This is a genomic window from Pseudomonas sp. TE12234, assembly GCF_054061835.1.
Genome location: NZ_JBSSEP010000019.1, coordinates 56,766 through 112,955, shown reverse-complemented (window position 1 = coordinate 112,955; position 56,190 = coordinate 56,766). Strand labels below are relative to the sequence as shown.

55 protein-coding genes and 1 pseudogene (2 of these 56 running past the window's edge) are annotated in these 56,190 nt (G+C 59.3%); 35 read left to right on the top strand and 21 right to left on the bottom strand.

Going from position 1 to position 56,190, the window contains the following annotated elements:
• On the top strand, positions 1-852 hold the 3' portion of the coding sequence (locus ACVWYU_RS24865; protein ID WP_090327389.1) for a carboxynorspermidine decarboxylase. It extends 246 nt beyond the left edge of the window; the window shows 852 of its 1,098 coding nt (coding positions 247-1,098); its start codon lies off the left edge, out of view; the stop codon is at positions 850-852.
• A 29-nt stretch (positions 853-881) separates the two neighbouring features.
• Positions 882-2,120: a saccharopine dehydrogenase family protein gene (locus ACVWYU_RS24860; protein ID WP_247256834.1), complete on the top strand. Its 1,239-nt coding sequence runs from the start codon at positions 882-884 to the stop codon at positions 2,118-2,120.
• Between the two features lie 304 nt (positions 2,121-2,424).
• On the opposite strand, the gene ACVWYU_RS24855 is transcribed toward ACVWYU_RS24860, so the two are convergent.
• Positions 2,425-3,336 carry a LysR family transcriptional regulator gene (locus tag ACVWYU_RS24855; RefSeq protein ID WP_457373921.1) on the bottom strand — a complete coding sequence of 304 codons (912 nt, stop codon included), beginning with the start codon at positions 3,334-3,336 and terminating at the stop codon, positions 2,425-2,427.
• Between the two features lie 109 nt (positions 3,337-3,445).
• Between ACVWYU_RS24855 and ACVWYU_RS24850 the strand changes: the two genes are divergently transcribed.
• Both ACVWYU_RS24850 and ACVWYU_RS24845 read left to right on the top strand, forming a co-directional pair.
• Positions 3,446-4,570: an alkene reductase gene (locus ACVWYU_RS24850; RefSeq protein ID WP_457373920.1), complete on the top strand. Its 1,125-nt coding sequence runs from the start codon at positions 3,446-3,448 to the stop codon at positions 4,568-4,570.
• Complete coding sequence (locus ACVWYU_RS24845; RefSeq protein ID WP_457373919.1) at positions 4,558-5,100, top strand: ester cyclase; 543 nt, start codon at positions 4,558-4,560, stop codon at positions 5,098-5,100. Before ACVWYU_RS24850 ends, ACVWYU_RS24845 begins: the two co-directional genes overlap by 13 nt.
• On the opposite strand, the gene ACVWYU_RS24840 is transcribed toward ACVWYU_RS24845, so the two are convergent.
• From ACVWYU_RS24840 to ACVWYU_RS24820, 5 genes are all read right to left on the bottom strand, one after another.
• The gene (locus ACVWYU_RS24840; RefSeq protein WP_457373918.1) at positions 5,087-6,880 is read right to left on the bottom strand and encodes an alpha/beta fold hydrolase; all 1,794 of its coding nucleotides are present in this window, start codon (positions 6,878-6,880) and stop codon (positions 5,087-5,089) included. The genes ACVWYU_RS24845 and ACVWYU_RS24840 overlap by 14 nt on opposite strands.
• Positions 6,881-7,133: 253 nt before the next feature.
• A complete protein-coding gene (locus ACVWYU_RS24835; RefSeq protein ID WP_457373917.1) occupies positions 7,134-8,132 on the bottom strand; it encodes an NADP-dependent oxidoreductase in 999 nt (332 codons plus the stop codon).
• A gap of 69 nt (positions 8,133-8,201) precedes the next feature.
• Entirely contained in the window at positions 8,202-9,071 is an 870-nt protein-coding gene (locus ACVWYU_RS24830) for an alpha/beta fold hydrolase (protein ID WP_390955664.1), read from the bottom strand.
• An 82-nt stretch (positions 9,072-9,153) separates the two neighbouring features.
• On the bottom strand, positions 9,154-9,942 hold the full coding sequence (locus tag ACVWYU_RS24825; RefSeq protein ID WP_457373916.1) for an SDR family NAD(P)-dependent oxidoreductase: 789 nt from the start codon (positions 9,940-9,942) through the stop codon (positions 9,154-9,156).
• Positions 9,943-9,992: 50 nt separating this feature from the next.
• A complete protein-coding gene (locus ACVWYU_RS24820) occupies positions 9,993-11,093 on the bottom strand; it encodes an alkene reductase (RefSeq protein ID WP_457373915.1) in 1,101 nt (366 codons plus the stop codon).
• A gap of 149 nt (positions 11,094-11,242) precedes the next feature.
• On the opposite strand from ACVWYU_RS24820, the gene ACVWYU_RS24815 reads away from it, so the two are divergent.
• Complete coding sequence (locus tag ACVWYU_RS24815; RefSeq protein WP_457373914.1) at positions 11,243-11,830, top strand: TetR/AcrR family transcriptional regulator; 588 nt, start codon at positions 11,243-11,245, stop codon at positions 11,828-11,830.
• A 402-nt stretch (positions 11,831-12,232) separates the two neighbouring features.
• Here the strand turns inward: ACVWYU_RS24815 and ACVWYU_RS24810 are convergent, their stop codons facing one another.
• Positions 12,233-13,171, bottom strand: coding sequence for a LysR substrate-binding domain-containing protein (locus tag ACVWYU_RS24810; RefSeq protein ID WP_457373913.1), 939 nt, complete (start codon positions 13,169-13,171; stop codon positions 12,233-12,235).
• A 159-nt stretch (positions 13,172-13,330) separates the two neighbouring features.
• Here ACVWYU_RS24810 and ACVWYU_RS24805 point away from each other — a divergent pair, with 159 nt between their 5' ends.
• The 8 genes from ACVWYU_RS24805 (at position 13,331) to ACVWYU_RS24770 (ending at position 20,571) form a co-directional block, all read left to right on the top strand.
• A complete protein-coding gene (locus ACVWYU_RS24805) occupies positions 13,331-14,404 on the top strand; it encodes an aromatic ring-hydroxylating dioxygenase subunit alpha (protein WP_457373912.1) in 1,074 nt (357 codons plus the stop codon).
• A gap of 1 nt (position 14,405) precedes the next feature.
• Positions 14,406-15,545 carry an FAD-binding oxidoreductase gene (locus ACVWYU_RS24800; RefSeq protein ID WP_457373911.1) on the top strand — a complete coding sequence of 380 codons (1,140 nt, stop codon included), beginning with the start codon at positions 14,406-14,408 and terminating at the stop codon, positions 15,543-15,545.
• Positions 15,546-15,603: 58 nt separating this feature from the next.
• The gene (locus ACVWYU_RS24795) at positions 15,604-16,722 is read left to right on the top strand and encodes an S-(hydroxymethyl)glutathione dehydrogenase/class III alcohol dehydrogenase (protein WP_457373910.1); all 1,119 of its coding nucleotides are present in this window, start codon (positions 15,604-15,606) and stop codon (positions 16,720-16,722) included.
• 80 nt (positions 16,723-16,802) lie between these two features.
• Positions 16,803-17,186, top strand: coding sequence for a VOC family protein (locus ACVWYU_RS24790; protein WP_457373909.1), 384 nt, complete (start codon positions 16,803-16,805; stop codon positions 17,184-17,186).
• Between the two features lie 219 nt (positions 17,187-17,405).
• Positions 17,406-18,242, top strand: a complete 837-nt coding sequence (locus ACVWYU_RS24785; protein WP_457373908.1) for a transporter substrate-binding domain-containing protein — start codon at positions 17,406-17,408, stop codon at positions 18,240-18,242.
• A 91-nt stretch (positions 18,243-18,333) separates the two neighbouring features.
• Positions 18,334-18,996: an amino acid ABC transporter permease gene (locus ACVWYU_RS24780; protein ID WP_457373907.1), complete on the top strand. Its 663-nt coding sequence runs from the start codon at positions 18,334-18,336 to the stop codon at positions 18,994-18,996.
• Entirely contained in the window at positions 18,993-19,655 is a 663-nt protein-coding gene (locus ACVWYU_RS24775; RefSeq protein ID WP_457373906.1) for an amino acid ABC transporter permease, read from the top strand. Before ACVWYU_RS24780 ends, ACVWYU_RS24775 begins: the two co-directional genes overlap by 4 nt.
• A 91-nt stretch (positions 19,656-19,746) precedes the next feature.
• Positions 19,747-20,571 (top strand): amino acid ABC transporter ATP-binding protein, encoded by an 825-nt coding sequence (locus tag ACVWYU_RS24770; RefSeq protein WP_457373905.1) that lies wholly within the window; start codon positions 19,747-19,749, stop codon positions 20,569-20,571.
• 528 nt (positions 20,572-21,099) lie between these two features.
• Here ACVWYU_RS24770 and ACVWYU_RS24765 read toward each other — a convergent pair.
• Positions 21,100-21,555, bottom strand: a complete 456-nt coding sequence (locus ACVWYU_RS24765) for a VOC family protein (RefSeq protein ID WP_103404338.1) — start codon at positions 21,553-21,555, stop codon at positions 21,100-21,102.
• Between the two features lie 155 nt (positions 21,556-21,710).
• Here ACVWYU_RS24765 and ACVWYU_RS24760 point away from each other — a divergent pair, with 155 nt between their 5' ends.
• The 5 genes from ACVWYU_RS24760 (at position 21,711) to ACVWYU_RS24740 (ending at position 27,897) form a co-directional block, all read left to right on the top strand.
• On the top strand, positions 21,711-23,234 hold the full coding sequence (locus ACVWYU_RS24760; RefSeq protein ID WP_457373904.1) for a CoA-acylating methylmalonate-semialdehyde dehydrogenase: 1,524 nt from the start codon (positions 21,711-21,713) through the stop codon (positions 23,232-23,234).
• Between the two features lie 78 nt (positions 23,235-23,312).
• Positions 23,313-23,948 (top strand): acrylate utilization transcriptional regulator AcuR, encoded by a 636-nt coding sequence (acuR, locus tag ACVWYU_RS24755; protein ID WP_457373942.1) that lies wholly within the window; start codon positions 23,313-23,315, stop codon positions 23,946-23,948.
• 83 nt (positions 23,949-24,031) lie between these two features.
• A complete protein-coding gene (locus tag ACVWYU_RS24750) occupies positions 24,032-25,708 on the top strand; it encodes a GMC family oxidoreductase (protein ID WP_457373903.1) in 1,677 nt (558 codons plus the stop codon).
• A gap of 54 nt (positions 25,709-25,762) precedes the next feature.
• Complete coding sequence (locus tag ACVWYU_RS24745; protein ID WP_457373902.1) at positions 25,763-26,965, top strand: CaiB/BaiF CoA transferase family protein; 1,203 nt, start codon at positions 25,763-25,765, stop codon at positions 26,963-26,965.
• 62 nt (positions 26,966-27,027) lie between these two features.
• A complete protein-coding gene (locus ACVWYU_RS24740; protein ID WP_390955671.1) occupies positions 27,028-27,897 on the top strand; it encodes an enoyl-CoA hydratase in 870 nt (289 codons plus the stop codon).
• 127 nt (positions 27,898-28,024) lie between these two features.
• On the opposite strand, the gene ACVWYU_RS24735 is transcribed toward ACVWYU_RS24740, so the two are convergent.
• Positions 28,025-28,414: a tautomerase family protein gene (locus ACVWYU_RS24735; protein ID WP_457373901.1), complete on the bottom strand. Its 390-nt coding sequence runs from the start codon at positions 28,412-28,414 to the stop codon at positions 28,025-28,027.
• A gap of 127 nt (positions 28,415-28,541) precedes the next feature.
• Between ACVWYU_RS24735 and ACVWYU_RS24730 the strand changes: the two genes are divergently transcribed.
• The 5 genes from ACVWYU_RS24730 to ACVWYU_RS24710 all read left to right on the top strand — a co-directional run bounded on the left by ACVWYU_RS24730 (position 28,542) and on the right by ACVWYU_RS24710 (position 33,175).
• Positions 28,542-29,480 carry a LysR family transcriptional regulator gene (locus tag ACVWYU_RS24730; protein WP_390955673.1) on the top strand — a complete coding sequence of 313 codons (939 nt, stop codon included), beginning with the start codon at positions 28,542-28,544 and terminating at the stop codon, positions 29,478-29,480.
• 420 nt (positions 29,481-29,900) lie between these two features.
• On the top strand, positions 29,901-30,971 hold the full coding sequence (gene cax / locus ACVWYU_RS24725; RefSeq protein ID WP_390955674.1) for a calcium/proton exchanger: 1,071 nt from the start codon (positions 29,901-29,903) through the stop codon (positions 30,969-30,971).
• A 203-nt stretch (positions 30,972-31,174) separates the two neighbouring features.
• Positions 31,175-32,578, top strand: a complete 1,404-nt coding sequence (locus tag ACVWYU_RS24720) for a DUF2252 domain-containing protein (protein WP_390955675.1) — start codon at positions 31,175-31,177, stop codon at positions 32,576-32,578.
• Between the two features lie 101 nt (positions 32,579-32,679).
• Positions 32,680-32,913 carry a hypothetical protein gene (locus ACVWYU_RS24715; RefSeq protein ID WP_457373944.1) on the top strand — a complete coding sequence of 78 codons (234 nt, stop codon included), beginning with the start codon at positions 32,680-32,682 and terminating at the stop codon, positions 32,911-32,913.
• Between the two features lie 25 nt (positions 32,914-32,938).
• Positions 32,939-33,175, top strand: coding sequence for a hypothetical protein (locus ACVWYU_RS24710; protein WP_457373900.1), 237 nt, complete (start codon positions 32,939-32,941; stop codon positions 33,173-33,175).
• Positions 33,176-33,213: 38 nt separating this feature from the next.
• On the opposite strand, the gene ACVWYU_RS24705 is transcribed toward ACVWYU_RS24710, so the two are convergent.
• From ACVWYU_RS24705 to ACVWYU_RS24695, 3 genes are all read right to left on the bottom strand, one after another.
• On the bottom strand, positions 33,214-34,347 hold the full coding sequence (locus ACVWYU_RS24705; protein ID WP_457373899.1) for an alanine--glyoxylate aminotransferase family protein: 1,134 nt from the start codon (positions 34,345-34,347) through the stop codon (positions 33,214-33,216).
• A 225-nt stretch (positions 34,348-34,572) separates the two neighbouring features.
• Entirely contained in the window at positions 34,573-35,100 is a 528-nt protein-coding gene (locus tag ACVWYU_RS24700) for an aspartate carbamoyltransferase (protein WP_457373898.1), read from the bottom strand.
• A gap of 162 nt (positions 35,101-35,262) precedes the next feature.
• The gene (locus ACVWYU_RS24695) at positions 35,263-35,694 is read right to left on the bottom strand and encodes a hypothetical protein (RefSeq protein WP_457373897.1); all 432 of its coding nucleotides are present in this window, start codon (positions 35,692-35,694) and stop codon (positions 35,263-35,265) included.
• A 265-nt stretch (positions 35,695-35,959) separates the two neighbouring features.
• Here ACVWYU_RS24695 and ACVWYU_RS24690 point away from each other — a divergent pair, with 265 nt between their 5' ends.
• Both ACVWYU_RS24690 and ACVWYU_RS24685 read left to right on the top strand, forming a co-directional pair.
• Positions 35,960-36,253, top strand: a complete 294-nt coding sequence (locus tag ACVWYU_RS24690) for a DUF6124 family protein (RefSeq protein WP_457373896.1) — start codon at positions 35,960-35,962, stop codon at positions 36,251-36,253.
• Between the two features lie 104 nt (positions 36,254-36,357).
• Complete coding sequence (locus tag ACVWYU_RS24685; RefSeq protein WP_047530236.1) at positions 36,358-36,546, top strand: ribbon-helix-helix protein, CopG family; 189 nt, start codon at positions 36,358-36,360, stop codon at positions 36,544-36,546.
• A 21-nt stretch (positions 36,547-36,567) separates the two neighbouring features.
• Here ACVWYU_RS24685 and ACVWYU_RS24680 read toward each other — a convergent pair whose 3' ends face one another.
• The gene (locus ACVWYU_RS24680; protein ID WP_457373895.1) at positions 36,568-38,229 is read right to left on the bottom strand and encodes a SulP family inorganic anion transporter; all 1,662 of its coding nucleotides are present in this window, start codon (positions 38,227-38,229) and stop codon (positions 36,568-36,570) included.
• A gap of 174 nt (positions 38,230-38,403) precedes the next feature.
• On the opposite strand from ACVWYU_RS24680, the gene ACVWYU_RS24675 reads away from it, so the two are divergent.
• Positions 38,404-38,634 (top strand): hypothetical protein, encoded by a 231-nt coding sequence (locus tag ACVWYU_RS24675; protein WP_090323070.1) that lies wholly within the window; start codon positions 38,404-38,406, stop codon positions 38,632-38,634.
• 66 nt (positions 38,635-38,700) lie between these two features.
• Positions 38,701-38,802 (top strand): annotated as a pseudogene (locus ACVWYU_RS24670) (DUF6124 family protein); the annotation flags it as partial.
• 143 nt (positions 38,803-38,945) lie between these two features.
• On the opposite strand, the gene katG reads toward ACVWYU_RS24670, so the two are convergent.
• The gene (gene katG, locus ACVWYU_RS24665; RefSeq protein ID WP_090327379.1) at positions 38,946-41,204 is read right to left on the bottom strand and encodes a catalase/peroxidase HPI; all 2,259 of its coding nucleotides are present in this window, start codon (positions 41,202-41,204) and stop codon (positions 38,946-38,948) included.
• A 398-nt stretch (positions 41,205-41,602) separates the two neighbouring features.
• Between katG and ACVWYU_RS24660 the strand changes: the two genes are divergently transcribed.
• The 3 genes from ACVWYU_RS24660 to ACVWYU_RS24650 all read left to right on the top strand — a co-directional run bounded on the left by ACVWYU_RS24660 (position 41,603) and on the right by ACVWYU_RS24650 (position 43,939).
• Positions 41,603-42,730: a GGDEF domain-containing protein gene (locus ACVWYU_RS24660; protein WP_090323067.1), complete on the top strand. Its 1,128-nt coding sequence runs from the start codon at positions 41,603-41,605 to the stop codon at positions 42,728-42,730.
• A gap of 118 nt (positions 42,731-42,848) precedes the next feature.
• A complete protein-coding gene (locus ACVWYU_RS24655; protein ID WP_090323065.1) occupies positions 42,849-43,253 on the top strand; it encodes an antitoxin Xre-like helix-turn-helix domain-containing protein in 405 nt (134 codons plus the stop codon).
• On the top strand, positions 43,247-43,939 hold the full coding sequence (locus ACVWYU_RS24650; protein ID WP_457373894.1) for an RES family NAD+ phosphorylase: 693 nt from the start codon (positions 43,247-43,249) through the stop codon (positions 43,937-43,939). The genes ACVWYU_RS24655 and ACVWYU_RS24650 overlap by 7 nt, the downstream gene beginning before the upstream one ends.
• A 2-nt stretch (positions 43,940-43,941) precedes the next feature.
• Here the strand turns inward: ACVWYU_RS24650 and phnE are convergent, their stop codons facing one another.
• From phnE to ACVWYU_RS24615, 7 genes are all read right to left on the bottom strand, one after another.
• Positions 43,942-44,709: a phosphonate ABC transporter, permease protein PhnE gene (phnE, locus tag ACVWYU_RS24645; RefSeq protein WP_090323062.1), complete on the bottom strand. Its 768-nt coding sequence runs from the start codon at positions 44,707-44,709 to the stop codon at positions 43,942-43,944.
• A complete protein-coding gene (locus tag ACVWYU_RS24640; RefSeq protein WP_457373893.1) occupies positions 44,706-45,533 on the bottom strand; it encodes a PhnE/PtxC family ABC transporter permease in 828 nt (275 codons plus the stop codon). The genes phnE and ACVWYU_RS24640 overlap by 4 nt, the downstream gene beginning before the upstream one ends.
• Positions 45,527-46,324 carry a phosphonate ABC transporter ATP-binding protein gene (locus ACVWYU_RS24635; protein WP_457373892.1) on the bottom strand — a complete coding sequence of 266 codons (798 nt, stop codon included), beginning with the start codon at positions 46,322-46,324 and terminating at the stop codon, positions 45,527-45,529. Before ACVWYU_RS24635 ends, ACVWYU_RS24640 begins: the two co-directional genes overlap by 7 nt.
• The gene (locus tag ACVWYU_RS24630) at positions 46,321-47,172 is read right to left on the bottom strand and encodes a putative selenate ABC transporter substrate-binding protein (protein WP_457373891.1); all 852 of its coding nucleotides are present in this window, start codon (positions 47,170-47,172) and stop codon (positions 46,321-46,323) included. The genes ACVWYU_RS24635 and ACVWYU_RS24630 overlap by 4 nt, the downstream gene beginning before the upstream one ends.
• Before the next feature lie 322 nt (positions 47,173-47,494).
• Entirely contained in the window at positions 47,495-48,658 is a 1,164-nt protein-coding gene (locus ACVWYU_RS24625; protein WP_457373890.1) for an iron-containing alcohol dehydrogenase, read from the bottom strand.
• A 3-nt stretch (positions 48,659-48,661) separates the two neighbouring features.
• Positions 48,662-50,053, bottom strand: coding sequence for an aldehyde dehydrogenase family protein (locus ACVWYU_RS24620; protein ID WP_457373889.1), 1,392 nt, complete (start codon positions 50,051-50,053; stop codon positions 48,662-48,664).
• 7 nt (positions 50,054-50,060) lie between these two features.
• The gene (locus ACVWYU_RS24615) at positions 50,061-51,434 is read right to left on the bottom strand and encodes a glutamine synthetase family protein (RefSeq protein ID WP_457373888.1); all 1,374 of its coding nucleotides are present in this window, start codon (positions 51,432-51,434) and stop codon (positions 50,061-50,063) included.
• Positions 51,435-51,668: 234 nt separating this feature from the next.
• On the opposite strand from ACVWYU_RS24615, the gene ACVWYU_RS24610 reads away from it, so the two are divergent.
• The 5 genes from ACVWYU_RS24610 to ACVWYU_RS24590 form a co-directional block, all read left to right on the top strand.
• Complete coding sequence (locus tag ACVWYU_RS24610) at positions 51,669-51,995, top strand: carboxymuconolactone decarboxylase family protein (protein ID WP_390955696.1); 327 nt, start codon at positions 51,669-51,671, stop codon at positions 51,993-51,995.
• 83 nt (positions 51,996-52,078) lie between these two features.
• Positions 52,079-53,059, top strand: coding sequence for a GlxA family transcriptional regulator (locus ACVWYU_RS24605; RefSeq protein WP_090327378.1), 981 nt, complete (start codon positions 52,079-52,081; stop codon positions 53,057-53,059).
• A 165-nt stretch (positions 53,060-53,224) separates the two neighbouring features.
• Complete coding sequence (locus ACVWYU_RS24600) at positions 53,225-54,232, top strand: Ldh family oxidoreductase (protein WP_457373887.1); 1,008 nt, start codon at positions 53,225-53,227, stop codon at positions 54,230-54,232.
• Between the two features lie 446 nt (positions 54,233-54,678).
• A complete protein-coding gene (locus ACVWYU_RS24595) occupies positions 54,679-55,551 on the top strand; it encodes a DNA/RNA non-specific endonuclease (RefSeq protein ID WP_457373886.1) in 873 nt (290 codons plus the stop codon).
• A 197-nt stretch (positions 55,552-55,748) separates the two neighbouring features.
• Positions 55,749-56,190 carry the beginning of a DUF3422 domain-containing protein gene (locus ACVWYU_RS24590; RefSeq protein WP_457373885.1) on the top strand. The gene runs 776 nt beyond the window's last position, so the window shows 442 of its 1,218 coding nt (coding positions 1-442); it begins with the start codon at positions 55,749-55,751; its stop codon lies beyond the right edge, outside the window.

Genomic DNA, 56,190 nt, shown 5'->3' with positions numbered 1-56,190 from the left:
GACGACGAGATCGAGGAGATGCTCGAGAACTGCGACAAGATCATCTTCAATTCCATCAGCCAGCTGCAACGTTTTGCCAAGCGTTCAGAAGGCAAAATCCGCGGTCTGCGGGTCAACCCGCAAGTGAGCAGCTCCGATTATCTGCTGGCCGACCCGGCGCGCCCGTTCAGCCGTCTGGGTGAGTGGGACCCGGTGAAGATCGAAGGTGTCATCGACCAGATCTCCGGTTTCATGTTCCACAACAACTGCGAGAACAGCGACTTCGGCCTGTTCGACCAAATGCTGTGCACCATCGAAGAGCGCTTCGGCGAGCTGCTGCACAAGGTCGACTGGGTCAGTCTGGGCGGCGGCATTCACTTCACCGGTGAAGGCTATGCGCTGGACGCGTTCTGCGCGCGGCTCAAGGCGTTCTCGCAAAAGTACGGCGTGCAGGTCTACCTGGAGCCGGGCGAAGCGGCGATCACCAACAGCGCCTCGCTGGAAGTGACTGTGCTCGACACCCTCTACAACGGCAAGCACCTGGCGGTGGTGGACAGCTCCATCGAAGCCCATCTGCTTGACCTGCTGATTTATCGCCTCAACGCCAAGCTGGCGCCGAGCGAGGGTGATCACACCTACATGGTGTGCGGCAAGTCGTGCCTGGCCGGGGACATCTTCGGCGAGTACCAATTTGATCGTCCGCTGGCCATCGGCGATCGACTGTCGTTCATCGACACTGCGGGTTACACCATGGTCAAGAAGAACTGGTTCAACGGCCTGAAAATGCCATCCATCGTTGTGAAACAACTCGACGGTACAGTCGAAGTGGTTCGCGAATTTGGTTATGAAGACTACCTGTCCAGCCTTTCGTAAATCGGACAGATAAAGGAGAGATAACGCAATTGAAAAAGAACGTTCTTATCATTGGTGCAGGAGGTGTCGCCAAGGTGGTGGCCCACAAGTGCGCGCAGCACAACGACGAACTCGGTCGTATTGCCATCGCGTCGCGCAACATCTCCAAATGCCAGGCCATCATCGACAGCATCAAGGCAAAGGGCAGCCTCAAACAGCCTGCTGACATCAAGGCTTTCGCGCTGAACGCCCTGGATGTCGAAGCGACCAAGTCGCTGATCCGCGAAACCGGATCGCAAATCGTCATCAACGTCGGTTCCGCGTTCCTCAACATGTCGGTGCTGCGTGCCTGCATCGATACCGGCGTGGCCTACCTGGACACCGCCATTCACGAAGAGCCGGGCAAGGTCTGCGAGACGCCGCCCTGGTATGGCAACTACGAGTGGAACCACCTCGAAGAGTGCAAGCAGAAGAACATCACCGCCATTCTGGGTGTGGGTTTCGACCCGGGTGTGGTCAACGCATACGCCGCGCTGGCGCAACAACAGTATTTCGACCGCATTGATTCGATCGACATTCTCGACGTCAATGCCGGTTCCCACGGCAAGTATTTCGCCACCAATTTCGACCCGGAAATCAATTTCCGCGAATTCACCGGACAGGTCTGGAGCTGGCAGAACAGCCAGTGGACCAGCAACACCATGTTCGAAGTCAAACGCACCGACGACCTGCCGGTCGTAGGGGCGCAGAACCTGTACCTGACCGGCCACGATGAAGTGCACTCGCTGTCGAAAAACCTCGACGTGCCCAACGTGCGTTTCTGGATGAGTTTCGGCGAGCACTACATCAATGTGTTCACCGTGCTCAGGAACCTCGGCCTGCTCTCGGAGCAACCGGTCAAGACCGCCGAAGGCCTGGAAGTTGTGCCGCTCAAAGTGGTCAAGGCCGTGCTGCCTGACCCGAGCTCGCTGGCACCCGGCTACACCGGCAAGACCTGCATCGGCGATCTGGTCAAGGGCACCAAGGATGGACAACCGCGCGAGGTGTTCATCTACAACGTGGCCGATCATGAAGACGCCTTTGCGGAAACCGACAGCCAGGGCATTTCCTATACGGCTGGCGTGCCGCCGGTGGCCGCAGCGCTGCTGGTCGCCCGAGGCGAGTGGGACGTGCAACGTATGGTCAACGTCGAGGAGCTGTCGGCTGAGCCGTTCCTCACGGCACTGGACATGATGGGCCTCCCGACCCGCATCAAGGACGAGAATGGAGACCGTCCCTGGAACGCCTGAAGTTCACTTAGCCTGTGAGCCTCATTGCCCGCTCCAAAAAAAAGCCGCTCACTGAGCGGCTTTTTTCGTTTTTTGTCCCGCTCCGAATAAGGTTTACACCTTCTGACTTCTTTTCAGGAAGGTGCAATAGATCCTGGCACGAAGCGCAGTCAGCGAAATTACACGCTGGCTTTTAAATTGTCGGTCGTCGACCAGGTCGAGGCAGACAACAGCGGTCTTTCCACAGTGGCCCAGGCGGCAGGCATGGGAACCGTGACCGAAGAAATGAACTGGGGGAAATATCCACGGACACAATCCCAGTCCTTTACAAAGCAGTCGCACGCGCGGCTTGTTCGAACCGTTCGCACAAGAAATCCAGCAATGCCCGTACCCGTGGCGCCAGGTAGCGGCTGCGGGGGTAGAGCGCGTACACGGGGGCTTCGTCCGATTGCCATTGCGGCAGCACCAGACTCAAGCGTCCCGCCGCCAGGTCCGCGCTCACGTCCCAGATTGATTTGAGGACGATGCCGTGGCCGTCGATCGCCCATTGGCGGGCCAACGCGCCGTCGTTGGTCTCGCGTGCAGCTTCCAGAGGCACCTTGAACAGCATCACTTCCTCGCCACGGTGCAGGCGCCATTCGCTGGACCAGCCCGACTGGCCGGCGACAATGTGATCGAAATCGGCCAACTGCTGCGGATGCTCAGGCGTGCCCTTGCGTTGCAGATAGCTCGGCGCGGCGCACAGGATGCGGCGATTGGTGGCCAGGGGGCGGGCGATCAATGAGCTGTCCGGCGGCACGCCAAAGCGGATCACCAGATCGACATCGTCCGCGATCAGGTGCGACAGCGAGTCGGACAGCAGCAGCGCCGGCACGACCTGGGGATAGCGGGTGGTGAATTCATCGAGCCAGGGATTCAGCACATGTCGGCCGAAATCCGAGGTGGCGGACACCCGGATCTTGCCGCGGATTTCCTTTTTCTCCGCCGACAGCGCCGCTCGCGCATCGTCCAGCGCCTGCAACGCCTGGCGGCAATGTTGCAGGTAAATCCGCCCCTCATCGGTCAGCCTCAGCTGGCGGGTAGTGCGCTCGAACAGGCGAGTGGCCAGCGAAGCTTCGAGCTTGATCAAACGGGCGCTGGCGGCCGCTGGCGACAGCCCCAGCTTGCGCCCCGCAGCTGAGAGCCCGCCCAGTTGGGCCGCTTCGACAAACAGGCGGATGGCTTCGAGGTTGTCCATCATTGTTCCAGTATTTTTGAAAATCCATCAAAGACTAGCCTAATTATCAAATCCGATCAGTAGTCGCAGACTGAGTCCATCCACTTCATTTGGCTCAGGAACGCTCACCATGACGACCCCTTCAACGTTGTTTGAACCCATCGCCTTCGCCGGCCTCAATGCCCCTCACCGGGTCGTGATGGCACCCATGACCCGGGCGCGCAGCAGCCAGCCCGGTGACATCCCCAACAGCCTCAACGCGCAGTACTACGCGCAGCGTGCATCGGCGGCCTTGATCGTGACCGAGGCGGCGCAGATATCCCCGCAGGGCAAGGGTTATTCCTTTACCCCTGGCATCCACACCGAAGCGCAGGTGCAAGGCTGGCAGGGCGTGACCGAGGCGGTGCATGCCGAGGGCGGTCGCATCTTCCTGCAGCTGTGGCACGTGGGGCGCTTGTCCCATCCGGACTTCCATCAGGGCGCACTGCCAGTGGCGCCGTCCGCCGAACCCTTTGAAGGACAGATCTGGAAAGTCGATCCGGTCACGGGGGAGGGCGGCATGTTCGATAGCCCGACGCCTCGCGCGCTGACCAAGGCTGAGATCGCTCAGATCGTCGACGACTTTCGTCAGGCCGCGCGCCGGGCGATACGGGCCGGTTTCGATGGCGTGGAGATCCATGGCGCCAATGGCTATCTGGTGGATCAGTTCCTGCGCACCACGTCCAATACGCGGACCGATGAATACGGCGGCTCGCGCAGCAACCGCCTGCGTTTTCTCAAGGAAGTGGTCGACGCGGTCAGCGATGAAGTCGGGGCCGAACGCACGGCGATCCGCCTGGCTCCCTTTCTGACCGCCCGTGGCATGGCTTGCCCGGACATCCTCCTGACCATACTTGAAGCGGCCGAGTACCTGCAGGCCAAGGGCATCGGCTATCTGCATCTGGTCGAAGCGGACTGGGACGATGCACCGGTGTTCACCGAGTCGTTTCGTCAGGCGATTCGCCAGCGCTTCACTCGCCCGATCATCGTCGCCGGCAACTACGACCGGGCTCGCGCCGAGTGGGTCATCGGCAAGGGCTACGCAGACCTCGTGGCGTTCGGCAGACCCTTTGTGGCCAATCCGGATTTGCCCCTGCGTCTGGCGCAGGACCTGCCTTTGGCCCTGCTTGATCCCGCCACGCTGTTCGGCGGCACGGCCAAGGGCTACAGCGATTACCCCGCCATCACCACGGAAGAAACCCCATGCGCTTGCTGATCAATGGCCTGTTGGCCGCCGCTGTTACTGCTTCGGTTCTGGGCCAACAGGCAGTCGCCGCAGAACCCACACTGATCACCCCCGAGGTGCTGATTGCCGATCCCGGCGCCAAACCTGAACAGGTCCAGGCGCAGACCCTCGCGGCACGGCGTTACGCCACGTTCTGGTCGTCCGGCGATCCGGCGCTGGCCCGCCAGGCACTGGCGCCCGACTTCATGGATCGCGCCTTGCCGCCGGGACGCGCACAGGGCATCGCCGGGCCCCTGGCGGCGTCTACCGCGTTCCACGCGGCGGTGCCCGACCTGAACTGCGAAGTCCGGCAGATGATCGTCAGCGGCGATCGGGTGGTGTCGTTCCTGCGCTTCACCGGGCACTTCACCGGCACGTTCAACGGCGTGAAAGGCCAGGGTCAGGCGGTGAATTTCATTGCCACCGACATCTACCGCATCGCCGACGGCAGGATCGCCGAAAACTGGCACCTGGAGGACAACCTGACGTTCCTGCAACAGATAGGCGTTATCGCTCCATGACATAGGTGCCGGGTGCAGGGCAGAGGGGCGGGTACTTGCGCGAGCCGAGCTTCTTGGGCGCCGGCCGGCTGTCGCCCGAGCGCTGCCCGATCCATTCGCGCCAGTGCGGCCACCAGCTGCCTGGCTGGCGTTCCCCGGCGTTTTGCAACCAGGTTTCCGGGGTCTCGGCGGCGGCAGGCGCGGCATAGTAGAACGACTTGGGGTTGCCCGGCGGGTTTACCAGGCTTTGCAGGTGGCCGGCGTTGGACAGCACGTAGATTGTGTCCTCGCCAAACAGCCGGGCAGTGCCGTAGCAGCCCTGCCAGGGGGTGATGTGATCGGTGGTACCGCCCACCACGTAGGCGCCCACCTGCACCTGGGTCATGTCAATCGACTCGCCGGCAATCTCCAGGGTGCCCGGATTGCTGTAAGGGTTCTGCTGGATCAGGTCGAGGTAGTCCGCGTGCAGTTGGGCGGGCAGGCGCGTGGTGTCGTTGTTCCAGGCGAGAATGTCGAAGGCCGGTGGCTTATTGCCCAGCAAGTAGTTGTTGACCCAGTAGTTCCAGATCAGGTCGTTGGGCCGCATCCAGGCGAACATGCGGGCCATGCCCTGGCCGCTCAGCACGCCCTTGCGCCGGGAGCTGGCTTTGGCCGCGCGCAGGGCGGACGGGGTGGTGAACAGCCCCAGGGTGGTGTCGTCCAGCGCCGAGGGCATGTCGAGCACGCACACCGCCCAGTTGGTATTGGCTACCTTGTGGCCTTCGCCACGGGCCGCCAGCCAGCCCAGGTAGGCCGCCAGGGTGATGCCGCCCGAGCAGGAGCCCCACATGTTCACATCCGGGCTACCGGTGATCCTGCGCGCCACGTCCACCGCCTGGTCGAGGCACAGCGCGTAATCGGACAAGCCCCAGTCACGGTGCTCACGGGTGGGATTGCGCCAGCTGATGATGAAGAGGTTCACACCGCTGTCCTGGATCCACTGGATCAGGCTTTTTTCCGGCGACAGGTCGATGGCGTAGTACTTGTTGATCTGCGGCGGCGACATCACCAGGGGCCGGGCATAGATATTTTCGGTGGTGGGCGCGAACTGCAGCAGCTCGAACATCTCGTTGCGAAACACCACGGCGCCCTTGGCCGTGGCAATGTTTTCCCCCACCTTGAACGGCGTACTGTCGACCTGTCTCGGGAGCCCGCGGTTGGTCAGCATATCCTCGCCGAACTGGCGGATGCCCCTGGCCAGGCTCATGCCTCCGGTGTCCACCAGCTTGCGCAGCGCCACCGGATTGGTCAGCGGCGAGTTGCTCGGTGCCACTGCATCGGCCAGGAGCGCTGCCACAAACCGTGCCTGGCTCTTTTCCAGCGGGGCCAGGTCGGTGGATTCGATGAAACGGGTCAGCTCACTTTGACCGGCCAGGTAACTCTGCAGCAGTGCGCGCAGGAAGGCGTTGGATTGCCAGGCCGGATCGGCGAAGCGCTTGTCCTTCGGGTCCGGCGCGATGCTGGAATTGCCGCCGACGATGCCGCGCAGTTCCTTCAGGTAGCCACCCAGATGCGCGCCAGCCTTGAGCGGCGACTTGGCCACGGCCTTGAGCAGGTAACCGGCCGAGCCGGCCAGATCGGCCGCGCGTACGCTGACCAGCGGATTGCCTGCCAGGGTCTGGTTGGCTGCCGAGCCGATCAGCTCTTGTTGCCGGGTGTCGTCCGGGAGATCGCTATTCTTGCGCGCGTGACGCTTTCGGCCGGTCGCCGGAGGGCGCTGGGAGGGGGTAGCGGTCTCGCTCGTTCGGGTGGATCTGCTCATGGCGGCCCTCGTGTCAGGTCTTGTTGTTTTGCACCGACTCTAGGGGGCAACGGGGGTGGTCATTTCGCATCGCACGACAGCGAATTTTCATTTCATGACAAGGGCGATCGCGGGAGCGCTGAATGACCGGGCCGGGAGTGGTTGCTGACATGCGAAATTCGAGGACTGCGGCTGTTTTTTGGTGAACGCTGCGGATATTGAAGCGGCAAACGTTGCTCAGCCTCTGCGGTCGACTCATCGACAGGCAGCGTAGTTATTTGATCGTAACAACAACCTTGCCCTTGGCTCGTCCCTGCTCGACGTACTTTAAGGCCTCTGCCGTTGATTCAAAGGCGAAGGAACGGTCAATCACAGGTTGAATGATTCCGGCCTCAATGAGCGCGGTGATTTGTTGAAGTTGGGCGCCATTGGCCCGCATGAACACGAACCCGTAGCTGACGTCGTGCTTGCGTGCCTTGCGCCGAATGCCGAGGCTCAGCAGGCGCATGACTTGCTTCAATGGCCAGGACAGTCCTTGCTCCTGCGCGAATTGTGCAGTGGGTGGTCCTGAGATGGAAATGAGTTGGCCACCGGGCTTGAGGACCTTGAGTGACTTCTCAAGTACGTCCGCGCCGAGGCTGTTCAACACCACGTCGTAGTCGTGCACGACACTTTCGAAGTTTTGCCGTGTGTAGTCGATCACCAGATCGGCCCCCAGCGCTTTCACCCATTCGACATTGGCGGTGCTGGTGGTGGTCGCGACAAAGGCGCCGAGGTGTTTGGCGAGTTGGATGGCCAGGGTGCCGACACCGCCGGAGCCTGCGTGGATCAGCACTTTCTGACCCTTTTTCAGTCGGGCGGTTTCGACCAGCACTTGCCAGGCGGTCAGCGCGACCAAAGGGATGGACGCGGCTTGAGCCATGTTGGTATTGGCAGGTTTCAGTGCGATCGCGTTTTCGTTCACGGCGATCAATTGGGCGAACGTCCCGATCCGCGTTTCGGGCGGGCGAGCATAGACTTCGTCACCCGGTTTGAAACGTTTCACTTGCGAGCCAACCTCAACCACGACGCCCGCCAGGTCATTGCCCAGTACCAGCGGAAATGAGTAGGGCAGGATCAGTTTGAATTCGCCTTTGCTGATCTTTGAATCCAGCACGTTGACGCTGCTGGCGTGTACCTCGATCAAGACGTCGTGGGCACCCACCGCAGGGCTGGGCACTTCGCCAATGTGCCCGGGAATCTTGCCGTAGCGATCAATTAAAAATGCCTTCATCGTTGTGCGGCTCTTGTCGGTTGGAATGAGGGTAGACGGTGCTTTTTCGGCGTTGCTGCGTCGCGTTGATCAGGCATCAAGGAATGCCAGTGCCTTGGTCACAAAGTCAGCGCAGTGCTGGAAGATGCCGCCATGGCCGGCATCCTCATAAATCACAAGTTGTGCGTTGGGGATACGATTGGCCAGTGCAATCGAGTTAATGCTGGGCACCATGATGTCGTTGTCGCCGTTGACGATAAGCGTCGGCATCTGCAAGCGCTTGAGGTCTTGGGGGGCCTGTTGGCCCCACGCGGTGATGGCTTTCAACTGCCGTAGAAAAGCGCTGAGCGTCGGTCCTTTGTCGCGATTTTTTCTGCGCTCCTTCAGGCGTCGCAAATACTGCGATGCGGCTCGACGGCCATTGGGCGTCGAAGTAAAGAACAGGTAGAACTTGGGGTCGCGCAAGGTCAGCAAGGCTTTGATCATCAATGGCCACGTCACCGAACCGACCTTGTCGATACCGGTTCCGCCGGCCGGCCCGGTGCCGGTGAGAATCAAGCGGCGCACCAGGTTCGGCGCCTTCAGGGCGATGTCCTGGGCGACGAAGCCGCCGAGTGAGAAACCGAGCACGTCAACGGTCTCAAACCCCAGTGCCTGTATCAGTTGGATGGCATCGTCAGCCATTTCGCCAACCGTCAGTGGCGCGGTTCCACCAGAGCCACCGATCCCGCGATAGTCGGTGGCAATGATGCGCCTTGTTTGTGCCAGGCGATCGATGATCCCGGGGTCGAAATTGTCCAGCACAGCGCCCCAATGGTTGAACAGTACGAGGGGCACGCCGGTCTTGGGGCCGATGTCGCGATAGGCGAAGGGAATGCCGTTGACCGTGATCGACTGATTCGCCGCGTTAATGAATGACGCGTGCGACCCTGCGTGGTCATTTGTTTTCGTTGGGTTCATTGCTACTCCGGACAGCGCGCCGGATTCGATGCAGTGCCTTGCGCCTGCATCGAATCCGGCGCGGGTGCTCGCTACCAAAAGATCACTGTTGGGTCTGGTAGCGCTGGGCAACCGCAGACTGGCGAATTTGTTGCAGCAAACCCTGGCGTGCAATCTGCAAGTCATCCCAGCGTTCAGCTTCCTGCAGTGGCGGGATCGTCACCGGCTCACGACGATCAAAACCGACCAGTGCGGCATCCACCAGATCGTCCACTTCCATGATTTCGTTCAAGGTATTGATGTCGACGCCGGAGCGATCCCAGATCTCCGTGCGGGTGGCGGCCGGCAGCACGGCCTGCACATAGACGCCCTGAGGTGAAAGTTCCAGGCTCAGGCCTTGGGAAAGGAACAGTACAAATGCCTTGGTCGCACCGTAGACCGACATGCCGAACTCCGGCGCCAGGCCCACCACCGAACCGATGTTGATGATCGCGCCGTCGCCGGCTTTGGCCAGGCGTGGGGCGATGGCGCTGGCGAGCCGCACCAGCGCTGTGGTGTTGAGGGCGACCAGTTGCGCCACTTTGTCGGTGCTTTGGTCGACGAAGTTGCCGGAGAGAGCGGCGCCGGCGTTATTGACGAGAATGCCGATACGGGCGTCGTCGCGCAGGCGTGCTTCAACGGTTGCCAGATCGCTGAGTTGGGTCAGATCTGCCGGAATCACTTCGACGGCGACGCCGTGCTCGCTGCGCAATCGGACTGCAAGTGCGTCCAGGCGTGCCTGGTCCCGGGCGACCACGACCAGATCGTGGCCGCGTTGCGCGAAGCGCTCGGCGTAGACGGCGCCAATGCCAGTGGAGGCGCCAGTGATGAGAACGGTAGGGCGAGTGCTCATGGGGTCATCTCTCTTTCATGTGTGTGAAAAAAAAGCGCGTCACGAATTGCTCAGCTTGCGGAAGAGCTCGATTCAGCCAACGTCGGGTAGTCGATGTAACCTGCAGCACCTCCGCCATAGAGGGTGGCGGGATCGAAGGCGGACAAGGCGGCGCCAGTCTTCAGGCGCTCCACCAGATCCGGGTTGCCAATGAACGGGCGACCGAACGCGATCAGGTCGGCCTGGTCTTCGGCGAGCTTCGAAATCGCTAGGTCCAGGTCGTAGCCGTTGTTGGCGATGTAGGTGTTGTTGAAACGCTGGCGCAGGGCGCCGAAATCGAATGGCGCCACGTCACGCGGGCCACCGGTCGCGCCTTCAACCACGTGCAGATAAACGACGCGGAGGGCGTTGAGTTGATCGACGACGTAATTGAATTGCGCCTGCGGATCGCTGCTGGAAACCCCATTGGCCGGCGATACCGGCGACAAGCGCACGCCAGTGCGATCCGCGCCGATTTCATTGACGACGGCCGCCGTCACCTCGAGCAACAGACGCGCCCGATTTTCAATCGAACCGCCGTAAGCATCGGTGCGCAAATTGGCACTGTCCCTGAGGAATTGATCCAGCAAATAGCCGTTCGCGCCGTGAATCTCCACGCCATCGAACCCGGCGGAGACCGCGTTTGCCGCGGCCTGGCGGAAGTCGGAGACGATCCCCGGTAATTCATTGATATCCAGTGCGCGCGGCTCGGAGACGTCTTCAAAGCGGTTGTTGACGAACACTTTTGTGGCGGCGCGCAACGCGGAAGGGGCCACGGGCGCGGCACCGTTTTCTTGCAGATCAACGTGCGACACCCGGCCGACATGCCACAGTTGCAGGAAGATTTTTCCGCCTTTGGCATGGACGGCATCGGTCACTGTGCGCCAGCCATCTATCTGCGCCCGCGTGTAGATCCCGGGGGTGTCCTGATAGCCCTGGCCCTGTCGGGAAATCTGCGTGGCTTCGCTGATCAGCAAGCCTGCGCTGGCCCGTTGGCTGTAATAGGTGGCCGCGAACTCACTTGGCACAAAACCCTGGCCTGCGCGGTTTCGTGTCAGTGGCGCGAGGACGACACGGTTCGACAGGGTGAGGGCGCCAAGCGTGTAAGGGGAGAACAGATTGTGGTCGGTCATTGGGTATTTCTTCCGTGCCCGTTGATGGAGATCGGTTATGCGTGCAATTAGGATGATGTTCGTAATCTAAGCTGTCAACATTTTTGATTATGACCAACATCTATGTATCATTGGGCGCATGATTTCCCAGTGGACACGAGGTATTGCACGTGAGAGTGACCAAAGCCCAGGCGCAAGCCAATCGGGAGCACATCGTTGAGACGGCCTCTGAGTTGTTCCGTGAGCGCGGCTTCGACGGCGTCGGTGTGTCGGATCTCATGGCGGCTGCCGGTTTCACCCACGGAGGTTTCTACAAGCATTTCGGTTCGAAGGCCGACCTGATGGCCGAAGCCTCGGCCAGCAGCCTTTCCAAATCGCTCAAAGGTGCTGAATCGCTCGATGTTCCGGGCTTCATCGACGCCTATGTGACGAGGGAACATCGGGACGGACGGGGTAGCGGTTGCACCATGGCCGCGTTGTGTGGCGACGCGGCGCGTCAGTCCGATGATTTGAAAGCGACGTTTGCCGAAGGGATCGAACACACCCTGCAAACACTGGGCGACAAATATCCGACGAGGCCGGATGCCGAGGCGGGTGAGGGGAGAAAGAAAATGATCGACCTGCTGTCTCGTGCTGTCGGCGCGATCATTTTGTCGCGTGCCTGCCCGGATGATTCCATGCTGGCGGATGAGATCCTTGAGGTGTGCCGCGCTGAAATGTTTGCGTCGTTGCCGGTCGATGAAGTGGAAGCGGTGTAGACGGGCAGTTCATTCAAAGCGTGGTTTTCGGTGGAGCTTCGGTTTTTATGCTCGGAGCAGAAGCTCAAGTTTGGGTTAAAAGCTGCGGTTCATGAATGGCTACTTTTGGCCGGTGTCTGTCTGTGGCAACCGGCTGAAAACGACCCTAAGTGGCCCTTCGCAGACAGTAGAAAACGGTCAAAAACTGACGCCGCAGTCAGCCTCTGATCCTATGATTTCTCCTCTTGCATTCAGGTAAACCCAGTTTTGAAATACTCGATCATCAATAATGGAGTGTCTCTTCAGGATCGTTCACCTCCTACCCAATGAGACAGTTATTGACTTCAGTCACGGCAAGACAACGACAGAGTATTTTCTACGTGATGTCTGATGTGCCTGATGGATACCTTTCTTGATCAGGACCTAGCTGGATAGTCCTAACAGGCGCTCATTCGTAGTCGTTTGCTCGCGACCTCGAGCTACCAGCCAGCGATGGAAGTCGCGACAGTGAGCCTTGCTATAAGCGCTTTTCGAGCTGACCAGATAATAAGGTGTTGGCATTTGAAGCGCTTTGGAAAAGGGGATTATCAAACTCCCAGTGGCCAATTCTTCACCAATCATCGAGCATTGCCCTAACGCAATGCCTTGACCTCGCACTGCCGCTTGGACGGCCATGTAAGACAAAGAAAATACCCGGTGACCATCGCGCAGTTCGGAGCAATTCACGTCCTGAGCCGCGAACCAATCACGCCAGGAGGGAGGGGAAACATATTTCGGCAGCCAGTCGATGGATAGTAGGGGGTAAGCGAGCAAGTCGGCGGGTGTCCGCAGCGGCGCATCGTCATGGAGCAAGTTCGGGCTGCAGACCGGTACTACATAATCATGAAAAAGCTCGACGACGTTTCCTACGTGTTCTCGATCGCTATAAGTGAAGCGGAAGTCGATCTCGTAGCCCTCGGGTGAGGGTTCTTCATAGGAGCCCTCAAGGAACACGTCCAGTTCGGGGTGCCGATCCTGCCAGGTGAATACCAAAGGCGCCAGCCATTGGGATAGCAGCGATGGCATTGCACTTATCCTCATGTTCGTTGGATTTTTTGTGCGCTCGACCTCCGTGTGAGCGATGCGCAGGCTCTCGAACGCAGTCACGCAGCCTTTGTGATAGCGCTGCCCGGCAGCGGTCAGGTGGATACGGTTGCCGACCTTGAGGGTCAAACTCAAACCGAGATTTTCTTCGAGCAGTTTCATCTGTTGGCTGACCGCGCCGGCCGTAATTCCTAGTCGCCTGGCGGCTTCGGTGATGCCGCCATAACGACCGACAGCTTCAAATACCTGCAGTGCGCGCAGGGACGGCAGATTGTTCATCACGCTCACTTCCACTTCTGAATTTAGCTCATACTAGTTTAGGAAACCTAAATAAAAAACCGATTTACCTCATCTTTTAAAAAATTCATATCCTCGTATTCTGACCCCATCAGAAGCGTCGCTTTGCTCAGGACGAAAAACAAAAAGAGGATTCCCCCTATGTTTTTACGCAATGCTTGGTATGTGATTGTCGAAGAGTCTGAGCTGGGGGAAGGCTTGTTCCCAAGCACGATTCTTGGCGAGAAAATCGTGTTATTTCGTAAGGCCGATGGCACTCCAGCTGCCTTAGAGGATGCTTGTCCGCATCGCAAGTTGCCGTTATCCATGGGGCGCAAACAAGGCGACCACATTGAATGCGGTTATCACGGATTGACCTTCGATTGCTCTGGTAGCTGTGTCCGGGCGCCAGGCAGCAGCCGCATCCCACAAGGAGCCAAGATCCGCAGCTACCCCCTCGCAGTGCGATACGGTTTGATTTGGATCTGGATGGGCGATCTCGAGTTGGCTGATCCAGAAAAAATCATCCAGGTGGAAGAGTGGGGTGATCCGTCGTGGGGCATAAATCGCGGCGGTACCATGACCGTCGAGTGCAATTACTTGTATATGACCGATAACCTGCTGGATCCAGCGCATGTGGCCTGGGTTCATCAGACATCGTTCGGTAATTCGGCCTGTGAAGATGAGCCGCTGAAAACTGACATTTCTGACGTCGGTGTGACGGTTTCTCGCTGGATGCGCGATGTTGAAGTGGCGCCGTTCTATGCCAAGTTCGTCAAGTTTTCAGGCCGCTGCGACCGAAAGCAGCACTACGAAGTTCATTACCCCTCTCACGCAGTTATCAAGTCCTTGTTCACCCCTGCGGGAACCGGCTCTGATGAAGGGCCGCTGCATGATCAGGTTTTCCTGATGAGCTCCTATAACTTTTTGACTCCGATCGATGAGTCGAACACCCGCTACTTCTGGTTTCAAATGCGTAACTTCGACCAGGACAGTGAAGAGGTGTCGCGCCAGTTCGATGAAGACGTGCGATTCGCGTTCAGCGAAGACCGGGTGATTCTCGCCGCTATACACCAAGGGATGGCGAACAAGCGCACACCCAACATTGATCTTGCTTCTGACTCAGGCCCGCTACGTTTTCGTCGCAACCTCGATAAGTTGATTGCCCTAGAACAGCCTGACAACTTGATTCCGCTGACCCAACGACACGTTGCGGAACAAAAGACGGAGGCATGAGATGGGCACTCAACGACAACCTCAGACTTCCTCTTTGGGCTTTAAGTCCTTCCGGGTGATTGAGAAGAAACAAGAAAGCGCCGTCATCACCTCCTTCGTCCTGACTGCGGAAGATGGCGTTTCCAACCCTGGCTTTCGCCCGGGGCAGTACCTCATCGTTCGCCTCATGCTGGACGGCGGTGTCAAGGTGCTGCGCAACTACAGTCTCTCCGGGGACGCTAACGACAGGTCGCGCATACGCATTTCGGTCAAACGCGAACCTGCACCTTTCGACCGACCCGAACTGCCGCCAGGCCAAGGCTCGAATCACCTGCACGACCATGTGCAGGTCGGTGATTTACTCGAGATCGCTGGTCCCACGGGCACCTTCGTGCTGGACGAAGAGAGTTCGAAGCCCGTGGTGCTGTTCAGTGGTGGCGTGGGACTCACGCCGATGCTGAGCATGCTTCATCAACTGAGTAATCGTTCGTCGCGGCCGGTGTATTTCATTCATGCCTGTGAAAATGGTGCAGTGCATGCTTTTCGTGACGAGGTGTTGTCACTGGCCAGCCGTCGCCCAGGGATCAGCGTGCACTTCTGCTACCGTAACCCTGATGCCGACGACCAGGCCAATGATGTCTTTCACAGCCAGGGCCTGGTCAGCCGGGATACCTTGCAACAGCTGCTTCCGCTGGATGACTACGACATCTACCTCTGTGGCCCCAGGCTCTTTATGCAGGCGAACTGGCGCCTGTTGCGCAGCCTTGGGATCGCCGGCGAGCGCATCCATTATGAATTCTTCGGCCCTGCGACCATCCTCGAAGAAGACGACGTCATACCAGTGACGTTATCAATACCCGCGGTAACTGAGCCCAAGACGCCGACCGGGACAACTGAAGGTGCACCGATCGTAGAGTTTCTTCCGACGGGCACCCGTGTGGTCTGGAATCAGAACTGCCAATCACTTCTCGAACTTGCTGAAGAGGCCGGTCTGACGCCGCCATTCAACTGCCGGGCCGGTCTGTGCAATACCTGTCAGGTCACCCTCCGTGAAGGTTCCGTCGAGTATTTCGAAACGCCACTGGATGCCCCTGAAAGCGGCCGCATTCTGCTCTGTTGCACACGCCCGACCACCGCCGTGACGGTGGACTTGCGTCAGTGATCCTTGTCGGTCACGCCCCTACCGCCGACTGCTTACGTTGCACTGAGGAATCAAGAGAATGATCAAGTCACGCGCCGCTGTTGCCTTCGCGGCCAACCAGCCCCTGCAAATCGTCGAAGTCGATGTGGCCCCGCCACAGGCGGGCGAAGTGCTGGTACGCATCATCGCCACCGGTGTTTGCCATACCGATGCCTTTACCCTTTCTGGGGCTGACCCGGAAGGCCTTTTTCCTACCATCCTCGGTCACGAAGGGGGCGGTATCGTCGAGGCGATTGGCGAGGGCGTAACGTCCGTCGCCGTGGGTGATCACGTGATCCCGCTCTACACCCCGGAGTGTGGCGAGTGCAAATTCTGCCGCTCCGGCAAGACCAACCTGTGCCAGAAAATTCGCGCCACTCAGGGCAAGGGCCTGATGCCTGATGGCACCAGCCGCTTCTCCTATCAGGGTCAGCCGATCCATCACTACATGGGCTGTTCGACGTTTTCCGAGTACACCGTACTACCGGCCATCTCGCTGGCGAAAATCCCCAAGGACGCACCGCTGGAAAAGGTGTGCTTGCTCGGTTGCGGCGTGACCACCGGCATCGGTGCCGTGCTCAATACCGCCAAGGTCGAGGCCGGCGCCACGGTAGCGATTTTCGGCCTGGGCGGCATCGGCCTGGCCGCCATCATCGGCGCCGCCATGGCCAAGGCCTGTCGGATCATCGCGGTGGATATCAATCCAGCCAAGTTCGAGATCGCCAAACAGCTGGGGGCCACCGACTTCGTCAATCCCAAGGACTACGACAAGCCGGTTCAGGAGGTCATCGTCGAGTTGACGCAAGGCGGTGTCGATTACTCCTTCGAGTGTGTCGGTAACGTGCAGTTGATGCGGGCCGCGCTGGAAAGCTGTCACAAGGGCTGGGGCGAGTCGGTGATCATCGGAGTCGCCGGTGCTGGCCAGGAAATCAGCACGCGCCCATTCCAGCTGGTGACCGGTCGCGTCTGGCGAGGCTCAGCCTTTGGTGGCGTGAAAGGCCGTAGCGAGCTGCCCAGCTACGTGGACAAGGTGCAGAGCGGCGAGATCCCGCTCGACACCTTCATCACCCATACCTTGGGCCTCAATGAGATCAATCAAGCCTTTGACCTGATGCATGAGGGCAAAAGCATTCGCACCGTGATTCATTTTGATCGCTGAGCCTGGCGCAGCGACGACCGTCAGGCCGTGCCTGACATAACGGCAACACCACCCACTGATAACACCCGGAGAAGCAATAGATGAGCATCTTTACCCACGTTACTGTCGGCACCAATGATCTGAACAAAGCCCGTGCCTTCTACGACAGCGCATTGGGTCAGCTGGGCCACAAGCGCATCGCCGATCTGGCCGACAACGGCTCGATCTGGGGCGAGAACGCCCCCTCGTTTTTCGTCCTGAAGCCCGCTAACGGTGCTCCTGCCACTGTCGGCAATGGCGTGACCGTCAGCTTCGAGGCGCCGAACCGCAAGGCGATCGATGCGTTCCACGCAGCGGCCCTGGCCGCGGGTGGTACCGATGAAGGCGCACCGGGCACGCGCGACTGGGCACCGAATGCCTATGCCGCGTACGTGCGTGATCTGGATGGCAATAAATTGGCCGTTTATTGCTTTAAGCCTATGTAACGATTACTGGCGAATGAAGGGTTTGGACTCCGGTGGTTCATGGTGCCTGCCGGTTTCCTTACCCCGCCGATTTGCCAGTGACCACTAGCAATACTTTTAACGTGCTCTTCCGAGACTGCCTGGACTATGCCAACTCGGTTACATGACACGAACAATGCTGATTCATCGAAGTGATAACAAAAACAATAGTCGTGCGACAAACCTCTGAGGAGTCAATCCATGCAAAGCAAAATGAAGCATCACAAGACCCTGCGTAGCCTCTATGTTGCAGCATTAATCAGTCTGGTGTCGTTCACCGCCCAAGCTGATCAACTGGCAGACGTGAAAAAGTCCGGCGAACTGGTGATTGGCACGGAAATGCAGTTCGCGCCCTTCGACTATCTGGATAAAGGCCAACAGCAAGGTTTCAACCCAGCTTTGTTTCAGCTGATCGGCGAGCAAATGGGCGTCAAGGTTCGATTTATGGATCTGCCTTGGTCGGGAGTGCTTCCCGGTCTCGAAGCGGGCAAGTTCGATTTGGTGGGTGGTCCTTTGATTGTCACCCAGGCACGTAAGGATCGTTACAGTTACACCCTACCCATCGCTGAAGCCACGGTAGCGCTGATGGTGCGCGCCAAGGACGACAGTATCAGTAAGCCCGAAGATATTGCCGGCAAAGTCGTTGGTGCAGGGAAGGGCTCGGCCATGCTGGAAGAGCTACGCGCGTACTCCGCCACGTTGTCAAAACCGGTGACCATTCGCGAATACGTCGATAATAATCAGGCCTATTCCGATCTCAGCGCCGGCCGTATTGCGGCAGTTGCCAACTCTCTGCCCAACATCTCCTACATCGCCTCTCAGCGCTCGGAAGTCTTCAAGGTCGTGCAACCACCATTTGGCAAGCCGTCCTACTTCGCCTACGTCGGCCGCAAGGGGGATGAGTCCAAAGCCCTGATCAACGAAATCAATCAGGCATTAATCAAGCTTCACACGGATGGTCGTCTGGCTGCTCTGCAAACACGTTGGTTGGGTGCCGAAATGCGGGTACCAACTACGGATGTCGTGCCTAGCTGGTAATCCCCGCACGCATTAAACAATATCCCTCAAGTCCACCTCGCACGTTTGCCGGGTGGACGCGGATGGTTTCTCGCCGCCAGGAGTTATCGCCATGATTTTCAATTGGCAACTATTGATCCAGAACGTGCCGCTGTTAGCGGCGAGCATAATCGTTACCCTGGAAGCGGCTTTGGCTGGTCTGGGGTTCGGCTTTGTAATCGGTGTCGGCATCTGTTCTCTGCGCCTGTCGCATCGGTCGCTACTTAGTAGGTTGGGTGGTGCCTATATTTTTGCGTTCCGCGGCATTCCACTGCTGGTCCAATTACTGTTCATTTACTATTTCCTCCCACGTGTCGGCTTGCCCAATATCCCGCCCTTGGCCGCGGCAATCATTGGCTTGGCGCTGGCCGCCGGTGCGTACATTGCAGAAATCTTGCGTGGCGGTTTTCTCGCCATACCGCCCGGTCAGATGGAAGCCGCTGGAATGCTGGGGCTCAGCCCGCTCAAGATGTTGCTCAGAATCAAGCTGCCACAAGCTGTGCGGCTAACCCTGCCTGCATTGGTCAACGAGATGGTCCTGCTGGTTAAAGCTTCATCCCTGATTTCAGTCGTAGGCATCGCGGATCTGACGCGCACAGCACAAAACCTGGCCGCCAGTGATTATCTGTTCCTGCAGAATTACCTTCTGTTAGCGGGCTTCTATTGCTTGATTAACTTGCCGTTGACCTTGTGCGGGAGCTGGTTGGAAAAACGCATGGGAGGCAAAACCGCATGAGTTTCGATCCTTCGATTATCACGGACCGCCTTGCGGAAATTGCCAGCGGCTTGGGTGTCACTCTCGCGACTTGGGCCAGTGGTGTTGTTCTCGCTCTGGTACTGGGACTGTTGATCGCCGTGCTTCAGCTTTTCGGCGGGCCATTGCCAAGGGGCCTATTGCGGGTCTACATCGAGCTGATTCGCAGCACGCCATTTTTGGTGCAGCTATTCCTGCTCTATTACGGTGGCCCAAGCTTAGGGCTGGAACTTGAACCGATGACGGCCGGTGTGGTTGGTCTGGGGATTTACGGCAGCGTGTATTTCGCCGAGATCTTTCGCAGTGGTTTCCTTGCCGTTCCCAGAGGTCACCTTGAGGCCGCCAACTGTCTGGGTATTAGCCGCCTGAAGTGCATATTGCGTATAGAAATCCCGCAAATGCTGGTGATCATCCTCCCTGCATTGGTCAACCTGATCACCATTTTGTGCAAGGAAACGGCTGTTCTATCGATCATAACTATTCCCGAACTGACCATGGTCATGACGGGCATTGGCTCTTCGACCTTCGCCTTCGTTGAAACTCTGTTGGTGCTTGGTCTCAGTTACCTGACGCTCATAGAGATCTCTTCGAGAGTCGGCGCGCGGCTGGAAAAACGCGTGGGTCGCTACATGGCTCGATAAGCGCCTTGAGACAGTCGTCGCTAGACGATATAGCGCCGCAATCCGCAATTCAAAGCGTTTCCACTGCCCGCATCACCCATGAGGCAAGAACATGAAAGATTTCGCTATCAATGACGACCCCATTCTTAAGCTACGCGGGGTTCGCAAAAATTTTGGTGATTTACAAGTCATCAAAGGTGTGGATTTAGACATTCATCACAGTGAAGTCGTGTGCTTGATTGGTCCCTCTGGTTCAGGGAAGAGCACACTGCTGCGCTGCATGGCTTTCCTCGAGCAGTACGACGAAGGTGAGATTCATATCGAGGGTCAGTTACTCGGCTGGCAACCAGGCCCGATACGCAAGCTGGCCAGCACTGGTCAACTGAATAAGGTCAGACGGAATGTCGGCATGGTGTTCCAGCAATTCAATTTGTGGCCTCACTTGAACGTACTTGGGAATGTCATCGAAGCTTTAGTGCAAGTGCGCAAACTTTCTCTGTCCGAAGCACGGGAAAAGGGCTTGGCGATGCTCGACAAAGTAGGGCTGAAGCACAAGGCCGAGGCGTATCCGGCGCAGCTTTCCGGTGGGCAGCAACAACGCGTGGCTATTGCCCGAGCACTCGCCATGGAACCTCACATCATGCTGTTTGATGAGCCGACTTCAGCGCTTGATCCGGAGTTAGTAGGTGAAGTTTTGCAAGTCATGAAGTCCCTTGCCACCGAAGGTATGACCATGGTGGTGGTCACACACGAGATGGGGTTCGCCGCCCAGGTCGCTGACCGCGTAGCGTTTCTCGATCAAGGGAAGATCGCCGTGTGTGGGGCGCCACAAAAAATCTTCAGCGAAACTGAAAATCCTCGATTGAAGCAATTTCTTCAGAACTATCTGGATCGCAATGCATTCTGGCAGGGGAATAAAGAGAAAAGTTACGTCTGACAACCATGGAACTCTGACGGTGGCGGAGTGATCGTCAACCGAGTGCAAGGGAAAATCCATACAGAAACGCCTCACCAACACTTCTTGATGATGAGGCGTTTCTCAACGTTAAACTCGGATAACGCTGGTCTCGGAAAGCGATCGGCCTTTGGTGTCCGGTGCCAAGGTCTAGAAGGCCGTGAAGTCCAGCGTGTGAAATGCAGCCGTTTTCGTAGACACGTTTGAATGACCGTGATTCGACTCTAATGCTTAGAGATTGAGCTTTGAAATCGGGCCGAAAACGAAAGTGGTCTCCACTGAGAGTGTCCGGTTATAGCCGATTGTGTTGAAAAAGTCAGTCATTCAAAATTGGCTGATCATTGATCGGTGAAAACGCCTTTTTTTGCTCGCCGCTAAGTGAAACCTGCGTCTGAAAACATCAGCCGAAAGTAAAGATTTCAAAGTCGGGCGCGTACTTTTGAGTTGCGGAAACCATGGCCGACTTTTTCAACAGAATCGGCCGCAAGCAGACGTTTATCGCCGCATCTCTCAGGAAAATGCAGCTTCTACAAATGCCTCTAACGCCTTGTCTTCCAGGATTTCGATAGAGAAGTGCCCGAAGCGCTTGGGCAACCAGATAATGCGTGTCCCGGACGGGGATTGCAGGTTCGCGCGGGCCAATGGTTTTCCGTTTTCATCTTCTGGCTGAACACCGGCGACCATCAGTTCGTCGTAGGCCTTCTCGATGTCCGGCGTCGAATAGCAGTGGCGATAAATCATCCCTTCACCCGAGGAGTCCAATAGCTCCCTCAGGTTCCCCGCCAATGGCTGTACCAACATGAAACGCTCTTGACCGATAAGCGCAATCGCGTAGCGCACGTGCAGACCACCTCGTTCCCAAACGAGCGTTTTGGAGATCCTGGCATTGAGTATCTGTGCGTAGTAAGCACAGGCTTCTTCGAGATTATTGACCAGTACATCTATGTGACTGAACTTCAGATCCATTGCGGCCTTCCTGTTAAACCGACGTCCATGGGGGCCTGCGAATTGATTGTTCGTTACAGTGAACAATCAATTCAAGTTTTTGCCGTAGTCAGGGCGATAACCGCTATCTACTCTGCGGGTGACGTTTAAATTCACTCCCAGTAGCGAGACCTGTCATGACTCACGTTAGCGACAACAAAGAAATTGCCCAGTACATCCACGGCGCCCACGTCGTCGGCAGCGGTGTCCGTACTCAACCCATTTACAATCCGGCCACCGGCGCCGTCAGTCGTCATGTACGCCTGGGCACGCCACAGGACGTAGACGCCGCAGTGGCCTCTGCCCAGGCTGCTTTTCCCGCCTGGTCGAACACGCCGCCTATTCGCCGCGCCCGGGTACTGTTCAAATTTCTGGAGCTGTTGAACCAGAACAAAGACGCACTGGCGCACCTGATCACTGCCGAACATGGCAAGGTCTTCACCGATGCCCAGGGCGAAGTGGCCCGTGGTATCGACATCGTTGAGTTCTCTTGTGGCATTCCGCAGTTACTCAAAGGCGACTTCTCCGATCAGGTGTCCACCAACATGGACAACTGGACACTGCGTCAGCCATTGGGTGTCGTCGCTGGCATCACGCCGTTCAATTTTCCGGTGATGGTACCGATGTGGATGTTCCCGGTGGCGATCGCGGCGGGTAACACCTTCATCCTCAAGCCAAGCCCAACCGATCCTAGCGCCAGCCTGTTTATGGCTGATTTGTTGAAACAGGCCGGTCTACCTGACGGCGTTTTCAACGTGGTGCAAGGCGACAAAGAGGCCGTTGATGCGCTGCTGGTGCACCCGGATGTGAAAGCGGTGTCTTTCGTCGGCTCCACACCAATCGCCAATTACATCTACGAGACCGGTGCTCGCCACGGCAAACGCGTGCAGGCCCTGGGCGGCGCGAAGAACCATATGGTGGTCATGCCTGACGCTGACGTCGATCAGGTGGTCGACGCACTGATCGGCGCTGGCTATGGTTCGGCAGGCGAACGCTGCATGGCCATTTCGGTTGCAGTGCTGGTCGGTGACGTGGCTGACAAAGTCATGCCAAAACTGCTGGAGCGTACCAAGGCGTTGAAGGTGCTCAACGGCAACAACCTGGCTGCTGAAATGGGCCCGATCGTCACACCGGCCGCCCACGCCCGTATCACTGGCTACATCGAACAAGGCATCAAAGAAGGCGCTCAATTACTGGTTGATGGTCGCCATTTCAATGGCGCGGATGCTGGCGAAGGGTGCGAGGAAGGCTTCTGGATGGGCGGCACACTGTTCGACCACGTCACCCCGGAAATGCGTATCTATAGAGAAGAAATCTTTGGCCCGGTGCTTGCCTGCATGCGCGTGGCTGATTTCGCCACTGCGGTGCAATTGGTCAATGACCATGAATTCGGCAACGGTGTGGCCTGCTTCACACGCGATGGCAACGTGGCGCGCGAATTCAGCCGGCGCATCCAGGTCGGCATGGTAGGCATCAACGTTCCGATCCCGGTACCAATGGCCTGGCACGGCTTTGGTGGCTGGAAAAAGAGCCTGTTTGGTGACATGCATGCTTACGGAGAGGAAGGCGTGCGGTTCTACACCAAGCAGAAATCCATCATGCAGCGCTGGCCAGAAAGCATCGGTAAAGGCGCCGAGTTTGCGATGCCGACCGCGAAATAAAACCACTGTTTCAACAAAGGGGATAGGCACGTGAGAATTTCGTTGATTAATGAAGACGATCAGTCTAATAATCGGCGCATGACCAATATAGTTGCTACCCCTCGTAAGCGTGGTCGTCCGGCGAAAGCCGCAGGCGACTTCCGAGAAACACGTGAATCCCTGTGCCGGGCAGGGGTTGCCGCCTTGACTGAGAAGGGTTTTTCGGCCACCGGCATTGACGAAATACTCAAGTCTGTTGGCGTACCCAAAGGCTCTTTCTATCATTTCTTTGCGAGCAAGGAAGCCTATGGCAGTGAGCTGATAACGCTGTACGCCCGTTATTTCGTGCGCAAGCTTGATCGGTTTCTGCTCGATGAGAGCCTGGCACCGCTCAAGCGCATCGAAGCCTTTTGCGAGGAAGCGGAGCGGGGCATGCAGCGATTCGATTTCCGCCGAGGCTGCCTCGTCGGTAATTTGGGGCAAGAGATGGGAGCGCTGCCGGAATCTTTTCGCGTGCAACTGACCGATGTCCTGTTGGACTGGCAGGCCCGGTTCGAGCGCTGCCTGGACGAAGCCAAGGCTGCTGGCGAAATATCCACACAGGCGGATAGCGCGCGTCTGGCGGCGTTTTTCTGGATTGGCTGGGAAGGTGCTGTTTTGCGCGCCAAGCTCGAGCGTAACGGCGAGCCATTGCGAGTATTCGCAGACCTGTTTTTGATGAGCCTGAGGTCTTAGGCTCTTTTTTTTCACCTTTTATATACGATCGGTCTAATTAATATGGAAGCCTTTGAATCGTTCGTTAGAAGTGAGGCGTCCCAATGAGTGAGCCAACTTTCGACTACATCATCATCGGCGCCGGCACAGCCGGCTGCTTGCTGGCCAACCGGCTCAGCGCCGATCCAAACCATCGGGTGCTGCTCCTCGAAGCCGGCGGCCCGGACAACTATCCGTGGATTCACATCCCCGTGGGTTATCTGTATTGCATCGATAATCCGCGCACCGATTGGCGTTTCCGAACCGCACCCTCGGCTGGGCTCAACGGCCGTGAGTTGCTATATCCACGGGGCAAGACACTGGGCGGAAGCTCAAGCATCAACGGCATGATCTACATGCGTGGTCAGGCACAGGATTACGATCACTGGGCAAACGTCACCGGCGATGATGAGTGGAAATGGGAAACCTGCCTGAGGGACTTCCGTGCTCACGAGGACCACTATCGCCTCGATGCCGCGGTAGCCGAGGGCGAAAACAGCCAGGCTGCACGCTTCAGAACCTTGCACAGCAGCGGTGGTGAGTGGCGCGTTGAAAAACAACGCCTGCGCTGGGACATCCTTGATGCCTTTGCCAAGGCCGCAGAGCAGGCAGGGATTGCTGCGACCGATGACTTCAATGGCGGGGACAACCGCGGTGTGGGTTACTTTGACGTCAATCAGCGCAGCGGCTGGCGCTGGAATGCATCCAAAGCGTTTCTCAGACCAATTCTCAAGCAACGCCCGAACCTGACTGTCTGGACTGGTGCGCAAGTCTCACGCCTACGATTTGAACAGCGTGAAGACGGGCAGCCAGTGTGTTGCGGCGTCGAGCTGGTGCACCTGGGCCAACCCCGTAAAGTCCGGGCCGTTCGTGAAGTGGTGCTAAGCGCCGGCGCCATTGGAAGCCCGCAAATGCTGCAGCTTTCAGGTATTGGCGACGCTGCCTTGTTGAATGATCACCAGATACCGGTGGTGCGGCACTTGCCGGGTGTGGGTGCAAACCTGCAAGACCATTTGCAGATCCGTTCGGTCTACAAAGTGCAAGGTGCGTCTACCCTCAACACGAAGGCGACCACTCTCCTGGGCAAGGCCGCCATCGCCCTCGAGTACGCGCTCAAACGCAGTGGACCGATGAGTATGGCGCCTTCGCAACTGGGCATCTTCACCAGCAGTGATGAGTCCTACATCCAGCCCAATCTTCAGTTCCACGTACAACCGTTGAGTCTGGAAGCGTTTGGACAACCCCTGCACCAATTCCCCGCCATTACCGCCAGCGTATGCAACATCCACCCGACCAGTCGCGGCACGGTGTCGATTCGCAGCGCAGATTTCCACGACGCCCCGATCATTGCACCCGACTACCTGAGCACCGAGGAAGACCGTCGCGTGGCTGCTGATTCGCTGCGTTTGACCCGTCGCATCGCGTCACAACCGGCGATGGCAGGCTTTAGCCCGGAGGAATACAAACCGGGCATTCAGTACCAGACCGATGAGCAACTGGCGCGTCTGGCTGGCGACATTGGCTCGACCATTTTCCATCCCGTGGGCACGGCCAAAATGGGCAAGGCGTCCGATCCGATGGCCGTTGTAGACAGTCATCTGCGTGTACACGGCATCCAGGGCCTGCGCGTCGTCGACGCGAGCATCATGCCGACCATCACGGGCGGCAACACCAACAGCCCGACGCTGATGATCGCGGAGAAAGCCGCGCGTTGGATCATTGCTGAAAAAACATCCATCTAAAGAGGTAATAACACTATGGATATGTTGCAAGGCCTGCCTGCCAAGAAGGGGCCTTTGGACGGCATCACCGTTCTGGATTTCTCACGCGTTCTGTCAGGCCCATATTGCACGATGGTGCTCGCCGACCTCGGCGCCCGCGTGATCAAGGTCGAACGACTTGCCACTGGCGACGACACGCGTGCCTTCGGTCCCTTTGTCGAGGATCACTCCGCGTATTTCACCTGCTTCAATCGAGGTAAGGAAAGCATTGCGCTTGACCTCAAAAGCCCGCGAGACCGAGAGCTGATCGAACGTATGCTCACCGAGGCCGACGTTCTGGTAGAAAACTTTCGACCGGGCGTGATGGACCGCCTGGGCTACGGCGCCGAACGGCTTGCGAGCACTCATCCGCATCTGGTGTATGCGTCCATTTCGGGCTTTGGCCAAACCGGCCCCATGAGTGACCTGCCGGGCTACGACATGGTGGTTCAGGCCATGGGCGGCATCATGAGCCTGACCGGCTGGCCCGATGCACCGCCAGCCCGCGTAGGCACCAGTTTTGGCGATCTCAGCGCCGGGCTGTTTGCGGTGATCGGCATCCTCTCGTCGCTGTACAAACGAACCCGGGACGCACAGGGCTCTCGCGTGGATATCGCAATGCTGGACTGCCAGGCGGCACTGATGGAAACCGCATTGGCGACTTACGACGTGGAAGGGAAGGTGCCCACACGCACGGGCGACGCCCATCCCTCGCTCTCGCCGTTTGAAGCGTATGACGCGCAAGACGGGCGCTTCATCATTGCCGCCGGTAACGACCAGCTATTCATGCTCATGGCCGAGGCGCTGGGCAACCCGCAAATGGCGCTGGAGCCGCAGTTCCTCAGCAATGCCCAGCGTTGCCGCAATCGCCCGGCGTTGATTGAGGCGATCCAGGCAATCACACTGACCGCCCCCGCAGCGCACTGGATTGACCGGCTCAATGAAGCAGGCGTGCCGTGCTCGCCGATCAATACCATCGACAAGCTGTTCGAGCATCCGCAGCTGACAGCACGCAACATGATCATCCAGGTGCAGGGCGAAGGCGGGCACGCTTTCCGTACCGCCGGCAACCCGATCAAGCTCAATGCCTATGCCGACATCGATGTCACCACGCCGGTGCGCGCACCCGGTCTGGATCAGCATCGAGAACGCATCCTCTCGCAGCTGATGTCACACACAGGGGACTACGCGCCAGCCACCGGCACCTTCGACGAATCGCTGCTTTCAGACGTTATCTAGAACAGCGCCTGCCTTTTTACACGTGCTTTTCAAGCCTGCCAATTTACCCAGGAGAAGTCTCCATGACAGCCGCAACCGCTCCAGCCACCCAAGACAAGAAATCGGCAACCACCAGCGTCAAACTCAGCAACGAGACAGAGACCCATGGCGCATCGGCGCCTCGCTACGAATCGATCCTGGTCGAACGGCGCGAGCGTGTCGGGCTGATCACTTTGCACAGACCCAAGAGTCTCAATGCACTGAGCGTGGCCATGTCCCGCGAAGTAGTCGCAGCACTGCGCAACTTCGACACCGATGACAACATCGGCGCTATCGTCATCGCTGGCAGTCCACGGGCTTTTGCCGCGGGCGCGGACATCGAAGAAATGGCTGAGAAGACCTTCGTCGAACTGCAGCAACATGATGTCTTCGCCGCCTGGTCGCAATTGCATACCGTCAGCAAACCAATCATCGCGGCCGTTAGCGGCTATGCGCTGGGTGGCGGTTGCGAACTGGCGATGATGTGCGACTTTATTATCGCTTCAGAAGACGCGCAGTTCGGCCAACCGGAAATCAAGCTGGGTATCCTCCCCGGGATTGGCGGCTCGCAACGTCTCACCCGATCGGTTGGCAAGGCACTGGCGATGGACATGATCCTCACCGGACGCACCATCAACGCCACCGAAGCCAGGGCTGCCGGGCTGGTGGCCCGAGTCGTGCCTTCAGCTGACCTGCTGCAAACCGCGCTGGAGGCAGCACACACCATCGCCGGCTACAACGCCCCCGCAGTGCGAATGGCCAAAGAAGCGGTAAATCGCGCTCAGGAAGTGAGCCTGGCCGAAGGCATATTGCACGAACGGAGACTGTTCCAGGCAGCATTCGCAACCGATGGCCAGAAGGAAGGCATGCAGGCGTTTCTCGCCAAGCGAGCCCCGGTTTTTCGGCATCGTTGAAGGGTGCTGATAAAGGGCTTTGCGCAGGAAGAGAGCGGGCCAAGCAGTCCACCCTTTCTCTGATCAAATCAGAAAATGAGTGGATGCCGAGCCCAGTACCGGGAGAGAGGCCCGTGGCGGGTGAACGTCAGAGTTCGCCTGTCAGAAACTGTGCCCGTCCATTGCCGAAACTCCAGTCGGCATCGTCGTTGATCACAATGGAAACCATCACGTCGCTTGGTTGAATATTGCAATAAGTCAGTAGCTCGTGCGTGAGTAGCTCGTAGAATTTTTTCTTCGATGCTTCACTGCGCGGTCTGCTAGTGACGCTAACAATGATCACGTCTCTCGTTCTTGGGATATCCAGACCGGTATCTTCGACGATCATACGGCTGGGGTGGTGTTCGTTGACGATCTGATAGCGATCACGTTCGGGCACTTCAAAGGCAACCACCATCGCACGATGCGCAGCATCCAGTAATGCTTTGAGCTGCGCGTCATCACGACCTTGTACGACATCGAATTTCATCAAAGGCATGTGGGTAATCTCGAGTATTGACGGGGTGTCTGCATTGCAGGTCTTGACGCCCACACTAAGTGTTTGCTTTGTTCATGACGAGACGCAAAAATCGAATTAATTGTTTCCATACAAGGACAATCAAATCATGCCTAAAGTGGAAGTCGAAAGACTCTGGACCCATGTGCACTGGCTGGCGATCCTTGCAGAGCAGGGCACCTATACAGCGACAGCGATTAGGCTAGGGGTGAGTAAATCAGCGGTGAGCCACCGAATTGTCGAGCTGGAAAAGGCCACGGGACTGAGTCTGGTGCAGCGCACGACTCGCAGTGTGCGACTGACCGATGCGGGAAACGCTTTGGTACGTGACGTGCGCAGTGCTTATGAGCAGATTGCCCGTAGTTTTTCCGATGTTCGAGACTCTGCAGGTGTAGCACGGGGACTTCTGCGGCTGACTGCTCCGGTAGCATTTGCCCGCCAACAGTTGGTTCCGGTACTGGCTGGTTTCCTCAACGAACATCCCGAAGTCCGAGTGCAACTTGACGTTTCCGATCAGATTTCCTCGATCGCTACGGAGGGATTTGATCTGGCTGTTCGGCACAGCAATCAGATCCCGGATACCCATGTCGCCTGGAAGTTGTGCGCGACACATTCCGTACTTGTTGCGACCCGCAGCTATCTGGATAGATTCGGCGAACCTCAACATCCAGAGGATCTCATAGGACACAACTGTCTATATTACCCGCGAGGCAACGACACGCCTGCCTGGGCATTCGAAACCACCGGTCCCTCGCCAGTGGAGGAGAAACGGCTGACGGTTCCTATCAAAGGCACATTCGCAACCAACAACAGCGAAGCATTGCGCGATGCGGCTTTGACTGATTTGGGCATCGCGCTCTTGCCCGATTTCAGCGCTCAAGCCGGGCTGAAGAGCGGACGATTGGTGCAGGTGCTGCCAGCGTGGAGATTAGTAGGAGCCTTTCCGGAGGACATTTATCTGGTGCGTCCTTATTCCACACATGTACCGAGAGCCGTCACTGTTTTTGTCGACTACCTGCGAGGGCGGTTTGTGGCTGGTTTTAGTTAACAGCATTAAAACTGGCCTTTTATTGCCCGTCACTGATACGGGCTTTCGCGGGTATCAACTGCATCTGGTACTCCGTACAGTCAGAAAGTCATCTTCAAAACCGACGCGAAAGCGTCCCGGATCAAACATGAATGTTGTGCTGCATAAACCACTGAGTACAACACCGAGACCGGCCATTATTCGACGAATGCAATTGACTCTTCACGGCCGTCCAGGGCTCAGCGATTAGCGGCGGCGAGATGGGGGCGGGATGACCCGCCATATCCGTTAGTCCACGGGCGTTCTGAAAATGGAAAGCTCGGATCATTTTCTGAACAGGTGCTTTACTTCGAGTACGCGATGTAACCAGCAGAACAGCTGATGGTTTGAGCGTAACCGGTGCAGCGTGACTGGCGCCAGCGGCATACGAGGAGTTCCACCATGATTAACTGGTTGCTGCTGTTCGTTCCTCTGTCGATTGTCCTGGAATACTTCGCTCCGGCGCACTTTCTGTTCGTTTTCATCACAGCCGCGCTCGCCATCCTGCCGCTGGCAGGCTGGCTGGGGCGCGCCACCGAGCAGCTGGCCGCGCATCTGGGTGAGAGCGTGGGTGGGTTACTCAATGCCACCTTCGGTAATGCTACCGAGCTAATCATCTGCATTGCCGCCCTGCAGGCCGGGCTCTACGACGTGGTCAAGGCCTCCATCGCCGGCTCGATCATCGGCAATATCCTGTTAGTGATGGGCTGCGCCATGCTGGCAGGTGGTCTGCGCCATTCAGAGCAGCACTTCAACGCGATAGGAGCGCGCTCGCAGTCCACACTGCTGACCCTGGCCGCCATCGCCTTGATCATCCCCGCCGCGAACAAGATCGCCACGGAGGGCAAGATGAATCTGGGTTCCCACTACCTCAGCGTGTCCATTGCTGTGCTACTGCTGGTCGTCTATGCGCTGTTCCTTATCTATTCCCTGATGACCCACAAGAAGGAATTCAGCAGCGAAGAGCTGGAGAGCATTGAAGAAAACGCAGCGTCCTGGTCGGTTGGCAAGGCGCTACTGGTCCTTTGCCTGTCGACGGTGATGGTGGCTTGGGTGAGCGAGATCCTGATTGGCACCATAGAGCCCAGTACCCAGGCGCTGGGCCTGAACAACATCTTCGTCGGTGTCTTTGTGGTGGCCATCCTCGGCAACGCAGCGGAGCACGCGACTGCTATCTCCGCAGCACTCAAAAATCGCATGGACCTATCGCTGTCCATCGCTATCGGTTCGAGCGTGCAGGTGGCGCTGTTCGTCGCCCCGACGCTTGTATTGGCCAGTCTGTTCATCGGTCCGGTTGCCATGGACCTGGCCTTCCGGCCCGGCCTCGTGCTGGCGGTGCTGCTGGCGGTATTGATCACCAGCGAGGTCGCCGACGATGGTCGCTCTGACTGGTTCAAGGGCGTGCAGTTACTGGCAGTCTATATATCCCTCGGGATGGCGTTCCTTTTCCTCAGCGGCGCCCCGGCAGGATGAACTTGAACAGATCGGGCCAACGCCGGTGCATTGGCCAGAGGCGCCATGATCTACGGGCCGAAAGCATGAAAATCATGGGGCGCTGATGCAGATCAACAAGCTCACACGAAACTGTTCTAACTTTTAAAAAAAGATGCTGTTGGTGCAATGACGAGTCAGCAAATTCCACATCTCGAATACAGTGCAGGGGTGACAAAAGAGTCATGACCTCCGACAAGAAAACCTCCCGCAAGAAAGTCCATAAGGCGAAACAGACCCGGGAGTTCCGCTCCCGCGAAGAGCGCATCGAAGCCGGTCGCCTGCTACGCGAAAAAGTGCCACGGGAAAGCCACGGGATCTGGAAGTCGCCCGGCAAGGGCCGCGACGTCATCGCCATACTGCAGGCGTCCAACAAGGAGCGCCTTCAGGAGCTGGTACCCATTCGCTACGGGCGCATGCTGCGAAGCCCTTTCACGTTTTACCGCGGCTCGGCGGCGCTGATGGCTTATGACTTGTCCAGTACACCGAACATCGGCGTCCAGGTGCAGGCCTGTGGCGATTGCCATCTGCTGAATTTCGGCTTGTTCGCCTCCCCGGAGCGCAATCTGATCTTTGACCTCAATGACTTCGATGAAACCCTCCCGGCTCCCTGGGAATGGGACGTCAAGCGACTTGCCGGGAGCTTCGCTCTGGTCGCTATGGATAACCGGTACGGCGACGAGGAGGCTCGCGAGGGCGCTATTGCCTGTGTTCGGAGCTATCGGGAGAACCTGCGCAAATACTCGAAGATGAACCCGCTGGAAGTCTGGTACTCGCGGATGGATATGCAATCGTTGATTGATACCGCTCCCGATCCAAAGACAAAGAAGTTGCGTCAAGAGGCCGCCGATAGAGCCCGTGAACGCGTGGTCGAAAACATCTTCCCGAAAATCGTCGGCAGTGTTGCCGGGCAACAACGCATCGTCGACCAGCCGCCAGTACTCATGCACTTGGATGATCCAAAATTCATGGAGAAGATCCAGGAGGGCCTGGATGTATACCGTGGGACGCTTTCAGACGAGCGTCGTGTGCTGCTGGACCGTTATCGACTGGTGGACGCCGCACTGAAAGTGGTGGGGATCGGCAGTGTTGGCACGCGCTGCTTCATCGCCCTGATGTTTTCCGAAGAAAACCACCCGCTGATTCTGCAGATCAAGGAGTCCAGCCGCTCGGTGCTGGCGCCTTACGCGGGCAAGAGCATCTACAAGAACCAGGGCGAGCGGATTGTCATGGGGCAACGGCTGATGCAGTCCTCCAGCGATATCTTCCTGGGCTGGGCGCGTGGACGCGCTGGACGCGATTTTTTCGTACGGCAACTGCGCGACATGAAGTTCTCGGTACCGGTCGAAGGCGTAACCCTGTCGCAAATCAAACGCTACGCCGGATTGTGCGGCGAGACCCTGGCCAGGGCACATGCCAAATCAGGGGATGCAGCAACCATTTCCGGGTATCTGGGCAAGGGCGACGTTTTCGATAAGGCGCTGGGGGACTTCGCCGTAGCCTATGCCAGGCAGACGGTGAAAGATCACAGGACTTTGGCCCGGGCGGTCAGGGCCGGGCATTTGGAGGCACTGATCGAAGAGGAATAGCCATCAAGCGCAACCAGGCCCAAAAGCTGCATTGGGTCTGGGGATAAGTAATGCATCTCCCGAAGGTTGTCATCCATCAGATAACACCCAGGATATACAACATGAAAATAAATCTGCGCGGGACCGTGCTGGCCCGTGGGTTGATGCTCTACGAGGTGGGTACTGATCACGTCGGTTTAGATAATGCCGGTGCAACTGCCCGAGCACAGGGTCCCAGCACACTTGCGAGCAATGTGGCAGAAGTGGCTTTTATCCTTCACGAACGCAAGTTCGGAAAAGAAGGCGGCGATCGCCAAGGAGTTGCCGGGCAAGGACTTCTCTTCGAATCTTGCTGAACCCGAGTAGGCTGGTTCTGATGCGGTGCGCGATGGACCGCTCTTCTGCTTCAACACGTTCGCCACACTGGACGGCGAAGTCCTGGAAAAGGCCCGCGATTTGCTGAAGCCGGGGTACGCGGCGAATATCAAGGAGTCCGGTCTGCCTTCTGACATGATGAGACGCGGTGCGATTCGCGGCGTGTTCGACGGCCTCCATCAGTTCACGCGCTACTTCTCTCCCAAACAGCACAACCGTCCGGTCACAGAAAAAAGGGGATAGATTTATCTTCCAGATAATAAATCTGTCCCCTTTTTCCTCTAGTTAACCATCACCTCGTCCAGTGCCTGCCCGAGGATGCTGACCGTGCGCTCGATATTGCGCAGCTTTTCGAGTCCGAACAGACCGATACGGAAAGTCTGGAAGTCGGCTGGCTCGTCGCATTGCAACGGCACTCCGGCGGCGATCTGCAGGCCGTGGTCGGCAAATTTCTTGCCGTTCTTGATGTCGGCATCGTCGGTGTAGCTCACCACTACACCAGGGGCCTGAAAGCCGGCTGCGGCCACGCTTTTGATGCCTTTACCAGTCAACATGGCGCGCACCCGATCGCCCAGCGCCTGTTGTTCGCCGCGGACTTTGTCGAAACCGTAGGCTTGCGTCTCTTTCATCACTTCGTTGAACCGCGCGAGGGAATCGCTGGGCATGGTCGCATGGTAGGCATGTCCGCCCTGTTCGTAGGCCTGCATGATCTGAAGCCACTTTTTCAGGTCGCAGGCGAAGCTGCTGCTTTGCGTCTGTTCGATGCGCTCGAGGGCCAAAGCACTGAACATCACCAGGGCGCAGCAAGGGGAGGCGCTCCAGCCTTTCTGCGGTGCGCTGATCAGCAGGTCGACTGCGCATTTGTGCATATCAACCCAAATCGTGCCTGAGGCGATGCAGTCCAGCACGAACAGGCCACCCACCGCATGCACGGCGTCGCCGACGGCTCGCAGGTAGTCGTCGGGCAGCATGATCCCTGATGAGGTTTCAACGTGGGGGGCGAAGACAATCTGCGGCTTCTGCGCCTCAATGGCTGCGAGCACTTCGTCCAGAGGGGGTGGGGCATAGGCAGCCTGGCGACCCGTGTCGACCGGTCGGGCTTTCAGCACCGTGGTGGCCGCCGGGATGTTGCCCATCTCAAGGATCTGGCTCCAGCGATAACTGAACCAGCCATTGCGTATCACCAGGCATTGCTGGCCGGTGGCAAACTGTCGCGCCACCGCTTCCATGCCGAACGTGCCGCTGCCCGGGACCACCGCAACAGCCTGGGCGTTGTAGACCTGTTTCAGGGTCCTGGAAATGTTCTTCATCACGCCTTGAAATGACTGCGACATGTGGTTGAGCGAGCGGTCGGTGTAGACCACTGAGTACTCGACCAGCCCCTCGGGATCGATACTGGGATATAGCTTTGACATGGAGTAACTCCTTTGGCAGAAAATCTCAGTGGTATTGACCCTGCCCCAAGCCTTGGCAAATGACAAGATTGCTCGTGATTGAATGGCGACTTCTGTCTAGCGGTTGGCATCATCCGTTAAGAAGGGGGGCAGCCGGACCGAAGCTGGCGGTCAGCATTGGCTGAAATTAGCCGATTAGGGTCTGCTGTGAACGCTCCTGGCCAATTGCTACCCGCCATCCATTCCTCACCTGTTCATCATCTCGCCATGATGTATATCGCCCTCCATCGCGTCCTTGCCATGGTCGGAAAGCTGGGCGTCAAACCACTGGTGAAGCGCCGTTATCAAGGCTGGATCCGAGGTCTTGAAGAGCAATTGGGCGCCGCCTTCGATGTCTGTGTACTCGATCGCAATCTGTCCAGGCTTGGCGGCTTTCAAGTCAGCCAGGCCCGGCATGTCCTGGCCATGGATGTGCGCCGGGCCTGAAAAGTCGCCCTTGAGAAAACGCTCGTGAATTGCCTGGAGATGCTGGCGAATCAACTGCACTTGGGCAGCATCTCCGGGCTGCTTGGCGACCACTTGCTGAATGCCGCCTTCAGCGGTCTTGGTGAAGACATGGGTTGTCGCTGCGAGGCTGAACGGCATGACATCCTGGCTGCGCCCCGCCACCTCGGCTTGCCGTTGTGTGTCGGCGTCCGAATGCTCCACGGGCTGAGCGTGAAGGTTTGCGGCAAGCGCCCAGAGCACTGTTGAGGCGATGGCGGTTTTTAGCACGGTCTTTCTCCAACAGGGGCAGGGCGTCTAGCGATGCCGGCGCTTCAGTCCCGCTGTCACGCTCGCAACAGCGGGACTTGGGTGTCGGTGACCATCAGCGACTTATTGATCAGCCATGCAGAGGGTTCGATGGGACCCATGCACACCCGCTTAACGGATCAATCAGCGTATCGGCCCAGGCGGCACTGCCGGAATCATGCGCCACCCTTCGGGGCACTGGCGCACATTCGGGTAGTAGCCTCGGGCGGAATCGCAGTAGTACCAATTGGCGGCGGGAGGAGGGGCGGTTGGCGCTGAAGCCGTAGTCCCGGGAGGTGGGGCAACCATCACTGGAGCTGGGCTGGCCTGGTAGTAGTACACCGGCGGGGCCGGATAGTAATAAACCGGATAGGCGGGGTAGTAATACGGGTTGAAGACGTGCGCGGCTTCCCAGCCCAGGCCCAAACCAATGCCCAGACCCCACCATCCGGCATCCCCGCCGTGACCGCCATGTCCACCGCCATGGGACTCGGCATTGGTCGGCAAGGCGAGACTGGTCGCCAGCAGGATGATGCCTGCCAACACACATCGGCCGATCAGGCTTGATTTGTTCATTTGAGTTCATCTCGACACCGAGGGGTCAATTTGAGCATAGGAGCCGGCAGGGTGGAGAATCTGATCCATATCAGTAAACGGATAGACGGGCGAACAAGGGGATGGATGGTCAATCGCGACCGCATATCGGGGGCCTACGGTTGCGCCAGAATCCGCCGACTTGTGCGCCTCGGGGCTGCTCGGTCCCCGGTCTGCTAACCTGCGCACAGCTGCCACCCCTCGTTTAGCGGCGTTCGGTGACGGCTCCACGTTTTGGAGACTGCACATGATCAAGCCTTCGCCCAACCCCCCGGACACCGCTCCGATTTCCCCGGACGAACCCGCCCTCGACCTTCACGTCCCCTCGATGGCCGACATCAAGGCCATACCGCGCACACCCTGCACCCTGTTCAGCGTCGACCCCGAGGCCACGGCCGAAACCCTGATGGTGTACCTGGTCGAGACGCTGGCCTCGGTCGATGTGATGGTCGATCAGTTGGTCGATCATCTGGAAGGTGGGTCGTTTTCTGCGTCTCGCAAAGGGCAGCAAACGACCCTGAGAACCAGTTTTTTCTTGTGAGTAACGTCGAGGTGCCAGGCAACAGGCAGCCAGTACCGTGACAGCACAGAACAAGGCAATTACAATTTGATTAACATCCCGCGATTTGAGCGATTGAATACCCCATGGAAAGCAAGACTGCGCGCCTCACGGTGCTCATAGATCCCGTCAAGAAAAAAGCGTTCGAGGAACTCTGTGCAGCACAAGACCTGACGTCTTCGCAGGTTGTCCGGCAACTGATTCGTGACTATCTGGCCACTCACGGCGCCAGCTATACGACCAAGAGCAAGCATGCCGTCAGCACCAAGTCATGAGCCAACACTGGCCGTTAGTCTCTAGAGGGTCGATGTACCTTCTACGTGACTGACAGCTTTGGCCAGTGCGGTGTTGAAGTCGGCGTGGTAATGCTCCGGGCCAATTTCTTGCAGGATACCCACCCTGTCTAGCTTGCTGAGCACCTTCTTATTCGCTTCGCAGAGCTTTACCACGATATTGCGCTTGTGCAGCTGCTGAATGACCTCCTCCAGCACTTGCAGGCCCGTGATATCCATAAACGGTACGCGTTTCAGGCGGATGATCAGCAGACGTGGGTCTGTATGGGTCTGTGCCAGGACACGCTCGAAAGTCTCGGCCGCGCCAAAGAACAGTGGCCCTTCAATCGTATAAATCAGTATCCCCGGCGGCAAGTGTGCATGGCCATTGGCTCTCAGCTCTACTTCAAGCTCGTGCTCGACGACCTGTTGCACCTCCACGGATGAAGCCATGCGACGCATGAACTGCAACATGGCAAGAATGACACCGATATTCACGGCGATAACCAAGTCACTGAACACTGTGAGGCTGAAGGTGATGAGCAGAATCGACACGTCTGCGCGCGGGGCTCGCTGGACCATGCGCTTGAAGTGTCTCAACTCGCTCATGTTGTACGCCACCACGAATAGAATGGCGGCCAGGGCGCACAGTGGGATGTTCGAGGCTAAAGGTGCCAGAAACAGAATAATAAGCACCAAGGTGATCGCGTGCGTAATGCCGGCCAGCGGGCTTGTGCCGCCGTTACGGATATTGGTTGCAGTGCGGGCAATGGCTCCGGTAGCGGCGAAGCCGCCAAACAGTGGCGTGACCAGATTAGCCACTCCCTGACCGATCAGCTCCTGATTGGAGTCATGCTTGGTGCCCGCCATGCCATCGGCCACCATTGCAGACAGAAGCGATTCGATTGCTCCAAGCATGGCGATAGTGAAAGCCGGACCAATCAAATCGATGACCCGAGACAGCGTGATTTCAGGCAGGCCAAACGCTGGAAGACCTTGAGGTATGCCGCCAAATGCGCTGCCAATCGTGGCTACCCCCTCGAAATGAAAGGTTGACTGTATCGCCGTAGCTACCGTCATTGCGACCAGCGGGCCAGGCACCCGTTTGAGACCGGGAATTTTGGCCGCGGTGATTACCAGGAAAAGACTGAGTGCAGCCAGCAGGGTGGTGGCGATATGAAGATCCGGGAGCGCCTGTAGCAAATGCCAGAGCTTTTCATGGAAGTGCTCTCCACTGATCGTCGGTAAGCCGAAAAAGTCTCTCCACTGCCCGACCCAGATGATCACGCCGATGCCGGCGGTAAATCCGACGATCACTGGATCGGGGATAAACTTGATGATTGCACCAAGCCGGGCGACCCCGAGCAATAACAGCATGGCGCCCGCCATCATCGTAGCGATTTGCAGGCCGTCAACCCCATGCTTGGCCGTGACGCCCGCCAGAATCACGATGAACGCACCTGTTGGCCCTGCAATCTGTAAGCGGCTCCCCCCAAAGAGCGAAACCAGCAAACCGCCAATGATTGCGGTGTAGATGCCTTGCTCAGGCTTGACGCCAGATGCAATGGCAAACGCCATGGCCAAGGGGAGCGCCACGATCCCGACGATCACGCCAGACACCAGATTGCGCAGCCAGTGCTTTCGACCCAACAACCCCGCCTTCCATGCCTCACCTATCGCAATCACGGCTAGCTCCTCAGTGCATGCATGTGCATAATATTAACATGCAGTGATAATTTAAATACCTTGGAACCACTGCTTCGTACGGCTGGAGATGTTGCCTGTAAAGCTCGGACGGAACTGAGCGGGCATACACTGCATATAGAGAATTTTGAGAAAGCGCGTAGCGTGGTGACAGACATGAATCGCAAAGATGTGAAAAGCAAGCACGCCGAAGGCGTGACCTTTGATACCCATTTGATCGCAAACCCGACCAATCCCAAGGAGTGGATTGTGTTCTTCAAAAAGGACGCCGGGAGGAGTTATTTTTTGGTTGATGACAATGAAGAGGTCGAGTCTTTCGGACATCTGGATGACTTGATTGCCGAGCTTCGAGACTTGGGCCTCAAGACCGCTGAAATCCATTTTTGACCTTTGGATGACGACTTGGCGACGCTGCCAGGTTCAAGGAGAGAATCGAGGCAACGCATGTTTACCCTCGACCTTCACGTCCCCTCGATGGCCGACATCAAGGCCACGCCGCGCACACCCTGCACCCTGTTCAGCGTCGACCCCAAGGCCACGGCCGAAACCCTGGCCGGGTGCTGGATCAGATCGATCCGCGTGAGTAGAGCCCCCAGATCACGCGAGAGTCAAAACGGCAGGGGCGGCATTGCGCCGCCCCTGTTCAAGCGACGGGCCACTGCGGCACGGGCCGAAGCAACCCATCCTCTACCTGCGTTTCACTTCAGGTCGAAGCGATCCAGGTTCATCACCTTGGTCCACGCCGCCACGAAGTCATGGACGAACTTCTCTTGCGCCCCGGCGGTGGCATAGACCTCTGCCAGCGCCCGCAGCTGCGCGTTGGAACCAAATACCAGATCGACACGAGTGGCGGTCCACTTTGGCTGGCCGGTCTTGCGGTCGCGACCTTCGAACTCCTCATTGGCCTCCGAGACCGGTTTCCATTCCACCCCCATGTCCAGCAGGTGGGTGAAGAAGTCGTTGGTCAGCGCTTCCGGCCGCGTAGTGAAGACGCCGTGGGCGGTTTTTCCGACGTTGGTGTTGAGCACGCGCAGGCCACCGATCAGCGCGGTCATTTCCGGTGCAGTGAGGGTCAGCAGTTGCGCCTTGTCGATCAGCAACTGCTCGGCCGGTACGCGGTAGCGGGTCTTGAGAAAGTTACGGAAACCGTCGGCAATCGGTTCGAGGAAGCCGAACGACTCGACATCGGTCTGTTCCTGGCTGGCGTCCATGCGCCCCGGCCTGAAAGGCACCGTGACGTTGTGCCCGGCGGTTCGCGCGGCTTGTTCGACACCGGCACCGCCGGCCAGCACGATCAGGTCGGCCAGCGACACTTTCTTGCCACCGGTGTTGAACTCCTTCTGGATGCTTTCGAGTTTCGCCAGCACCTTCGCCAGTTGTTCCGGCTGATTGGCCTGCCAGGACTTCTGTGGCTCCAGGCGCAGGCGCCCGCCGTTGGCACCGCCGCGTTTGTCGGAGCCGCGGAAGGTAGAAGCCGCCGCCCAGGCCGTGGAGACCAGCTCTGACACGGTCAAGCCCGAGGCCAGCACCTTGCTCTTGAGCGCGGCGATGTCGCCGTCGTTGATCAATTCATGGTCGAGCGCTGGGATCGGGTCTTGCCAGAGCAGCTCTTCGTCCGGCATTTCCGGGCCGAGGTAGCGCGAAAGCGGCCCCATGTCGCGGTGGATCAGCTTGTACCAGGCGCGGGCGAAGGCGTCGGCCAACTGGTCGGGATTGGCCAGGAAGCGACGGGCAATCGGTTCGTAGATCGGATCGAAGCGCAGGGCCAGGTCCGAGGTGAGCATGGTCGGATCACGCCGCTTGGACGGGTCATGGGCATCGGGAATGATGCCGGCCCCCGCGCCGTTTTTCGGTTTCCACTGATGCGCGCCAGCGGGACTCTTGGTCAGTTCCCACTCGAAGCCGAACAGGTTCTCCAGGTAGTTATTGCTCCATTTCGTCGGGGTGGTGGTCCAGGTGACTTCCAGGCCGCTGGTGATGGTGTCGGCCCCTTTGCCGGTGCCGAAGCTGTTTTTCCAGCCCAGGCCCTGTTGCTCCAGGCCGGCCGCTTCGGGCTCGGGCCCGACGTTGTCGGCAGGGCCGGCGCCGTGGGTTTTGCCGAAGGCGTGGCCGCCCGCGATCAGCGCCACGGTTTCTTCGTCATTCATGGCCATGCGGCCAAAGGTTTCACGGATGTCCAGCGCTGAAGCGACCGGGTCCGGTTGGCCTTCCGGGCCTTCCGGGTTGACGTAGATCAGGCCCATTTGCACGGCGGCGAGGGGATTCTCCAGATGACGCCCGTCCTCGGTACGGCTGGCTTCGTTTTTTCCCGGTTCTGCGACGAGTGGCACATCGCCGGGTGCTTGTACCGGCTTGTTGTCATCTTTGCCGTAGCGCGTGTCGCCGCCCAGCCATTTGTTTTCCGAGCCCCAGTAGACGTCTTCATCCGGTTCCCAGACGTCCGCACGGCCGCCGGAAAAACCGAAGGTCTTGAAGCCCATGGATTCCAGGGCGACGTTGCCAGTCAGTACGATCAGATCGGCCCAGGAAATATTGCGGCCATATTTTTGCTTGATCGGCCAGAGCAGCCGGCGCGCCTTGTCCAGGCTGACGTTGTCCGGCCAGCTGTTGAGTGGGGCAAAGCGCTGCTGGCCGGAGCCGGCGCCGCCTCGACCGTCACCGGTGCGGTAAGTACCGGCGGCGTGCCAGGCCATGCGAATGAACAGGGGGCCATAGTGGCCGAAGTCGGCCGGCCACCAGTCCTGCGAGTCCGTCATCAGCGCGTTCAAGTCATGCTTGAGCGCCACAAAGTCCAGGCTCTTGAAGGCCTCGGCATAGTTGAAACCCTCGCCCATAGGGTCGGACAGGGGCGAGTGCTGGTGCAGGATCCTCAGGTTCAGTTGGTTGGGCCACCAGTCGCGGTTCGTTGTGCCACCGCCGGCGGCATGATTGAACGGGCATTTCGATTCAGTTGCCATGTGTGCGCTACCCTCGGTCGTGTCCATGCCGCCATCCGGCCCGGTGCGGGCGGGAAAACGGCAAGTGAAATCAATGACTCAGGCGGCGGGCCCGGCAGGTCGATCAACGGATCGTCGGGGCTACGCGGGGATTCATGACAGCGGCAGTCGATGTGCCAACAGATCACCCACGGTACGCCTGGTCGGTTTCTGACTCATTCTTGTCTCGATACAGGTCTCGGCCGGCCAGAGTGCACCGGCAGAAGCTAATGCTAGTCGCCCGTTGGCGAGTCAGCTAATAGTCGCAGTATTGGCAGGTGATAGGCGCAATCTCTCAGCCCTTCACAGACTGTTGCAGGCGCCGCCGGGCAATGTGCCACAATAGTTGTTCGTTACGGCATCACGATCAGGCGGAATGAATGGACGGCCTTGGTTTTCGGCACGAGCAGGATCGCTACATTGCACAGCAGGTGCAAACGGATCGATTGCATCAGCTGTTTCGCCAATCGGTTTCAGCGGTTTTCGGCAGTTTTCTGGCCGTGATCATGTTGTGCTGGCTGTGTTGGGAGCGGTTTGATCACAACGTGGTTTTCTGGTGGATAGCCCTGCTGACGGGGGCGACGTTATTACGCCTGCTGATGTTCGCAGTCTATTTTCACAGCCCGCCAGCGCAGCGCACGCCGCAGCGCTGGGAACGCAGGTACTGGCTGACGCTGATATTGTCCGCCAGCATCTGGGGCGCTGGAGCCCTGGCGGTCATGCCCAGGGACGACCTGTTGGCCCAAGTGCTGGTCATGCTGTTTACCGTCGGTATGTCGGTCAGTGCGGTGTCCTGCTACTCGGCCTACCGCTACATGACGGTGGTGTCGATTTCCCTGGTGCTGATGCCTTGCACCCTGTGGCTGCTGTTCCAGCCGTCAACCCTGCAAACCGGGGTGGCCGTGGCGGTCATGGTGTTCGCCTCATTCGTGTTCAGGGCCACCAGCAGCCTGGCCAATGCGGTGGAAACCGCCTTTCGGCTGACCCGGGAAATGGAACTGGCCCACAGCATTTCCACGCGCGCGGCGCAAACTGATGAACTCACCGGCCTGAAAAACCGGCGGGCTTTTTTCGAACATGCCCAGCATCTCTACAGCCATTGCCGAAACTACCAGTTGCCGCTTTGCGCGGTGATGCTGGACATGGATCACTTCAAACACATCAACGACACCTACGGGCATCAGATCGGCGACCAGGTCCTGCGGCAAATGGGCGTGGTGATCGGTCAATCCTTTCGCGAGAGCGACGTCCACGGTCGATTGGGCGGGGAGGAGTTCGCGGTCTTGCTGCCCAATACCTCCATCGAGACCGCCCAGGCCATTGCCGAGGACCTCATCCAGTCCATTTCCGGACTGATGACCGGCCCGGTTCACTGCATAACGGCCAGTGTCGGTGTCGCGGCCATGGCGCCCGGCGATAATGATTTGCACAGCTTGATGTGCAACGCCGATAAAGCCCTGTACCGCGCCAAGGCCCGTGGGCGCAACCAGGTCGCGGTGGCCGAGTAGCCCTTGACGGCAGTCGAAGCCGATCGGGTTTCAATGGCTGCCACTGGTCAATACGACATTGATCTATGGGCGTATAAAGACTATTTTTGAGTCTGTAGAGTCAAGAAGAGTATCGGACATGTCCGTCGCCGTGCAGACCCAGGGATTCGACAAAAGCCAGTGCGTGACCGGTTTGCGGGCCGCTGTCGGCATCCTGGAAAAATGGGCCGCGTCCAGCGAGCAGGCCTGCCGCATCCTGCGTATTTCCCGCAGTACCTACACTCGCGCCAAACAGCGTGACCCGGATTGGTCGGTGGCGCTGGATGCCGACCAGATGCAGCGCATCAGTTTTGTGCTCAACATCCACGCCGCGTTGCGACTGATCTTTGATAACCCGGAAAACGTCTACGGCTTCCCGGCGATGGCCAACGATAACGAGTTCTTCAATGGCCGGACCCCGCTCGATGTGATGTCCCAGGGCGACATGATTTCGCTGTACGAGACGTTTCGGCGGATCGATGCGTTGCGGGGCGCGCAATGGTGAGGGTGGAGCAGTTGCCGGCGTTTGCTGGCCAACAACTGCAAGCCTGGCGGCTGGTCAATTCGAAGTTTCCGCCGATTGCGATATTCGATGACGTCGCCGACGCCGATGAGTTTGACGTGCTGTACCAGATCCAGGCACTGACCAATCCGCGGCTGAAAAACGAAGTGGGCCACCTTGAGTTGATACCCAGGGCGGAAATACCGTTCGGCATCCCTGGCTGTTCCTACGCGACAGCGCCCTTTACCCATGTGAATCCGGCGGGCTCGCGCTTCAGCGATGGCCGTTTTGGCGTGTTGTACCTGGCCGATTCCATCGACGCGGCGTTGGCCGAAGTGCAGCATCACCAGAGCCTGTACTGGTCGAAGGTGCACCACCTCAACTACGAGCGCTTTGTATTTCGTGGCTTGTCCTGCTCTTTCGTCGATGCGGCGATGAAAGACGCAACATCCATCCCGATGACCGATCCGCTGTATGCGCCGGACGACTACACCGATTCCCATCGCTTTGGCAGGGCCATCAAGGACGCGGGCTGTCCGGGCCTTCGCTACCACTCCGTGCGGATGCCCGGCAGTCACTGCTGGGCGCTGATGACCCCCAGGCCGGTGCTATCGATTATCCAGACCGCCCATTACGAGATGGTCTGGAACCGGCACATCACCAGCGTCAGCAAAATAAGCGAAGCCTGAACTCAGGCCTTGACCCAGCGTTGGCGGCTCCAGCTGCTCAGCGAATCGACGGCGAACACCAGCAACAGCATGGCCAGAATCACCGTGCTGGCTTGCGCTTCCTGGAACAGGCTGAGGCTGACATACAGCATTTGACCCAGGCCGCCCGCACCGACGAACCCCAGCACACTGGCCATGCGGATGTTGTTCTCCCAGCGGTACAGGACGTAAGCCAGCAGTTGCGGCAGCAGGTTGGGCAGGGTGCCGTAACAGAACGCCCACAACGCGTTGCCGCCTTGCAGGCGAATCGCTTCGGCCGGTTGCGGAGGGGTGTTTTCCAGGGCTTCGGCGAACAGGCGGCCGAGCACGCCGGTGGTGTGCAGCGCCAACGCCAGGGTCCCGGCGTTGGGGCCGAGCCCGGCGGCCAGCACCATCAGTGCCGCCCATACCAGTTCCGGCACCGCGCGCAGGGCATTGAGCAGCAGGCGCGAAGCGCTTTTGAATGGCCAGCCGAAACGCCCGGCGGCGGGCAGTGCCAACAGCAGGCCGAACACCGCCGCGAGCAGGGTACCCAAGGCCGACATGGCGATGGTTTCCAGGGCGCCACGGCCGATGGCTTGCAGATGACCCGCGCTCAGGTCAGGGCTGAGAAATCGCTGCGCATAGGCGCCCATCTGTTTCAGGTTGCCGCTGGCGCCCAATTCGCCAAGGTCGATGCCCAGGTAGCTGAATGAAGCGACGATGGCGACGCCGATGCCAAGCAGCAGCACCAGATTGATCAGGCGATTCATGCCAGCCTCCAGCGCAGCAGGCGGCTGAGTTGATCGGCGAGCAGGACCAGCACGAGGAACGTCAGCAACAGGCTGGCGACTTCACCGCTGGCGAACATGCGCAGCGACAGGTCCATCTGCTGGCCCAGGCCACCGGCCCCGACGAACCCCATCACCACGGAGGCGCGAATCGCGCATTCCCAGCGATACACCGTGTACGACAGCAGCTCTGCCGCGACATTGGGCAAGATCCCGTAGGCAAATGCTGCGAGCCGGCCACTGCCCGCTTGCAGCAATGCGTGGGTCGGGCGCTGGTCGACCGACTCGAAAATCTCTGCATAGACCTTGCCCAACATGCCGCTGTAGGTGATGGCGATGGCCAGCACTCCGGCCGTCGGACCGAGGCCGACCGCACGCACGAAGAGCAGGGCCCAGACGATTTCCGGCACGCTGCGCAGGAAGATCAATAACCCGCGCACCGGCCAGCGCAGCAGTTGTGCCCAGGGACCCGCTCGTCCGGCACGGGACGCCGCCGACAACGACAGCGCCCGGCTGGCCAGCAGGCTGGCGGGGACGGCCAGCAACAACGCCAGAGCCATGCCCGCCGTGGCGATCGCCAGTGTCTGCAAGGTCGCTTGCACCAACAGTTGAAGGAATTCTTCGCCGTGGGCCGGAGGCCAGAAGGCGGAGACGAAACGGCCTATCTCGCTTTGACTGTCACCGGCCAGCAGCACGCTCAGGTCCAGCTCGCTGAAATGGATGCCTGGCCACAACAGGGCAATCGCCAGCAGGCTGAGCAGCAGACGGGGCAGGGCGGCGGGGTCGCGGTTGTCTCGCGTCAGCATCGGGGTATCTGGACGCTCAAGGGCGGCGGAGCAACCGGGGAGAATTGCAGTTGCTCGTTGGCGTAGAGCTTGTCGAGCAGGTCGCGGTCGACCTGGCTGGCCGGCAGGTCGAACAGAATCTGTCCGTCGCGCAAGCCGATGATCCGCGAAAAATGCGCCAACGCCAGTTCCACCGCATGCAGGCTGGCGACCAGGATGACGTTGTGTTCGCGGGCGTGGCGGCAAAGGACCGACAGCGTGTGCTCGGCCAGCACCGGGTCCATGGCTGACACCGGCTCATCGGCCAGCAGCACCTCGGGCGCTTGATACAGCACGCGGGCAATGCCCACGCGCTGCAACTGACCACCGGACAATTGCTGGCACTGCGCGAACAACTTGTCGCTCAGGTCCAATCGGGTCAACGCCGCGCGAGCGCCCGGAATGTCCAGCGGATGCACCAGGTTCAGCAGGCTTTTGCCCAGCCCCCACTGACCGATCTTCCCGGCCAGCACCGCCGTGACCACGCGTTGGCGGGGCGGCAGCGGTGGCGCCTGATGCACCAGGCCGATCCGCGCGCGCAGGCGCTGACGCTGCCGGGCAGACAGCTGCCAGGCCCGCTCGCCCAGCACCTGCAGTTCACCGCTGCTGGGTCGCAGGGCGGTGGCCAGCAGGTTGAGCAGGCTCGACTTGCCGGCACCGGACGGGCCGATGATGGCCACCTGTTCGTTGGTGCCGATGTGCAGGTCCAGGCCCTGCAACGCATGGACACCGTTACTGTGGGTGAGGCTGACGCCATTCAAGTGCAATGTCATTTGAGCAGGTCGGCGGCGCGCGCGGCTTCCTCGATACCCTTGTAGTTCTCGGGGTTGGTTTCGATGAAGCGGCTGGCGGCTTGCAGGTCCAGAATCTCCTTGTCCGCCGGTTTGGCCGGATCGAGGGCGAGGAAGGCGGCCTTGATCTTCGCCGCGAGGGCCGGATCCAGGGTTCCGCGCACGGTCCAGTTGTAGTCGAAGTAGGCCGGGGTGGTGGCAAACACCTTGACCTTGGTGGTGTCGACCTTGCCGGCCGCCACCAGTTTTTCCCAGACGCTGGCGTTCAACACCCCGGCGTCGACCTTGCCGGCCTGGACCCAGGCCACCGTGGCGTCATGGGCGCCGGAGTAGCCGACGCGACTGAAATAGGTTTCCGGCTTGATGCCATCCTTGAGCATGAAATAGCGCGGCATCAGGCTGCCCGAGGTCGAGGACACCGAACCGAAGGCAAAGCTTTTGCCCTTGAGATCGGCCAGGGATTTGACGGCCGGGTCGGCGGTGATGAATTTGCTGGTGAACTGGGCGTCCTGCTCACGCTGTACCAATGGGATGGCGTTGCCGGTTTTTAGGCGTGCCTGCACGAATGTGAAGCCTCCGAGCCAGGCCAGATCGATGCGGTCGGTGGCCAGCGCCTCGACCACCGCCGGATAGTCGCTGACCGGCACGAACTCGACCTTCATCCCCAGCTGCCGCTCCAGGTAGGCGCCCAGTGGCTTGAACTTGCGCAGCAGTTCGGTCGGAGCTTCATCAGGAATCGCGCTGACTTTCAAGGTGTCGGCGGCGTGGGTCAGCAGGGTGCAAACAGACAGGGTCAAGCCGACGGCCAATGCCAGGGTACGCTTGAGCATGGAGGTTCTCCGGTGCATTTACGGAAAAATGACGATGCGCCCGTTACCAGCCAATTGCTGCCGGGCGCTTTGTGAGGGTAGACGAATCGGAACGAGAGGAGGGCGAACGTACAGAGCGATGGTCGTTCGGTCAAGGCCCGCTCCTACAGGCAATACTGTTCAGTTAAGAGATAGAGCGAGCAATCAAAAACCTGTGGCGAGGGAGCTTGCTCCCGCTGGACTGCACAGCAGTCCCATTTTTGGGGGCGCTTCGCGCCCCAACGCGAGCAAGCTCGCTCGCCACAGATGCAGTATTCGTCCTTAACTGAACAGCATTGCGCTCCTACAGCAGACGGCCGTGGAACGCCGCGTCGAAAATTTCCGCCGCGCCGGCCCGGGTGATCGGCAACGGGTTGCCGCCGGCCGACGGATCGACAACGGCCATGTCCGCGATCAGGCCGGCCTGTTTGTCGTCCACCCCCAGTTCAAACAGGGTGTGGGGCACGCCGATGTCCTTGCGCAATTTGAGGACGAAGGCCAGAAAACTGTCGAAGCCCGGGGAGGGCAAGCGCAAATAAGCGGCCAGGCGGGTGATGCGTTCTTCAATGGCCGGGCGATTGAATTTCAGCACGTAGGGCATCAGGGTGGCGTTGGTCATGCCGTGGTGGGTGTCGTACAACGCACCAATCGGATGGGCGAGGGCGTGCATGCCGCCCAGGCCTTTCTGGAAGGCGGTGGCTCCCATCGCCGCGGCCGCGAGCATTTGCCCGCGCGCGTCGAGGTCCGAAGGGGTGTGCACCGCCCGCACCAGTGCGTTGGTCACCAGGCGCATGCCTTCGACCGCAATGCCATCGGCCATGGGGTGGAATCCCGGCGCACAGTACGCCTCCAGGCAGTGCGCCAAGGCATCCATGCCCGTGCCGGCAGTGACTTTGGCCGGCATGCCGACGGTCAGGGCCGGGTCGCTGATGACCACGCGGGGCATCATTTTCGGGTGGAAGATGATGCGTTTGGTGTGGCTCGCCTCGTCGATGATCACCGCCGCACGGCCCACTTCAGAGCCCGTGCCCGCCGTGGTCGGCACCGCGATGACCGGGGCGATGCGGCTTTCATCGGCGCGGGTCCAGTAGTCGCCGATGTCTTCGAAATCCCAGACCGGGCGGGTCTGGCCGCTCATGAACGCAATGAGCTTGCCCATGTCCAGGCCGCTGCCGCCGCCGAAGGCGATCACCCCGTCGTGTTGGCCGGCGCGCCAGGCGTCGAGTCCGCCGGCCAGGTTGGCTTCGACCGGGTTGGGCTTGAGGTCGCAGAACAGCGCCACGCCCAGACCGGCGGCGCGCAGAGCATCGAGGGCCGCCGTGGTGATCGGGGCCCGTGCCAGGCCACTGTCGGTGACCAGTAACGGTCGCTGGATCCCCTGGCTGCGACAGACCTCGGCCAGCTCGGTGATGCGGCCGACACCGAAGCGAATGCTCGTGGGGTAATTCCAGTTTCCGGTCAGGCTCATGGTTCAGATCTCGTGGCGCAGATGGAAGGATTTGGCACGGGTCAGGTGTTCATAGCCCAGCCGCGACAAGGTCACGCCGCGCCCGCTGTTCTTCACGCCGGTCCAGGCCAGGGCCGGGTCCAGGTAATCGCAGCGATTCATGAACAGAGTGCCGGTGTCGATCTCGTCGCCCAGGCGTTCGGCGGCGGCGAGGTCCTGGGTCCAAATGGAGGCGCTGAGCCCGAACTCGCTGTCGTTGATCAAGGCGAGCGCCTCGTCGTCGCCGCTCACCGGCATGATGCCGACCACCGGACCGAAGCTTTCATCGCGCATGACGGACATGTGATGGGTGACATCGACCAGCACCTGCGGCGCCAGATAAGCACTGCCCGGCACATCGACGGGAAAGGCCTTCGGATCGATCAGCGTCTTGGCGCCCTGGGCCAGGGCCTCGGCGATCTGGGCGCGCACGAAGACCGCCGCGCCAGGCGTCACCAGCGGCCCGAGCGTGGTGGCCGGGTCCAGTGGATTGCCCAGCACGTACTGACGGGTCAGGTTGGCGAAGCGCTCGATAAAGGGCAGATAGATTTTTTGATCGACATAAATGCGTTCGACGGCGCAGCAGCTTTGCCCGGAATTGAAGAAGCTGCCGTCCACCAGGTTTTCTACCGCATGTTCGAGGTGGGCGTCGGCCCGCACGTAGGCCGGGTCTTTACCGCCGAGTTCGAGGCCCATGCCGAGGAAACGTCCCGTGGCCGCGCTTTCCATGGCCCGGCCAGCGTCCACCGACCCGGTGAAATTGACCTGTTGTACCTGTCCGCCGGCAATGATCGCGGCGGTCTGGTCATGGTCGAGCAACAGGTTCTGGAACAAACCGCGCGGCAGTTGGGCGCGATGCATGGCGGCGGCAAACCGTTCGCCCACCAGCAGGGTTTGTGAAGCGTGTTTGAGGATCACCGCGTTGCCGGCCATCAACGCCGGGATAATCGTGTTGACGGCGGTCAGGTAGGGGTAATTCCACGGAGCAATCACCAGCACCGTGCCCAGCGGTTCACGTTTGATCAGCCGGCGAAAACCGGCGATGGGCGTGGGTTCAACCGCTGCCAGGGCCTGCGGCGCTATGGCGATCATGTAACGCGCGCGTTCCTCAAAACCCCGCAGCTCGCCCGCGCCAAAACGCACCGGACGGCCCATTTGCCATGCCAGCTCCGGGACGATTTCGTCTTTCATGGCCAGCATCGCGTCCACCGCCGCGCTGCAAAAAGCCGCGCGCTCGCTCAGTGGCCGGCGTTTCCATTGCGCCTGGGCGATCTTGGCCGCCGCCAAGGCCTGTTCGATCTGTGTCGCCTCGGCATATTGGCGCTCGGCGTAAACCCGGCCATCCACCGGCGAAATAAGCTGAATAGTCGAAGACATGTCGGTCTCAATAGCGCTCGAAGCCGCGCTGCAATTCCCAATCGGTCACCCGCCGGTCGTACTCTTTCTGTTCCCATTCGGCGGTGTGCACGTAGTGGTCGACCACTTCATCACCGAAGGCTTCGCGCAACATGCTCGAACCCTGGAGGGCGGTACTGGCCTCGCGCAAGGTCTTGGAGACTTCGGGCAGTTGCTCGTCGAGATAGGCATCACCCTCGAAGGGTGGGGCGAGGTCGAGTTTCTCGTCGATCCCCGCCAGCCCGGCAGCGATCAACGCGGCGAAGGCCAGGTAGGGATTAAGGTCGGCGCCGCCAATGCGGCATTCGATGCGGATGGATTTGCTGCCCTCGGCGCACAGGCGAAAGCCGGCGGTGCGGTTGTCGCGGCTCCACACCGCTCGGGTCGGGGCGAAGGTGCCGGCCTGAAAGCGCTTGTAGGAGTTGATGTAGGGCGCGAGAAAACAGGTGATGTCGTTGGCGTATTTGAGCTGCCCGGCCACCCAGGAACGCATCAGTTTCGACATGCCGAACTCGGCCTTGGCGTCGTAAAAAAGAGGTTTTCTGGCGTTCTTGTCCCACAGCGAATTGTGGATGTGGCTGCTGGAACCGGCGGCGTCATAGCGCCACTTGGCCATGAATGTAATCGCCTTGCCTTGCAGTTGCGCGATCTCCTTGCAGGCATGCTTGATGATGACGTGATGGTCGGCCATGGTCATGGCATCGGCGTAACGGATGTTGATTTCTTCCTGTCCCGGTCCCCATTCGCCCTTGGAGTTTTCCACGGGAATGCCGGACGCCTGCAGGTGCTTGCGAATTGCCCGCAGCACCGGCTCTTCGCGGGTGGTCTGCAGGATGTTGTAGTCCTCGATGTAGTGACCCGCGGTTTTCGGCTTGTGGTAGTTGCGCTTGTGGATGGCTTCGTAACTTTCGTCGAACAGGTAGAACTCCAGCTCCGAGGCGAACATGCCGGTGTAGCCGCGCTCACGCAGACGCTCGACCTGCTTTTTCAGGATCGCCCGGGGGCTGTGCGGCAGGTCCCGTCGATGGTGATGGTCAAGCACATCGCAGAGCACCAGTGCCGTGCACTCAAGCCAAGGCACCTTGCGCAGGGTGCGCATGTCAGGCTTGAGCACAAAGTCGCCGTAGCCTTTGCTCCAGCTGGCGGCGGCATAACCGGGCACCGGTTCCATGTCGATGTCGTCGGCCAGCAGGTAATTGCAGCAGTGGGTTTCTTCATGGCCGCTGTCGATGAAAAACTCGACCTGAAAGCGCTTGCCGACCAGTCGCCCCTGCATGTCGACCATGCACACCAGGACGGTATCGATTTCGCCAGAGGCGGCAGCACGCTTGAGTTCATCAAAGCTGAGGAGAGGCTCGGTCATCACGGCAAGTCCTGCGCAAATGGTGTTGGGCCTGTCTGAGTTAGCTGTTGCAGACGCTCTCCAGAAAAACCCAGAACCTGCAGATGCGAGCATCGTGAGCAATAAGCTGCACTAAGCTTAGCCTACTGTCGCTTTTCGCAAGTTTCGCTGATCAAAGCCTTATAAATTGGCTTGAACACTGCCGGGAACAGGCCCATCGGTGCAGGCCGGCGCGGGTTCGCGAGGAGAAAAGAAATGGCAAAGAAGAACGAGCACAACACCTACCGTCACCTCAAACAGCAATACCCGCAGTACCTGGACGCCGTGGAGGCGTTGGGTGCGGCCGTGCGTGAGGCGGGGCCGCTGGAGGAGAAAGCGGTCCAGTTGATCCAGCTTGGCGCCGCGGCGGCCATCCATTCCGAAGGCGCCGTTCACAGTCATGCCCGGCGGGCCGCGCAAGCGGGGGCAACGCAGGAGGAAATCCGCCACGCGCTGATCGCATTGACCAGCACGATCGGTTTCCCTACTGTCGTGGCCGCCATCAGTTGGGCGCAAGATGTGATGGACGAGGTGGCACCCTAGTCCCAACTGCCTGGCATTGCGTTTCACCAACAGATTACGGAGTGGGTCGGGCATTGATCGAACGACGGCAATTCAGCGGCGGCATGAAGGGCAAGAACCTTCGCTATCTCAATGAGCACACAGGCGACCTGCGAACGGTTCGAACAGGATTCCTGTTGCTTGAACATTTCTCGTTGCCTGCGTTTACCCAGGCGCTGGATACCTTTGTCACGGCCAATCTGTTGCGCCCGGGGGCTTTTGCTTCGCGAACCTTTGGCCTGAACGACGGCGAAGTGGTCAGCGATCTGGGGTTGGTGATCCGGCCCGATGCCCGGCTCGACTGTGCAGAGATCAAAGCGCTGGACCTGCTGGTCATTTGCGGTGGCTATCGGACGGAACTGAAGGCCAGTGACGGGTTTGTCACCCTGCTCAGGACCGCATCGGAGCAGGGCGTCAGTCTGGCTGGCTTGTGGAACGGTGCATGGTTCCTGGGCAAGGCCGGTTTGCTCGAGGGTTACCGCTGCGCCATTCACCCCGAGCATCGCCCGGCGCTCGCGGAGTTCTGCAAGGCCACGCAGGTCAGCAGTGAGCCCTATATCATCGATCGGGACCGGCTCACCGCGTCCAGTCCTTCCGGGGCGTTCCACATGGCGCTGGACTGGATCAAAGGCCTGCACGACAAGGCGCTCGTCGAGGGCATCGAGGACATCCTGGCGTTCGAGGAGTCTCGTTACCGACGCATCAAGCCCACTGAGAACATCTGTGTCAGCGCGCCATTGCGCGAGGTGGTCAAGTTGATGGATGCCAACCTCGAAGAGCCGCTGGAGCTGGAACAACTGGCGGTCTACGCGGGGCGTTCGCGGCGGCAGCTGGAGCGTTTGTTCCGCGAGCAACTGGGCACGACGCCGCAACGCTACTACATGGAGCTGCGTATCACGGAAGCGCGGCGGCTGTTGCAGCACACCGAGTTGTCCCAGGTCGATGTGCTGGTGGCCTGCGGGTTCGTTTCACCCAGCCATTTCAGCAAGTGCTACAGCGCCTACTTCGGTTACCGGCCATCGAAGGAAAAGCGCCTCGTCAAATAAAACCCGTTCCTGAATCAGCGCGAACGAGCCTGTCGAATCGGCGCTTCGATACCCGCGATTTTGCGCAACAGCGCTGTGCCGATTTCGTCATCCTCCGCGGCCAAAGCCATCAAGCCAGCCAGTCTTGAACAGACCATCCTGAGCGGTCTGTTCAAGGAGATGACCATGATTCAACTGAGCCTGATCGAAGCCCGAGAGCTGGCCGAATCGATCCTGTTGCACAACGGTTTTAATCTGGCCCATGCGCAAGCGGTGGCGGCGACGGTGGTCGCCGGCGAGCGAGATGGCTGCGCCTCCCATGGCTTGTACCGGGTTCTGGGGTGTGTGAATTCCCTGCGGGCCGGCAAGGTGTCGGCCACGGCCGAGCCGCAGGTGATCGACCAGGCGCCGTCGATCGTGCGGGTGGATGCCGGGGGTGGCTTCTCGCAATTGGCGTTCCAGGCGGGGTTGCCGTTGCTCGCGCAGAAAACCCGAGCCAACGGCATTGCCGCTCTGGCGATCAACCACTGCGTGCATTTTTCCGCACTATGGGTGGAGATCGAGCAACTGACCGCAGAGGGGCTGGTCGCGCTGGCGTGCAACCCGAGCCATGCCTGGGTAGCGCCGGCCGGGGGGCGCCTGCCGGTGTTCGGCACCAATCCCATTGCCTTTGGCTGGCCGCGTGGGGGACAGGATCCTTTTGTGTTCGACTTTGCCACCAGCGCCATCGCCCGTGGCGACATCGAACTGCACCGCCGCGCCGGCGAGGCGATCCCCGAAGGCTGGGGCGTGGACGCGCAGGGCCAGCCGACAACCGACGCCAACGTGGTGCTCGACAGCGGCGCGATGCTGACGTTTGGCGGGCACAAGGGCTCGGCGCTGGCGGCCATGGTCGAGTTGATCGCCGGGCCGTTGATCGGTGACCTGACCAGCGCCGAATCGCTGGCTTACGACGCTGGCAGCAAGTCTTCGCCGTACCATGGCGAACTCATCATCGCACTGGATCCCCGACGCTTTCTGGGCGACTCGACGCAGGAGCATCTGGCCAGGGCCGAAGGGTTGTTTCAGGGCATTGAAGGGCAGGGCGCGCGTTTGCCGTCGCAGCGCCGTTATGCGGCGCGAGCGCGCAGTGTGGTGCAGGGGGTGCAGATTCCCGAGGCCCTGTACAACGACCTCAAGGCACTCCTGACCTGATTGCAACGGCACGCCACTTGTCCCACCAGGCGCGAGCTTGTTCCGGGCGGCGCTCCGACGATAGGGGGCCATTGATTCAGTCTCTTTGTCGACTGACGCGCCGCTATCGCGAGCAAGCTCGCTCCCTCAGGTTGATTGAGTTCCGTCAGTGGAGGACGCGCTACAACACGGCCTGCACTCTCGACCCTGACCGCCCACCTTGAAACCACCCAAAACGCTGAGAGCCAGTGTGTGGGCCCGGCACTAATATGATTTGCCATGGTCAATAAAGCCCGCACCGATCCTCATCGGTCGCATGGCTCGACGCCGACCGCGTTCGCCTCGGTATTTTGATCAAGGACAGTGAAAACATGCTCGCCGCCATATAATCCGCACCGCCTTCACCGGGTTCCGTGAATCGGGACTCGCGTTCGTTTGCCCCTCCATCCACATCGAAGATTTAACGCATGTACCTACGCAAAATTGCAGTTGGGCTGTCGGCCCTTGTTTTGCTCTCGTCCGGGGCACAAGCCCGCGGTCTGATGGATTTCATCAAGCTGCCCACCCAGCATCAGGAATCGACGTCGCGCTCGGGGTCGATCAGCCAGGCCGCGGCCCTGGACCTTTATTCCAACAAGCAGAAGCAGGCATCGTTTGACGGCTGCGCCGATCTGTTCCCGGCGGCGAAACCGCTCAGCATGGCCACTGTGTCGGCAACGATGAAACCCCTGGCCCTGTGCTCCGACAACTTTGCGGTGCTGTACTCGCAAACCAGCAAGACGCCGCTGATCGTGGTCGAGCGCCTTAACGCCGCGCAGCTGCAGGACGCCAAAGGGGAGGAGCGCACCAATCAGTTCTATCCGGACCCACGCATTCCCAAGAGCGGGCGGGCCGAGTTGAGCGACTACCGTAGCCAGCATCCGGCGGTGGACCGAGGCCACCAATCCCCGGCCGCCGATGCACCGACCCCCAATGCAATGGCGCAGTCCTTCGCGCTGTCGAACATGGTGCCGCAAGACCCCACCAACAATCGCAAGATCTGGAGCAAGGTCGAGTCTGATGTCAGAAAGTTCGCCCAGCGAGCCAATGGTGATGTCTATGTCTTTACCGGCCCGCTGTTTGATTCAGGCCATGCCACCGTCGGCGACAACAAGGTGTGGGTACCGACCCGCCTGTTCAAGCTGGTTTATGACGCATCGTCCAAACGTGCCTGGGCCTACGTGCTGCCCAATGCCGAAACCCGTATCGAGCGGCCGATGGACTATGACGCGTTCGTCAAGAGCACCGGGCTCAACTTGCTGGGCAATCTGCCGGTCTCGGGTTCGGTAGGGCGTACCTGACGGCTTGATGGGCTGCCCCCCAAAGGTTGGCTGCAACCTTTGGGGGCTTCATTCAGTTCCGGTGGCCGGGTTGATTGTCATTGGCGTGACTCATGGGTTCTTCGGCCAGTCCCACTCACAACAGCAGTCGATGATGCCGTGCTTCTGGTACGCATTGATCGTACGCGCCAAAAACAACTCCAACATGGCCACACCACATGCACCCGTTACGACAAAGCCTGCACAACGAACTGCACGCGCGCCCGTCACTGTATTTCGATGAACCGGCCCATGTATTTCATCTGGCCTTCCTCGGCAACGAACAGGCGTGCAATGCCTTCCTGCAAAGCTGCTGCCTTGACGCCCTCGACCTGAATGCCGCCCAGGGCATTACCCGGCTCGAAGGCCACGCGCTGAAATGGGAGCGCCATGCTGAGTTCTTCACCCTGACCCTGGTGGTCACTTCCTCCCGCGATGACCTGACTTGGACAACCTTGCCCGAGTTGTTGGCGTGCAAGGTCGAAGCGCATTTGCCGGCGCTGATCAACTCGGTGCAGATCGTGGTGCGGGGTGAAGCCGGGCTGGACCTGTCCCGCTATGGCTTCAAGGACCCTTGCGGTTCCTGCGTGGGCGGTGGCGATGCGGTGGTGTGGAGCGATT

Bases quoted from the DNA above. Each gene is read 5' to 3' on its own strand.
- ACVWYU_RS24765 (WP_103404338.1), bottom strand. From the start codon at position 21,555: ATGGATCTGAAGTTCAGTCACATAGATGTACTGGTCAATAATCTCGAA.
- ACVWYU_RS24615 (WP_457373888.1), bottom strand. From the start codon at position 51,434: ATGACCGAGCCTCTCCTCAGCTTTGATGAACTCAAGCGTGCTGCCGCC.
- cax (WP_390955674.1), top strand. From the start codon at position 29,901: ATGATTAACTGGTTGCTGCTGTTCGTTCCTCTGTCGATTGTCCTGGAA.
- ACVWYU_RS24830 (WP_390955664.1), bottom strand. From the start codon at position 9,071: ATGAACCCAACGAAAACAAATGACCACGCAGGGTCGCACGCGTCATTC.
- ACVWYU_RS24770 (WP_457373905.1), top strand. From the start codon at position 19,747: ATGAAAGATTTCGCTATCAATGACGACCCCATTCTTAAGCTACGCGGG.
- katG (WP_090327379.1), bottom strand. From the start codon at position 41,204: ATGGCAACTGAATCGAAATGCCCGTTCAATCATGCCGCCGGCGGTGGC.
- ACVWYU_RS24850 (WP_457373920.1), top strand. From the start codon at position 3,446: ATGACGACCCCTTCAACGTTGTTTGAACCCATCGCCTTCGCCGGCCTC.
- ACVWYU_RS24735 (WP_457373901.1), bottom strand. From the start codon at position 28,414: ATGCCTTTGATGAAATTCGATGTCGTACAAGGTCGTGATGACGCGCAG.
- ACVWYU_RS24650 (WP_457373894.1), top strand. From the start codon at position 43,247: ATGGTGAGGGTGGAGCAGTTGCCGGCGTTTGCTGGCCAACAACTGCAA.
- ACVWYU_RS24605 (WP_090327378.1), top strand. From the start codon at position 52,079: ATGAAGGGCAAGAACCTTCGCTATCTCAATGAGCACACAGGCGACCTG.
- ACVWYU_RS24820 (WP_457373915.1), bottom strand. From the start codon at position 11,093: ATGACCGACCACAATCTGTTCTCCCCTTACACGCTTGGCGCCCTCACC.
- ACVWYU_RS24690 (WP_457373896.1), top strand. From the start codon at position 35,960: ATGATCAAGCCTTCGCCCAACCCCCCGGACACCGCTCCGATTTCCCCG.
- ACVWYU_RS24800 (WP_457373911.1), top strand. From the start codon at position 14,406: ATGGGCACTCAACGACAACCTCAGACTTCCTCTTTGGGCTTTAAGTCC.
- ACVWYU_RS24780 (WP_457373907.1), top strand. From the start codon at position 18,334: ATGATTTTCAATTGGCAACTATTGATCCAGAACGTGCCGCTGTTAGCG.
- ACVWYU_RS24730 (WP_390955673.1), top strand. From the start codon at position 28,542: ATGCCTAAAGTGGAAGTCGAAAGACTCTGGACCCATGTGCACTGGCTG.
- ACVWYU_RS24805 (WP_457373912.1), top strand. From the start codon at position 13,331: ATGTTTTTACGCAATGCTTGGTATGTGATTGTCGAAGAGTCTGAGCTG.
- ACVWYU_RS24720 (WP_390955675.1), top strand. From the start codon at position 31,175: ATGACCTCCGACAAGAAAACCTCCCGCAAGAAAGTCCATAAGGCGAAA.
- ACVWYU_RS24685 (WP_047530236.1), top strand. From the start codon at position 36,358: ATGGAAAGCAAGACTGCGCGCCTCACGGTGCTCATAGATCCCGTCAAG.
- ACVWYU_RS24795 (WP_457373910.1), top strand. From the start codon at position 15,604: ATGATCAAGTCACGCGCCGCTGTTGCCTTCGCGGCCAACCAGCCCCTG.
- ACVWYU_RS24810 (WP_457373913.1), bottom strand. From the start codon at position 13,171: ATGAACAATCTGCCGTCCCTGCGCGCACTGCAGGTATTTGAAGCTGTC.
- ACVWYU_RS24740 (WP_390955671.1), top strand. From the start codon at position 27,028: ATGACAGCCGCAACCGCTCCAGCCACCCAAGACAAGAAATCGGCAACC.
- ACVWYU_RS24750 (WP_457373903.1), top strand. From the start codon at position 24,032: ATGAGTGAGCCAACTTTCGACTACATCATCATCGGCGCCGGCACAGCC.
- ACVWYU_RS24760 (WP_457373904.1), top strand. From the start codon at position 21,711: ATGACTCACGTTAGCGACAACAAAGAAATTGCCCAGTACATCCACGGC.
- ACVWYU_RS24610 (WP_390955696.1), top strand. From the start codon at position 51,669: ATGGCAAAGAAGAACGAGCACAACACCTACCGTCACCTCAAACAGCAA.
- ACVWYU_RS24705 (WP_457373899.1), bottom strand. From the start codon at position 34,347: ATGTCAAAGCTATATCCCAGTATCGATCCCGAGGGGCTGGTCGAGTAC.
- acuR (WP_457373942.1), top strand. From the start codon at position 23,313: ATGACCAATATAGTTGCTACCCCTCGTAAGCGTGGTCGTCCGGCGAAA.
- ACVWYU_RS24715 (WP_457373944.1), top strand. From the start codon at position 32,680: ATGAAAATAAATCTGCGCGGGACCGTGCTGGCCCGTGGGTTGATGCTC.
- ACVWYU_RS24845 (WP_457373919.1), top strand. From the start codon at position 4,558: ATGCGCTTGCTGATCAATGGCCTGTTGGCCGCCGCTGTTACTGCTTCG.
- ACVWYU_RS24835 (WP_457373917.1), bottom strand. From the start codon at position 8,132: ATGAAGGCATTTTTAATTGATCGCTACGGCAAGATTCCCGGGCACATT.
- ACVWYU_RS24635 (WP_457373892.1), bottom strand. From the start codon at position 46,324: ATGACATTGCACTTGAATGGCGTCAGCCTCACCCACAGTAACGGTGTC.
- ACVWYU_RS24640 (WP_457373893.1), bottom strand. From the start codon at position 45,533: ATGCTGACGCGAGACAACCGCGACCCCGCCGCCCTGCCCCGTCTGCTG.
- ACVWYU_RS24595 (WP_457373886.1), top strand. From the start codon at position 54,679: ATGTACCTACGCAAAATTGCAGTTGGGCTGTCGGCCCTTGTTTTGCTC.
- ACVWYU_RS24775 (WP_457373906.1), top strand. From the start codon at position 18,993: ATGAGTTTCGATCCTTCGATTATCACGGACCGCCTTGCGGAAATTGCC.
- ACVWYU_RS24785 (WP_457373908.1), top strand. From the start codon at position 17,406: ATGCAAAGCAAAATGAAGCATCACAAGACCCTGCGTAGCCTCTATGTT.
- ACVWYU_RS24630 (WP_457373891.1), bottom strand. From the start codon at position 47,172: ATGCTCAAGCGTACCCTGGCATTGGCCGTCGGCTTGACCCTGTCTGTT.
- ACVWYU_RS24840 (WP_457373918.1), bottom strand. From the start codon at position 6,880: ATGAGCAGATCCACCCGAACGAGCGAGACCGCTACCCCCTCCCAGCGC.
- ACVWYU_RS24625 (WP_457373890.1), bottom strand. From the start codon at position 48,658: ATGAGCCTGACCGGAAACTGGAATTACCCCACGAGCATTCGCTTCGGT.
- ACVWYU_RS24660 (WP_090323067.1), top strand. From the start codon at position 41,603: ATGGACGGCCTTGGTTTTCGGCACGAGCAGGATCGCTACATTGCACAG.
- ACVWYU_RS24655 (WP_090323065.1), top strand. From the start codon at position 42,849: ATGTCCGTCGCCGTGCAGACCCAGGGATTCGACAAAAGCCAGTGCGTG.
- ACVWYU_RS24695 (WP_457373897.1), bottom strand. From the start codon at position 35,694: ATGAACAAATCAAGCCTGATCGGCCGATGTGTGTTGGCAGGCATCATC.
- ACVWYU_RS24620 (WP_457373889.1), bottom strand. From the start codon at position 50,053: ATGTCTTCGACTATTCAGCTTATTTCGCCGGTGGATGGCCGGGTTTAC.
- ACVWYU_RS24790 (WP_457373909.1), top strand. From the start codon at position 16,803: ATGAGCATCTTTACCCACGTTACTGTCGGCACCAATGATCTGAACAAA.
- ACVWYU_RS24825 (WP_457373916.1), bottom strand. From the start codon at position 9,942: ATGAGCACTCGCCCTACCGTTCTCATCACTGGCGCCTCCACTGGCATT.
- phnE (WP_090323062.1), bottom strand. From the start codon at position 44,709: ATGAATCGCCTGATCAATCTGGTGCTGCTGCTTGGCATCGGCGTCGCC.
- ACVWYU_RS24675 (WP_090323070.1), top strand. From the start codon at position 38,404: ATGAATCGCAAAGATGTGAAAAGCAAGCACGCCGAAGGCGTGACCTTT.
- ACVWYU_RS24600 (WP_457373887.1), top strand. From the start codon at position 53,225: ATGATTCAACTGAGCCTGATCGAAGCCCGAGAGCTGGCCGAATCGATC.
- ACVWYU_RS24855 (WP_457373921.1), bottom strand. From the start codon at position 3,336: ATGGACAACCTCGAAGCCATCCGCCTGTTTGTCGAAGCGGCCCAACTG.